This window comes from Inquilinus sp. YAF38, from assembly GCF_052113205.1.
In the GTDB taxonomy this organism is placed as follows: domain Bacteria; phylum Pseudomonadota; class Alphaproteobacteria; order DSM-16000; family Inquilinaceae; genus Inquilinus.
In genome coordinates this window covers 1-55,536 of sequence record NZ_JBFRCU010000025.1, presented here as the reverse complement: position 1 = coordinate 55,536, position 55,536 = coordinate 1, and the positions used below count along the sequence as shown (strand labels likewise).

At 69.0% G+C, this 55,536-nt stretch carries 55 protein-coding genes (1 of these 55 only partly in view); 20 read left to right on the top strand and 35 right to left on the bottom strand.

Annotation, left to right across the window (positions count from 1 at the left end):
• A protein-coding gene (locus tag AB4Z01_RS13755) for a Maf family protein (protein WP_441694461.1) crosses the window boundary here: on the bottom strand, positions 1 to 576 show its 5' portion. The gene continues 21 nt to the left of window position 1, outside the view; 576 of the gene's 597 nt are visible here — the first part of the coding sequence; it begins with the start codon at positions 574 to 576; its stop codon lies off the left edge, out of view.
• Positions 573 to 1,412, bottom strand: coding sequence for a pyruvate, water dikinase regulatory protein (locus AB4Z01_RS13750; protein WP_441694459.1), 840 nt, complete (start codon positions 1,410 to 1,412; stop codon positions 573 to 575). The genes AB4Z01_RS13755 and AB4Z01_RS13750 overlap by 4 nt, the downstream gene beginning before the upstream one ends.
• A gap of 364 nt (positions 1,413 to 1,776) precedes the next feature.
• Between AB4Z01_RS13750 and hemE the strand changes: the two genes are divergently transcribed.
• From hemE to AB4Z01_RS13725, 5 genes are all read left to right on the top strand, one after another.
• Positions 1,777 to 2,850 (top strand): uroporphyrinogen decarboxylase, encoded by a 1,074-nt coding sequence (gene hemE, locus AB4Z01_RS13745; RefSeq protein ID WP_441694457.1) that lies wholly within the window; start codon positions 1,777 to 1,779, stop codon positions 2,848 to 2,850.
• Positions 2,847 to 3,884, top strand: a complete 1,038-nt coding sequence (hemH, locus tag AB4Z01_RS13740; protein ID WP_441694456.1) for a ferrochelatase — start codon at positions 2,847 to 2,849, stop codon at positions 3,882 to 3,884. Before hemE ends, hemH begins: the two co-directional genes overlap by 4 nt.
• Positions 3,885 to 3,895: 11 nt before the next feature.
• Entirely contained in the window at positions 3,896 to 4,333 is a 438-nt protein-coding gene (gene hemJ, locus AB4Z01_RS13735; protein ID WP_441694454.1) for a protoporphyrinogen oxidase HemJ, read from the top strand.
• Between the two features lie 303 nt (positions 4,334 to 4,636).
• A complete protein-coding gene (gene rho / locus AB4Z01_RS13730) occupies positions 4,637 to 5,893 on the top strand; it encodes a transcription termination factor Rho (protein ID WP_441694452.1) in 1,257 nt (418 codons plus the stop codon).
• 140 nt (positions 5,894 to 6,033) lie between these two features.
• Positions 6,034 to 6,399, top strand: a complete 366-nt coding sequence (locus AB4Z01_RS13725; RefSeq protein WP_441694451.1) for a hypothetical protein — start codon at positions 6,034 to 6,036, stop codon at positions 6,397 to 6,399.
• A gap of 15 nt (positions 6,400 to 6,414) precedes the next feature.
• Here the strand turns inward: AB4Z01_RS13725 and AB4Z01_RS13720 are convergent, their stop codons facing one another.
• Both AB4Z01_RS13720 and AB4Z01_RS13715 read right to left on the bottom strand, forming a co-directional pair.
• Positions 6,415 to 8,013: a DHA2 family efflux MFS transporter permease subunit gene (locus AB4Z01_RS13720; RefSeq protein ID WP_441694449.1), complete on the bottom strand. Its 1,599-nt coding sequence runs from the start codon at positions 8,011 to 8,013 to the stop codon at positions 6,415 to 6,417.
• Complete coding sequence (locus AB4Z01_RS13715; protein WP_441694447.1) at positions 8,010 to 9,098, bottom strand: HlyD family secretion protein; 1,089 nt, start codon at positions 9,096 to 9,098, stop codon at positions 8,010 to 8,012. Before AB4Z01_RS13715 ends, AB4Z01_RS13720 begins: the two co-directional genes overlap by 4 nt.
• Positions 9,099 to 9,221: 123 nt before the next feature.
• Here AB4Z01_RS13715 and AB4Z01_RS13710 point away from each other — a divergent pair, with 123 nt between their 5' ends.
• Positions 9,222 to 9,866, top strand: coding sequence for a TetR/AcrR family transcriptional regulator (locus tag AB4Z01_RS13710; RefSeq protein ID WP_441694445.1), 645 nt, complete (start codon positions 9,222 to 9,224; stop codon positions 9,864 to 9,866).
• 70 nt (positions 9,867 to 9,936) lie between these two features.
• On the opposite strand, the gene AB4Z01_RS13705 is transcribed toward AB4Z01_RS13710, so the two are convergent.
• The 8 genes from AB4Z01_RS13705 to AB4Z01_RS13670 all read right to left on the bottom strand — a co-directional run bounded on the left by AB4Z01_RS13705 (position 9,937) and on the right by AB4Z01_RS13670 (position 18,182).
• Positions 9,937 to 11,214 (bottom strand): hypothetical protein, encoded by a 1,278-nt coding sequence (locus tag AB4Z01_RS13705; RefSeq protein WP_441694443.1) that lies wholly within the window; start codon positions 11,212 to 11,214, stop codon positions 9,937 to 9,939.
• Positions 11,215 to 11,245: 31 nt separating this feature from the next.
• Positions 11,246 to 12,352 (bottom strand): calcium-binding protein, encoded by a 1,107-nt coding sequence (locus AB4Z01_RS13700; RefSeq protein WP_441694441.1) that lies wholly within the window; start codon positions 12,350 to 12,352, stop codon positions 11,246 to 11,248.
• 328 nt (positions 12,353 to 12,680) lie between these two features.
• Positions 12,681 to 13,655, bottom strand: coding sequence for a quinone oxidoreductase family protein (locus AB4Z01_RS13695; RefSeq protein ID WP_441694440.1), 975 nt, complete (start codon positions 13,653 to 13,655; stop codon positions 12,681 to 12,683).
• Positions 13,656 to 13,664: 9 nt separating this feature from the next.
• Positions 13,665 to 14,360, bottom strand: coding sequence for a dienelactone hydrolase family protein (locus tag AB4Z01_RS13690; RefSeq protein ID WP_441694438.1), 696 nt, complete (start codon positions 14,358 to 14,360; stop codon positions 13,665 to 13,667).
• Positions 14,361 to 14,529: 169 nt separating this feature from the next.
• A complete protein-coding gene (locus AB4Z01_RS13685; RefSeq protein ID WP_441694436.1) occupies positions 14,530 to 14,895 on the bottom strand; it encodes a hypothetical protein in 366 nt (121 codons plus the stop codon).
• A complete protein-coding gene (locus tag AB4Z01_RS13680; RefSeq protein WP_441694435.1) occupies positions 14,892 to 15,575 on the bottom strand; it encodes a hypothetical protein in 684 nt (227 codons plus the stop codon). Before AB4Z01_RS13680 ends, AB4Z01_RS13685 begins: the two co-directional genes overlap by 4 nt.
• Positions 15,576 to 15,678: 103 nt before the next feature.
• Positions 15,679 to 16,173 carry a methylated-DNA--[protein]-cysteine S-methyltransferase gene (locus AB4Z01_RS13675; RefSeq protein WP_441694433.1) on the bottom strand — a complete coding sequence of 165 codons (495 nt, stop codon included), beginning with the start codon at positions 16,171 to 16,173 and terminating at the stop codon, positions 15,679 to 15,681.
• Positions 16,170 to 18,182 carry a thioredoxin domain-containing protein gene (locus AB4Z01_RS13670; RefSeq protein ID WP_441694432.1) on the bottom strand — a complete coding sequence of 671 codons (2,013 nt, stop codon included), beginning with the start codon at positions 18,180 to 18,182 and terminating at the stop codon, positions 16,170 to 16,172. Before AB4Z01_RS13670 ends, AB4Z01_RS13675 begins: the two co-directional genes overlap by 4 nt.
• 87 nt (positions 18,183 to 18,269) lie before the next feature.
• On the opposite strand from AB4Z01_RS13670, the gene AB4Z01_RS13665 reads away from it, so the two are divergent.
• Both AB4Z01_RS13665 and mnmE read left to right on the top strand, forming a co-directional pair.
• Positions 18,270 to 18,515, top strand: coding sequence for a DUF6489 family protein (locus tag AB4Z01_RS13665; RefSeq protein WP_441694430.1), 246 nt, complete (start codon positions 18,270 to 18,272; stop codon positions 18,513 to 18,515).
• Positions 18,516 to 18,561: 46 nt separating this feature from the next.
• The gene (gene mnmE, locus AB4Z01_RS13660; protein ID WP_441694428.1) at positions 18,562 to 19,881 is read left to right on the top strand and encodes a tRNA uridine-5-carboxymethylaminomethyl(34) synthesis GTPase MnmE; all 1,320 of its coding nucleotides are present in this window, start codon (positions 18,562 to 18,564) and stop codon (positions 19,879 to 19,881) included.
• 196 nt (positions 19,882 to 20,077) lie between these two features.
• On the opposite strand, the gene AB4Z01_RS13655 is transcribed toward mnmE, so the two are convergent.
• The 3 genes from AB4Z01_RS13655 to AB4Z01_RS13645 all read right to left on the bottom strand — a co-directional run bounded on the left by AB4Z01_RS13655 (position 20,078) and on the right by AB4Z01_RS13645 (position 21,311).
• Positions 20,078 to 20,602: a SecDF P1 head subdomain-containing protein gene (locus AB4Z01_RS13655; protein WP_441694427.1), complete on the bottom strand. Its 525-nt coding sequence runs from the start codon at positions 20,600 to 20,602 to the stop codon at positions 20,078 to 20,080.
• A 62-nt stretch (positions 20,603 to 20,664) separates the two neighbouring features.
• Complete coding sequence (locus tag AB4Z01_RS13650) at positions 20,665 to 21,063, bottom strand: type II toxin-antitoxin system VapC family toxin (RefSeq protein ID WP_441694425.1); 399 nt, start codon at positions 21,061 to 21,063, stop codon at positions 20,665 to 20,667.
• Positions 21,060 to 21,311, bottom strand: a complete 252-nt coding sequence (locus tag AB4Z01_RS13645) for an AbrB/MazE/SpoVT family DNA-binding domain-containing protein (protein WP_441694424.1) — start codon at positions 21,309 to 21,311, stop codon at positions 21,060 to 21,062. Before AB4Z01_RS13645 ends, AB4Z01_RS13650 begins: the two co-directional genes overlap by 4 nt.
• 152 nt (positions 21,312 to 21,463) lie before the next feature.
• Between AB4Z01_RS13645 and mnmG the strand changes: the two genes are divergently transcribed.
• From mnmG to AB4Z01_RS13625, 4 genes are all read left to right on the top strand, one after another.
• Positions 21,464 to 23,335, top strand: a complete 1,872-nt coding sequence (mnmG, locus tag AB4Z01_RS13640) for a tRNA uridine-5-carboxymethylaminomethyl(34) synthesis enzyme MnmG (protein WP_441694422.1) — start codon at positions 21,464 to 21,466, stop codon at positions 23,333 to 23,335.
• A 147-nt stretch (positions 23,336 to 23,482) separates the two neighbouring features.
• Complete coding sequence (gene rsmG, locus AB4Z01_RS13635) at positions 23,483 to 24,109, top strand: 16S rRNA (guanine(527)-N(7))-methyltransferase RsmG (RefSeq protein ID WP_441694420.1); 627 nt, start codon at positions 23,483 to 23,485, stop codon at positions 24,107 to 24,109.
• Between the two features lie 19 nt (positions 24,110 to 24,128).
• Positions 24,129 to 24,935, top strand: a complete 807-nt coding sequence (locus AB4Z01_RS13630) for a ParA family protein (RefSeq protein WP_441694507.1) — start codon at positions 24,129 to 24,131, stop codon at positions 24,933 to 24,935.
• A complete protein-coding gene (locus AB4Z01_RS13625; RefSeq protein ID WP_441694418.1) occupies positions 24,932 to 25,837 on the top strand; it encodes a ParB/RepB/Spo0J family partition protein in 906 nt (301 codons plus the stop codon). The genes AB4Z01_RS13630 and AB4Z01_RS13625 overlap by 4 nt, the downstream gene beginning before the upstream one ends.
• A 164-nt stretch (positions 25,838 to 26,001) precedes the next feature.
• Here the strand turns inward: AB4Z01_RS13625 and holA are convergent, their stop codons facing one another.
• From holA to AB4Z01_RS13600, 5 genes are all read right to left on the bottom strand, one after another.
• The gene (holA, locus tag AB4Z01_RS13620) at positions 26,002 to 27,027 is read right to left on the bottom strand and encodes a DNA polymerase III subunit delta (protein WP_441694416.1); all 1,026 of its coding nucleotides are present in this window, start codon (positions 27,025 to 27,027) and stop codon (positions 26,002 to 26,004) included.
• A complete protein-coding gene (gene lptE, locus AB4Z01_RS13615; protein ID WP_441694414.1) occupies positions 27,024 to 27,539 on the bottom strand; it encodes an LPS assembly lipoprotein LptE in 516 nt (171 codons plus the stop codon). Before lptE ends, holA begins: the two co-directional genes overlap by 4 nt.
• Positions 27,526 to 30,117 (bottom strand): leucine--tRNA ligase, encoded by a 2,592-nt coding sequence (gene leuS, locus AB4Z01_RS13610; RefSeq protein WP_441694412.1) that lies wholly within the window; start codon positions 30,115 to 30,117, stop codon positions 27,526 to 27,528. Before leuS ends, lptE begins: the two co-directional genes overlap by 14 nt.
• A gap of 172 nt (positions 30,118 to 30,289) precedes the next feature.
• Positions 30,290 to 30,832, bottom strand: coding sequence for a DUF3576 domain-containing protein (locus tag AB4Z01_RS13605; protein WP_441694410.1), 543 nt, complete (start codon positions 30,830 to 30,832; stop codon positions 30,290 to 30,292).
• 75 nt (positions 30,833 to 30,907) lie between these two features.
• Positions 30,908 to 32,065 carry a porin gene (locus AB4Z01_RS13600; RefSeq protein WP_441694408.1) on the bottom strand — a complete coding sequence of 386 codons (1,158 nt, stop codon included), beginning with the start codon at positions 32,063 to 32,065 and terminating at the stop codon, positions 30,908 to 30,910.
• Between the two features lie 449 nt (positions 32,066 to 32,514).
• Between AB4Z01_RS13600 and AB4Z01_RS13595 the strand changes: the two genes are divergently transcribed.
• Positions 32,515 to 33,207, top strand: a complete 693-nt coding sequence (locus tag AB4Z01_RS13595) for a YggS family pyridoxal phosphate-dependent enzyme (RefSeq protein ID WP_441694407.1) — start codon at positions 32,515 to 32,517, stop codon at positions 33,205 to 33,207.
• Here the strand turns inward: AB4Z01_RS13595 and AB4Z01_RS13590 are convergent.
• Entirely contained in the window at positions 33,194 to 33,694 is a 501-nt protein-coding gene (locus tag AB4Z01_RS13590; protein WP_441694406.1) for a L,D-transpeptidase family protein, read from the bottom strand. The genes AB4Z01_RS13595 and AB4Z01_RS13590 overlap by 14 nt on opposite strands.
• A 53-nt stretch (positions 33,695 to 33,747) precedes the next feature.
• Between AB4Z01_RS13590 and AB4Z01_RS13585 the strand changes: the two genes are divergently transcribed.
• From AB4Z01_RS13585 to AB4Z01_RS13575, 3 genes are all read left to right on the top strand, one after another.
• Positions 33,748 to 34,476 (top strand): winged helix-turn-helix domain-containing protein, encoded by a 729-nt coding sequence (locus AB4Z01_RS13585; protein WP_441694404.1) that lies wholly within the window; start codon positions 33,748 to 33,750, stop codon positions 34,474 to 34,476.
• A gap of 204 nt (positions 34,477 to 34,680) precedes the next feature.
• The gene (locus tag AB4Z01_RS13580; protein ID WP_429224964.1) at positions 34,681 to 35,493 is read left to right on the top strand and encodes an MBL fold metallo-hydrolase; all 813 of its coding nucleotides are present in this window, start codon (positions 34,681 to 34,683) and stop codon (positions 35,491 to 35,493) included.
• Positions 35,490 to 36,380: a class I SAM-dependent methyltransferase gene (locus AB4Z01_RS13575; protein ID WP_441694402.1), complete on the top strand. Its 891-nt coding sequence runs from the start codon at positions 35,490 to 35,492 to the stop codon at positions 36,378 to 36,380. Before AB4Z01_RS13580 ends, AB4Z01_RS13575 begins: the two co-directional genes overlap by 4 nt.
• Before the next feature lie 18 nt (positions 36,381 to 36,398).
• Here the strand turns inward: AB4Z01_RS13575 and AB4Z01_RS13570 are convergent, their stop codons facing one another.
• The 13 genes from AB4Z01_RS13570 to AB4Z01_RS13510 form a co-directional block, all read right to left on the bottom strand.
• Positions 36,399 to 36,908 (bottom strand): GNAT family N-acetyltransferase, encoded by a 510-nt coding sequence (locus AB4Z01_RS13570; protein WP_441694400.1) that lies wholly within the window; start codon positions 36,906 to 36,908, stop codon positions 36,399 to 36,401.
• Between the two features lie 3 nt (positions 36,909 to 36,911).
• Positions 36,912 to 37,229 (bottom strand): type II toxin-antitoxin system TacA family antitoxin, encoded by a 318-nt coding sequence (locus AB4Z01_RS13565; RefSeq protein ID WP_441694398.1) that lies wholly within the window; start codon positions 37,227 to 37,229, stop codon positions 36,912 to 36,914.
• Between the two features lie 39 nt (positions 37,230 to 37,268).
• Positions 37,269 to 38,432, bottom strand: a complete 1,164-nt coding sequence (locus AB4Z01_RS13560) for an ABC transporter permease (RefSeq protein WP_441694396.1) — start codon at positions 38,430 to 38,432, stop codon at positions 37,269 to 37,271.
• Positions 38,429 to 39,427: an ABC transporter permease gene (locus AB4Z01_RS13555; RefSeq protein WP_441694394.1), complete on the bottom strand. Its 999-nt coding sequence runs from the start codon at positions 39,425 to 39,427 to the stop codon at positions 38,429 to 38,431. Before AB4Z01_RS13555 ends, AB4Z01_RS13560 begins: the two co-directional genes overlap by 4 nt.
• Before the next feature lie 37 nt (positions 39,428 to 39,464).
• Positions 39,465 to 41,375: an ABC transporter substrate-binding protein gene (locus AB4Z01_RS13550; protein ID WP_441694392.1), complete on the bottom strand. Its 1,911-nt coding sequence runs from the start codon at positions 41,373 to 41,375 to the stop codon at positions 39,465 to 39,467.
• Positions 41,372 to 43,258, bottom strand: a complete 1,887-nt coding sequence (locus AB4Z01_RS13545) for an ABC transporter ATP-binding protein (protein WP_441694391.1) — start codon at positions 43,256 to 43,258, stop codon at positions 41,372 to 41,374. The genes AB4Z01_RS13550 and AB4Z01_RS13545 overlap by 4 nt, the downstream gene beginning before the upstream one ends.
• A gap of 13 nt (positions 43,259 to 43,271) precedes the next feature.
• Positions 43,272 to 43,838, bottom strand: a complete 567-nt coding sequence (locus AB4Z01_RS13540; RefSeq protein WP_441694389.1) for a hypothetical protein — start codon at positions 43,836 to 43,838, stop codon at positions 43,272 to 43,274.
• Complete coding sequence (locus tag AB4Z01_RS13535; RefSeq protein WP_441694388.1) at positions 43,835 to 44,617, bottom strand: polysaccharide deacetylase family protein; 783 nt, start codon at positions 44,615 to 44,617, stop codon at positions 43,835 to 43,837. The genes AB4Z01_RS13540 and AB4Z01_RS13535 overlap by 4 nt, the downstream gene beginning before the upstream one ends.
• A 95-nt stretch (positions 44,618 to 44,712) precedes the next feature.
• Positions 44,713 to 45,864 carry a glycosyltransferase family protein gene (locus AB4Z01_RS13530; protein ID WP_441694386.1) on the bottom strand — a complete coding sequence of 384 codons (1,152 nt, stop codon included), beginning with the start codon at positions 45,862 to 45,864 and terminating at the stop codon, positions 44,713 to 44,715.
• A complete protein-coding gene (locus tag AB4Z01_RS13525) occupies positions 45,861 to 46,445 on the bottom strand; it encodes a histidine phosphatase family protein (protein ID WP_441694384.1) in 585 nt (194 codons plus the stop codon). The genes AB4Z01_RS13530 and AB4Z01_RS13525 overlap by 4 nt, the downstream gene beginning before the upstream one ends.
• On the bottom strand, positions 46,442 to 47,551 hold the full coding sequence (locus tag AB4Z01_RS13520) for a glycosyltransferase family 4 protein (protein WP_441694383.1): 1,110 nt from the start codon (positions 47,549 to 47,551) through the stop codon (positions 46,442 to 46,444). The genes AB4Z01_RS13525 and AB4Z01_RS13520 overlap by 4 nt, the downstream gene beginning before the upstream one ends.
• Entirely contained in the window at positions 47,548 to 48,798 is a 1,251-nt protein-coding gene (locus AB4Z01_RS13515) for a glycosyltransferase family 4 protein (RefSeq protein WP_441694381.1), read from the bottom strand. Before AB4Z01_RS13515 ends, AB4Z01_RS13520 begins: the two co-directional genes overlap by 4 nt.
• Before the next feature lie 7 nt (positions 48,799 to 48,805).
• Complete coding sequence (locus AB4Z01_RS13510) at positions 48,806 to 50,011, bottom strand: glycosyltransferase family protein (RefSeq protein ID WP_441694379.1); 1,206 nt, start codon at positions 50,009 to 50,011, stop codon at positions 48,806 to 48,808.
• 198 nt (positions 50,012 to 50,209) lie between these two features.
• Between AB4Z01_RS13510 and AB4Z01_RS13505 the strand changes: the two genes are divergently transcribed.
• From AB4Z01_RS13505 to AB4Z01_RS13495, 3 genes are read left to right on the top strand one after another with little or no spacing between them, the layout of a single operon-like run.
• Positions 50,210 to 52,864: an ABC transporter transmembrane domain-containing protein gene (locus AB4Z01_RS13505; protein WP_441694378.1), complete on the top strand. Its 2,655-nt coding sequence runs from the start codon at positions 50,210 to 50,212 to the stop codon at positions 52,862 to 52,864.
• A gap of 30 nt (positions 52,865 to 52,894) precedes the next feature.
• Entirely contained in the window at positions 52,895 to 53,344 is a 450-nt protein-coding gene (locus AB4Z01_RS13500) for a cyclic nucleotide-binding domain-containing protein (RefSeq protein ID WP_429224980.1), read from the top strand.
• Between the two features lie 8 nt (positions 53,345 to 53,352).
• A complete protein-coding gene (locus AB4Z01_RS13495; RefSeq protein ID WP_441694376.1) occupies positions 53,353 to 53,850 on the top strand; it encodes a class I SAM-dependent methyltransferase in 498 nt (165 codons plus the stop codon).
• 160 nt (positions 53,851 to 54,010) lie between these two features.
• Here the strand turns inward: AB4Z01_RS13495 and AB4Z01_RS13490 are convergent, their stop codons facing one another.
• Entirely contained in the window at positions 54,011 to 54,805 is a 795-nt protein-coding gene (locus tag AB4Z01_RS13490; RefSeq protein ID WP_441694375.1) for an exodeoxyribonuclease III, read from the bottom strand.
• Between the two features lie 142 nt (positions 54,806 to 54,947).
• Here AB4Z01_RS13490 and AB4Z01_RS13485 point away from each other — a divergent pair.
• Positions 54,948 to 55,536 (top strand): hypothetical protein (locus AB4Z01_RS13485; protein WP_441694373.1); only part of this gene is annotated, 589 nt, incomplete at its 3' end.

Here is a 55,536-nt window from a genome sequence, read left to right as displayed (position 1 = left end):
GTCGCGCAGGAAGCCGAGCAGCGGCAGCAGGGGCAGGCCGAGGACGGTGAAATGGTCGCCCTCGACCTTGGCGAAGAGCTGTACCCCGCGGCCCTCCAGCTGATAGCCGCCGACCGAGGACAGCACCGCATCGTCGACGGCGTCGAGATACCCCTCGAGGAAGACGTGGCTGAAGGACCGCATGGTCAGCTTCGCCCGGTCGGTCGCGTGCCACACCCTCTGGCCGTCGCGCACCGCCACCGCGGTCGAGGTCAGGGTGTGCATGCGGCCGCGCAGCGCCAGCAGCTGGTCGCGGGCCGCCGCCCGGTCCACCGGCTTGTCGTACCAGACGCCCTCGCAATCCAGCATCTGGTCGGCGCCGATCACCAGGGCGCCGGGGTGGCGCCGCGATGCTCGCTGCGCCTTCAGCACCGCCAGCGCCTCGGCCACGTCGGCCGAGGACGCGCCCTCGGCCCGCATCGACGCCTTGACCTCGCCCTCGTCGATCGCCGCCGGGCTGATGGTGACGGTGACGCCGGCGGCCTCGAGCATCGCCCGACGCGTGGCGCTGCCGGAGGCCAGGACCACCGTGCTCATTCTCCGGGAATCCCCGCGCTGCGCCCCCGGCGCGCCAGCAGCGACAGGATCTCCGCTGCCGTCTCCTCGATGGCGCGGCGGGTGACGTCCAGCACCGGCCAGCGGTGCTTGGCGAAATAGCGCCGGGCCTCCGCCACCTCCGACCGCACCTGCTCGGGGTCGACATAATCGGTGGTCTGGGCCTGGTTCAGCATCTGCATCCGGTTGCGGCGCAGCTGGATCAGCCGCTCCGGGTCCTTGGTCAGCCCCACGATCAGCGGCCGGCTGACCCGGTGCAGGTCCTCCGGCAGCGGCAGGCCGGGGACGAAGGGGACATTCGCCGCCTTTACCCCGCGATTGGCCAGATAGAGGCAGGTCGGCGTCTTCGAGGTGCGCGACACGCCGACCAGGATGACGTCGGCCTGGTGAAAGTCGACCGTCAGGTGGCCGTCATCATGCGCCAGCGCGTAGTCCATCGCCTCGATGCGGTGGAAATAGGCGGCGTCCATCGCGTGCTGCCGGCCCGGCCGGCCATGCCCCGCCATGCCGAGCTGCTGCGCCAGCGCCCCCATGATCGGGTCCAGCACCGAGATGCAGGGCACGCCGAGCGTGCCGCACACATCCATCAGCCGGTGGCGCAGCCCGTCATCGACCAGGGTGAAGACGACGACGCCGGGATGGTCGCGGATCTCCTCCACCACCATGTCGAGCTGGCGGTTGGTCCGCACCAGGTTCCAGAAGTGCTCGATCGGCTCAGCGCCTTCGAACTGCGCGAGGCAGGCCCGGGCGACGCTATGAATGGTGTCGCCGGTTGAATCCGAAACGAGATGTAGATGGAACGTCTTCGTCTGCGCCATATCTCCCTTTTATCCCGGAGCCTGGGGATTGTCTGTGGGCAAATTGGGGATGGAACCCGGATTCACGAGGCTTGACGCGATCTGCACCCGCTAGCCGGTGAGTCGTCGACTCTTCCATCCGGCTGGGGACGAGACTCCCGGCCTCCGTGTGTCAGCGGCGAGGCCGGGCGATGCGACCCCGAGTCCTCCCGCCTGTTATGGACAGGGGCGATGGCAAGGGTGTAGCGAGTCGGGCGCGTCTTCCCCGCTTTCCACAGGCAGGGGCGCGCCGGCCAGCAAACCCTGTGGATGGATTGTGGAAGAGTCACAATCCCCGTTATCCACAGGGATCCACTACATCCTCAAATTCTAAGGATTCTTTCTAATGGATAAGGATGGGCAGAGCCGGGAAGGACCGTCCGCGACGCCGGCGAAGCCGTTCCTGCGCGCCCTGACCGGCGAGACCCTGGCCCGGCCGCCGGTCTGGCTGATGCGCCAGGCCGGGCGCTATCTGCCGGAATACCGCGCGCTCCGGGCCCAGGCCGGCAGCTTCCTGGACCTCTGCTACAACCCGGAGCTGGCCGCCGAGGTGACGCTGCAGCCGATCCGGCGCTATGGGCTGGACGCGGCGATCCTGTTCTCGGACATCCTGGTGGTGCCGCACGCGCTGGGCCAGGCGTTGGACTATGTCGAGGGCGAGGGCCCGAAGTTGGAGCCGGTGACCGACGCGGCCGGCATCGCCCGCCTGTCCGCCGGAAGGCTGCACGAGGTGCTGGGACCGGTCTACGAGACCGTCGGGCGGGTGGCGGCAGCCCTGCCGCCCGAGACCGCCCTGATCGGCTTCGCGGGCGCCCCCTGGACCGTGGCGACCTATATGGTCGAGGGCGGCGGCAGCAAGGAATACGGCGTGGTCAAGCGCCTGGCCTATGGCGAGCCGGAGACCTTCGGCCGGCTGATCGACCTGCTGGTCGAGGCGACATCCGCCTATCTGCTGCGCCAGATCCAGGCCGGCGCCGAGGCAGTGCAACTGTTCGACAGCTGGGCCGGGGTGCTGCCGGAGACGGAATTCGAGCGCTGGGTGATCGCGCCGACCAGRCGGATCGTCGACACGGTGCACGCCGGAGCGTCCGGGGTGCCGATTATCGGCTTCCCGCGCGGCGCCGGGCTGCTGTATGAGCGTTACCTCGCCGGCACCGGGGTCGACGCGCTGGGGCTGGATACTACCGTGCCGACGGGCTGGGCCGCCCGGGCGCTGCAGCCCAAGGCGGCGGTGCAGGGCAATCTCGACCCGGTCCTGTTGCTGACCGGCGGCGAGCCGATGATCAAGGCGGCCGATACGATCGTGGCGGCGCTGAGCGGCGGCCCCTTCGTGTTCAATCTCGGCCATGGCGTGCTGCAGAAGACGCCGCCGGAGCATGTCGCCGCCCTGGTCCGGCATCTGCGGGGAGACCGGGGATGAGCCGTCGGATCGCCGTCGTCCTGTTCAACCTGGGCGGTCCCGACAATCCGGACGCAATCCGGCCCTTCCTGTTCAACCTGTTCGCCGACCCCGCGATCATCCGGATCCCGAACCCAGCGCGGGTGGTCCTGGCCTGGGCGATCGCCAGGAAGCGGAGCCGTCTGGCCAAGGACATCTATGCCGAGATCGGCGGCGGCTCGCCGCTGCTGCCCAACACCGAGGCCCAGGCCCGGGCGCTGGAGGCGCAGTTGGCCGATCTCGGCGAGGTGAAGACCTTCATCGCCATGCGCTACTGGCACCCGATGAGCCAGGAGACGGCGATGCTGGTGAAGGACTTCGCCCCGGACGAGGTGATCCTGCTGCCGCTGTACCCGCAGTTCTCGACGACCACGACCGCGTCGTCGCTGCGGGTGTGGCGGGACGCATGCAAGATCGCCCGGCTGGACGTACCGACCCGGGCCGTGTGCTGCTATCCGACCGAGCACCGCTTCATCGCCGCCATGGCCGGCGGGCTGCGCACGGCGCATGAGGAGGCGGCGCGCTACGGCCGGCCGCGGGTGCTGTTCTCCGCCCACGGCCTGCCGGAGAAGATCGTCAAGGCCGGCGACCCCTATCAGTGGCAGTGCGAACGCACCGCCGCGGCCCTGGCCGAGGCCTCCGGCATCCCGGATCTCGACTGGGTCTCGACCTATCAGAGCCGGGTCGGCCGGCTGAAATGGATCGAGCCGTCGACCGAGGCGGTGATCCACGAGGCCGCGCATGCCAAGCGGCCGATCGTGGTGGTGCCGATCGCCTTCGTCTCCGAGCATTCCGAGACGCTGGTCGAGCTCGACATCGAATACCGCAAGCTGGCTGACGAATCGGGCGCGCCGTGCTACCTGCGGGTGGCAACCGTCGGCGCTGACGAGGGCTTCATCGCCGGGCTGGCGGATCTGGTGCGGGCCGGCCATCGCCGCGGTTCCGCCTCTGAGGCCGGAGATGGCGGCCGGATCTGCCCGGCGGCGTTCTCGGGGTGTCCCAGCAAAGCGGCTTGAGCGAGGACCGAATGGCAGAGCTCTATCCCTGGATCAAGGCGCTCCACGTCTTCTTCGTGATTTCCTGGATGGCGGGGATGCTCTACCTGCCGCGGCTGTTCGTCTACCATTGCCAGACCACGCCGGGGACCCCGGAATACGTGCGCTTCGGGGTGATGGAGCGGCGGTTGATGCGCGGCATCATGCTGCCCTCGGCCGTGCTGACCTGGGTGTTCGGCATCACCATGCTGTGGCTGACCGACTGGGCCTTCCTCGCCGAGGGCTGGCTGCATGTGAAGCTGACGGGGGTTGTCATCCTGACCGTGCTGCACCACATGTGCATCCGCTGGCGCCGGGGTTTCACCGAGGGCCGCAATCCCCACAGCGAGCGCTTCTACCGCATCGTCAACGAAGTGCCGGCGTTGCTGCTCCTGATCATTGTGGCGATGGTGATCGTCCGACCGTTCTGAGCGGCCTCGATCCACTTCTCCTCCCTGATCGTCATTCCCGCGAAAGCGGGAATCTCGTTCCGATCAAGCGGCTGGAGATCCCCACTTTCGTGGGGATGACGAAATTAAGGGGCATACGGAGGCCCCGTGATTGACTTGCGGCAAGTCATTCGATAACCATCTGCTGTTCTCAGCGGTCTTCCGGCGCTCGTCAGAGGGGCCGGCACGGTCGAGCCCTTCGCGCCGTGGACCGAGGCTTCCAGCGAGACATCAATCCAAAGACGCCGCGCCGCCGGCGATCTGTCCACGCCCATCAGGGTCCCCATGCATCTGCAAGAACTGAAAGAGAAGACTCCCAGCGAGCTTCTCGCCTATGCCGAAGAGCTCGAGGTCGAAAACGCGAGCATGCTGCGCAAGCAGGACATGATGTTCGCCATCCTCAAGCAGCTCGCCGAGAACGACGTCGCTATTTTTGGATCGGGTGTGCTCGAAGCCCTGCCTGACGGCTTCGGATTTCTGCGCTCACCGGAATCGAATTATCTTCCCGGCCCGGACGACATCTACATATCGCCGCAGCAGATCCGCCGCTTCGGCGTGCGCACCGGCGACACCATCGAGGGCGAGATCCGCGCCCCGAAGGAGAACGAGCACTATTTCGCGCTCACCAAGGTCAACAAGATCAATTTCGAGGAGCCGGACAACGTCCGGCACCGGGTCACCTTCGACAACCTGACCCCGCTCTATCCCGACGACGCGCTGCGGATGGAGCTGATCGACCCGACCAAGAAGAACATGACCGGCCGGATCATCGATCTGGTCTCGCCGCTCGGCAAGGGCCAGCGCGCCTTGATCGTGGCGCCGCCGCGCACCGGCAAGACGGTGATGCTGCAGAACATCGCCAATTCGATCGCCGAGAACCACCCGGACGCCTTCCTGATCGTGCTGCTGATCGATGAGCGGCCGGAAGAAGTGACCGACATGGACCGGTCGGTGAAGGGCGAGGTAATCTCCTCGACCTTCGATGAGCCGGCGACGCGCCACGTCCAGGTGGCCGAGATGGTGATCGAGAAGGCCAAGCGCCTGGTCGAGCACAAGAAGGATGTCGTCATCCTGCTCGATTCGATCACCCGCCTGGCCCGCGCCTACAACACCGTGGTGCCGTCCTCCGGCAAGGTGCTGACCGGCGGTGTCGATGCCAACGCGCTGCAGCGGCCGAAGCGCTTCTTCGGCGCCGCCCGCAACATCGAGGAAGGCGGCAGCCTGACCATCATCGCCACCGCGCTGATCGATACCGGCAGCCGGATGGACGAGGTGATCTTCGAAGAGTTCAAGGGCACCGGTAACTCCGAGATCATCCTCGATCGCAAGCTGTCCGACCGCCGCACCTTCCCGGCGATCGACATCGGCAAGTCCGGCACCCGCAAGGAGGAGCTGCTGGTCGACAAGGCCACGATGTCGAAGATGTGGGTGCTGCGCCGCATCCTGATGCCGATGGGCCCGACGGATGCGATGGAGTTCCTGATGGACAAGCTGAAGCACAGCAAGTCGAACGCGGATTTCTTCGAGAGCATGAACCAGTAACGTCCCGCACGGGATGACGAAAGGGCCGCCGGTCGCAGGATCGGCGGCCCTTTCGTTTCAGGTCGGCGTTGCGCTGCGCCCCGGTTGACCGGACACGCCGGCATCACCATTTCGCTGGCGAAACCAGCTGTGGGATCAGTATGGCCAAGCTCCGCTCCAGCCTCGCCCTCGTCCTGGCCCTGTCGGGCTGCGCCGGTCTGGTCCCACCGTCGGCGACGCCCGACCCGGCGCTGGCTGAAAAGGTCCGCAGCCTGATGGGAAACGACGCCTGCTCCGGCCGCATAGCCGGCGCGCTCGCGGCTTATCACCTCACGGCGGGCGGCATCTCCAGCATCGAGATCGCGCCATTCACGCCCGGCTCTCCGACCGAGTACAGCCTGGCGGCGCGCCAAGCCTGGGTTAAGCAGCCTGGCCGGCCGGGCGCGATCGTGGTCCAATACGACCCGCTGAGCTGTCGGGTCGCCCAGGTCTATGCCCGAAACGGGGCGACGCTCCCGCCGGTCTGAGGCCCAGGCGCCGTTTCAGTGTCCACCGCCACCGCTGCCGGGCGCGGGCTTCGGCGCGCGCAGCAGCGGCATCAGCAGCAGCCCGGCATAGAACAGCAGCGCCATCAGCAGGAAACAGTCGGCGAAGGTCAGCACCTGCGCCTGCTTCAGCACCATGTTGTCCAGCATCTTCACCGCGGCGAGGTCGGGGTTGCCGAGGCCGGCCGCGGTGAACTTCTGGCTGAAATTGTCGACCGTCGCCTGCACCTGCGGGTTGGTCAGGCTGACGTGGTCGGCGATGCGCGAGGTGTGCAGGCGGGCCCGGTCGATCATGACCGTGTTGATGCCGGCCAGGCCGAAGGCGCCGCCCATATTGCGCATCAGGTTGTAGAGGCCGGACGCATTCTTGATCTTGTCGGGCGGCAGGGTGCCGAGCGCCAGGGTGTTGATCGGCAGGAACAGCAGCATCAGCGACATGCCGCGGATCGCCTGCGGCCAGAACAGCTCCCAGAAGCTCCAATCGGCGGTGATCCAGGTCATCATGTAGACCCCGGTGCCGAAGGCGACGAGGCCGATGCCGAGCATCAGCCGCAGGTCGAGCTTCTTCGACAGCATGCCGGCGACCGGCGCCGAGATGAACTGGAACACGCCGGTGACGAACATGATCTCGCCGATCTGCAGGCTGTTCAGGCCGCGCACCCGGCCCAGGAACAGGGGCACGATGTAGACGGCGCCGTACAGCCCGACGCCGATGATCAGGCTGTACAGGCAGCCGAGCGAGAAGTTGCGGTCGGCGAAGGCGCGCAGGTCGACGATCGGGTTCCTGGCGCTCAGCACCCGGGCGAAGAAGGCGATCCCGGCCAGCGTCCCGATCACGGCGAAGGTGAAGATCGACCGGTCCTCGAACCAGTCCCAGCGTGGCCCTTCCTCGAACACATATTCCAGGCTGCCGAGGAACAGCGCCATCAGCCCCAGCCCGGCGAAGTCGAAGCCCTTGAGCAGTTCCAGGTTCGGCTTGTCGAACTTGACCAGGAACCACACGCCGGTGGTCACCAGCACGCCCGGGATGACGTTGATCAGGAACAGCCAGTGCCAGGAGAAGGCCTGGGTCAGGTAGCCGCCGAGCGTCGGTCCGATGGTCGGCGCCATGGTCGCGACCAGGCCGATCAGCACCGAGATGCCGGCCCGCCGCTCCGGCGGGAACAGGATGAAGGAGGCGGCGAAGACGGTCGGGATCATCGCCCCGCCGAGGAAGCCCTGCAGCGCCCGGAACACGATCATCGATTCGATGTTCCAGGCCACCGCGCAGGCCAGGCTGGCGAGGGTGAAGCTGGCCGCGGAGATGACGTAGAGGATCCGGGTCGACAACAGGCGGGAGAGGAACCCCGACAGCGGGATCATCACCACCTCGGCGATCAGATAGGCGGTCTGCACCCAGCTGATCTCGTCGGGGCTGGCCGCCAGGCCGGCCTGGATCTCGCTGATCGAGCTCGAGACGATCTGGATGTCCAGGATCGCCATGAACATGCCGACGACCATGGTGAAGAACCCGATCGTCTCCCGCGTGCTGGCGCCGGTGCGCTTCGGCGCCGCCGGAGCAGGGGCCGGCAGCGCGTCAACCGTCGTCGAGCTCACCGCCGGAACTCGGCGGCCATGGCGGCGCCGAAGATGCCGCTGGCCAGCAGCGGACCGGTGCCTTCCTCGCGGGTGTCGACCGCGACGCCGACCGACAGGCCGGGGCGCAGCAGGCCGCTCAGTTGGTTGTCGGCCGGCACCGCGATCCGCACCGGCACGCGCTGCACGATCTTGGTGAAGTTGCCGGTCGCGTTCTCCGCCGGCAGCAGGCTGAACTCGGCGCCGCTGGCCGGGGCGAAGCTCTCGACCTTGCCGGTCAGCGACTTGCCGGGGAAGGCGTCGACCGACAGCGTCACCGTCTGGCCGACCCGCATCTCGGCCAGCTGGGTCTCCTTGAAGTTGGCGACGACATAGACGCTGGGCAGCGGCACGATCGACATCAGCTGCGTGCCGGCCTTGACGTACTGCCCGACCTCGACCCCCTTGTTGCCGACGACGCCGTCGACCGGGGCGTGGATCACGGTGCGGTCGAGGCTGATCTGGGCCAGGTCGACCGACGCGGTCAGCCGCTCGATCTGGGCCTGGGCCTGACGGTGCGAGGCCTGCAGGATCGCCGTCTGGCCTTGCTGATTGATCAGTGCCGCCTGGGCGCTGGCCAGCGCGGCGTCGGCGCGCTTGTGCTCGGTGTCGGCGGTCTCGAAGGCCTGCTGGCTGCCGTTGCGGGTCTCCCACAGCCGGCGCGCCCGCTCCAGGTCGTTGCCGGTCTGGGCCAGGGTGGCGGTTGCCTGGTCGACGCTGGCCTTGGCCTGGGCGATCATCGAATCCTGCAGCGCCAGCTGCTGCTCGATCGAGGCCAGCGTCGCAGCTTGAGCCGACAGCTCCGCCTTCGCCTGCGCCAGCTGGGCGCGGTAGTCGCGGTCGTCGATCCGGACCAGCGGATCGTCGGCCTTCACCATCTGGTTGTCGGTGACCAGCACGGCCGTCACCGCGCCTTCGACCTGCGGGCTGAGCGTGCTGGTGTCGCTCTGCACATAGGCGTTGTCGGTGGTCTCGAAGAACCGGTCGACGGTCCACCACCGGTAGCCGAAAGTTCCGGCAGCAGCGATGGCGGCCAGGGCCGCGATGACGATGATGGGCTTGCGCATTGGGGTCACCGAGGTGAACTGAACCGTTCAGTCTTGTTGCGGAAAGTTGCTGTTTGCCCTATCTCTTGTCAAGACGAAACTGAACGGTTCAGTTTAGCTCAATCTCCATGTATCCCTAGGCCGATGACCTGCCCGTTCACCGACACGCTTCCGCCGCCAGCCGCCACCAGCCGGAAGCCGAGCCAGATCCTCAAGGCGGCCTATGGCATCTTTCTGGAACAGGGCTATGGCGCGGCCAGCATGGACGCGATCGCGCGCGAGGCCGGCGTGTCAAAGGCCACGCTCTACGCCCATTTCACCAGCAAGGAGGAGCTGTTCGCGGCCATCGTCGGCAGCGCCTGCCTGGCGTTCGAGCGGCTGGCGGCGATGTCGCCGCCGCCGGACGACCTGCGCGCCGCGCTGATGGAGGCCGGCGGCACGCTGCTGCGCTTCATCCTGAACCCGGATGTGATCAAGGTGTATCGCAACGTGCTGGCCGAGGCGGGCCGTTTCCCGGAGCTCGGCCGGGCGATGTACGAGGCCGGGCCGGGCCAGGGCAAGGCCCACCTGACGACCTTCTTCGCCGCCGCCAATGCGCGCGGCGTGCTGGCGGTGCCGGACCCCGAGCTGGCGGCCGAGCAGTTCGGCGCCATGATCCTCGGCCATATGAAGATGCGGATGGAGCTCGGCATCGAGATGCCGAGCGAGGAGCGGATCGAGCGTGGCCTGAAGAGTGGCGTCGACGCCTTTCTGCGCGCCTACGCCGCCCCGGCCGCGCCGACGCCTTGAGAGGTCGTCGGCGAGCCTGGTGAGTCGGATGCCCGGGCGGCTTCGGACGGCCGGCCCGGCATTCAGGCCGTCATAAGCCGGACGGCTTTACGGCGCAGTCGTAGCTGCCCGGCGTCCGCGAGGCGATGGCCTTGGTCAGCCCGCCGGCGGTCCGCGGGCCCAGGACCAGGCAGACCCGGTATTCGATGATCCGGTTCTGCGGGAAGCCGTTGAACGGCACCGACTGGACGCCGTCAAACACGGAAGAAAGGCTGGTGCCGTAGTAGGGCGTCGAGCCCCAGGCCATCTTCTCCGAGACCGTGGTGCCGTTGGGATTGTCGTAGGGCAGCTCGTATTGCGACGACTGGTACGGCCATTCGTAGTCGCAGGGCAGCTTCTGCGCCTGGAACGGGCAGCCATTGCCGCCATTGTATGTCGCCGAGGTCGTGCCGCGCGCTTCGGAATAGCCGTCGCGCAAGGCGGACATGGAATAGACCGTCGGCTCGAACAGTCCCATCTCGAACTGGCCGGCCAGCAGGGCCGAGAACCGGGCGCCTGTATTGGCCCCGGTCCAGGTCCAGGTGGCGTTGCGCGTCAGCGGGTCGCTGGTCGTGGTGAAGTGGTAGCGATCCGCCCACATCACCTGGCGGATCGGGTTGTTGCCGCCGTCGAAGTTCAGCTTTCCGTAGGGGCCGCGCAGGTCGAAGCTGACCCGGTCGGCGCCCGGCAGGGGCGCGAGGCTGACCCGCGTCACGATCAGCGGCCAGTTGGCGCCGTCCTGGAAGTACCAGGTGATCGTGACCGGCAGGTCATAGCGCTTGAACAGCGCCGGGCTGGTGCCGAGCCGCGGGCTGTCCTCGCCGGTGTCGGGATCGATGCCGTTCGGCGCGATGGTGCCGTATTTCGGATAGGTCGTCTTGTATTCGACGATGACGCGGTTCCTCGTGCTCGGCACGATCCGGCCCGTGACCGCGAAGCTGAGGCCCAGCGGCGAATCGTCGGCCCCGAAGATCTTGTTGGCGATCGGCGCTTCCGTGCCGTCGGAGAATTGCCGGTAGCGCTCATGGGCCACGAAATAGCCGAAGCCGTCACCGGCACTGCTGGCATTGACGGTCATCGTGGTGGCGACGCCGTTCAGCAGATAGGGATATGTCAACTGGACCGCATAGCCGCCATTGCCCGTATTGCCGTTGCCCTGGCGCTTGAGCGAGGCGGTGCGTATTCCGCCATCCGAACCCCGCCATGTCACCCGGTCGACGGCCACGCCGTTGACGGTTGCCGACTGGCTCTGTGCCGCCTCTGCCGGCGGTATGATCAGAACGAGGGTTGCGATCAGGCCGGCGGCTGCAGTCTTGAGAACTTGGCTCATGTCTGTTCTCCGATGCGAGTTGAGGTCGCTCTTAGAGGACGAAGTCGGCGGCGACGAGGCCGAGGCTGCCGGTGAGGGTGATATGGAAGTCCGAGACGCCGTCGCCGTTGACGTCGCCGGCGATGGTGGTGACGCCGGGGCTGGTGACCGCGGCGCGCAACTCGCCGGCATGGTCGGTGAACAGGCCGGAACCGATGAAGCTGAAGGCCTGGTCGCCCGCCGCGCCCGTGTTGGCGTCGATCCCCGACAGGTCGATCTTGTCGCCCTGGGCATGGCTGAAATCGGTGATCCGGTCGGCATTCGTCCCGACCACGCTGTCGCCGATGGCTGTGAACTGGAAGCGATCCGCCCCGGCACCGCCGGTGAGGGTGTCCTTGCCGGCCCGGCCGACGAGAAGGTCATTGCCGTTCCAGCCTTGCAGCACATTGGCGCCGGCGTTGCCGTAGAGCTGATCCCACCCCTGGCTGCCGGAGAGGTTCTCGATGCCGGTGAGGGTGTCGCCCTGGGCCTCGCCGCCGCTGCCGAGGCCGCTGGCCAGGCTGACCAGGACTCCGGTGGTGCCGGTGTAGTAGCTGGCGGTATCGATGCCGGCGCCGCCGTCGATCGTATCCGCACCGGCGCCACCACGGAGCACGTCATTGCCGTCGCCGCCGTCGAGCTGATCCGCCCCGGCAGCTCCGGCCAGCGTGTCGTTGCCGGCGTAGCCGAACAGCTGGTCGCTGCCTGCCGCGCTGGTGACGATGTCGTTCCCGCTTCCACCGGTGTAAATCAGCACTTCGAAATTCGAGGAGCTGACCGACCCATCGCTGCTGACCCCGTTCAGCGAGTAGGTGAGCTGGATGCCGGAACCGGCAAAATCCACGATGAGGGTGTCGGTCCCGGCCCCTCCGTCGACGACATCGGCACTTGTTGGGTCGCTGAACGTCCTGGTGACGGTGACCTGATCGTCGCCGCCACCCCCGCTCAGGGTGTTGCTGCCGCCGCCGCCATAGAGTTCGTCGTTGCCGTCGCCGCCGTTGAGCTCGTCGTCGCCTCCGTTTCCGAGGAGCACATCATTGCCCCCGAGACCATTGATCTCGTCGTTCTCGCCGTCACCGGCGAGGACGTCGTCATCCGGGGTGCCATTGATGATCGCCATGGGCTTGCCTCATGAGCTGATGGACGGGACGGGCTTCTGCCGGGCGCGAAAATGCGGCCGGGACTGTCTTGTCTCCGGCAGGCGAGCGCAGCGCTTCATCTGCGACCCGGCCGGTCAGATCGCTGTATCCCGCCTTCGCTACGGCTGGGCATGCCCATATGGGAGGGACAGGAAAAAATTTTCGGGGTCGGCGTGGCGGGAGGCGCACGCCGGAGATGGCGTATCGGCCTGATCCTCTATGGATCCGGCCCGCCGGCAGAAAAAGAAATGGCCGGATGGGGATCTCCGCCACCCGGCCCTGTGTCTTTCCGAATTCGGACTTGCCGCGTTACGGCAGCAGCACCGTCGACCCGGTGGTCTTCCGGGCCTCCAGGTCGCGATGGGCCTGGGCGGCTTCGCGCAGCGGATAGGTCTGGGCGATCGAGATCTTCACCGCGCCCTTGGCCACCACGTCGAACAGCTCCGCCGCCGCCGCCTCGTATTCCGGCCGGGTGGCGATGTAGCTGCCCAGCGTCGGCCGGGTCAGGAACAGCGACCCCTTCTGCGACAGCACCAGCGGGCTGATCGGCGCCACCGGGCCGGAGGCGTTGCCGAAGGTCACCATCATGCCGCGCGGCGACAGGCAGTCGAGCGACCCGTCGAAGGTGGTCTTGCCGACGCCGTCATAGACCACCGGCACGCCCTTGCCGCCGGTGATGGCGCGGACGCGGGCGACGAAATCCTCGGTCGAATAGTCGATCACGTGGTCGCAGCCGGCGGCGCGGGCCAGCGCCACCTTCTCCGGCCCGCCGGCGGTGCCGATCACCGTGGCGCCGAGATGCTTGGCCCATTGGCAGGCGATCTGCCCGACGCCGCCGGCGGCGGCGTGGAACAGGATGGTCTGGCCCGGCTGCACGGGAAAGGTGCGGCGCAGCAGGTACCAGGCGGTCAGTCCCTTCAGCAGGATCGCGGCCGCGGTGCGGTCGGTGACCCCGTCTGGGATCTTCACCACCTTCTCGGCCGGGATCACACGCTCCTCGGCATAGCTGCCGGTCGGGCCGTTGCCGTAGCCGACGCGGTCGCCGGTCTTGAAGGCGGTGACATCCGGACCGATCGCGACGACCTCGCCGGCCGCCTCCTGGCCCAGCACCAGCGGCAGCTGCGACTTGTAGAGGCCGTCGCGGATATAGGTGTCGATGTAGTTCAGCCCGACCGCGGTGTGGCGGACCCGGATCTCGCCCGGACCGGGTGCCGGCACGTCGACCGGCTCCCAGCGCATGACCTCGGGGCCGCCGTTCTCGTGGATGCGGATGGCGTGGACCATGGGGTTCCCTCAGCCGAGATGGGTTTTCAGGAAGGCGGCGGTGCGGTCGTTCGCAAGCGTGGCGCCGGCTGCGTCGTAATGCTCACCGCCGACGCGGGCGAAGGCGTGGTCGAGGCCGGGATAGGCATGCACCGTGACCGTCGGCAGCGATGCCATCCGGGCGCGAATCTCGGCCTGGGCCTCCGGCGGCACGAAGCGGTCCTTCTCGGCGATGTGCAGCATCAGCGGCCGGGTGATGGCGCTTGCCTCGCCCAGCAGCTTGTCGATGCCGACGCCGTAATAGCTGACCGCGCAGTCGGCGTCAGACCGGGTGGCCATCAGGAAGGCCAGGCGGCCACCCAGGCAGTAGCCGAGGGCGCCGGCGCGGCCGGAGCATTCCGGCAGATCGCGCAAGGCCGCCAGCGAGGCGATCAGGTCCTCGACGCCGGCGGTCTCGTTGAAGCCGTTGAACAGGGCGAAGGCCTTGTCCCATTCCGCCTGCGACTTATCGGTGATGTCGACGCCCGGCTCCTGCCGCCAGAACAGGTCGGGGCACAGGGCGACATAGCCCTGGGCGGCGAGGTCGTCGCAGATCTGGCGCATCACCGCGTTGACGCCGAAGATCTCCTGGATGACGAGGATGCCCGGCCCGGAGCCCGAGGCCGGCCGCGCCAGATACGCGTTGAAGCGGCCGCCATCGGCAGCGGTGATGGTGACTGTCGCCATGGAGTCGCTCTCCCTCGAGCGTTGCGGTGGACGAGGCAATCGAAGCAAGGGGTGGACGATAGCCGGACCGTGCCGGCCTTGTCACGGCGGGCGAATTGTCCCCGCCTTGGGTTGCCCCGGCCCATGGGCTACAGAGACAATTGTTTGAGTTTTCCTGAAAAATTGATGCTCATTTCGAACAGTACCGGCGGGTCGAACCGGGACATGGTGTCAGCAAGCTGGGCCACTGATGGACGATGACGGCACAGCACCGGTGCATCGGCGTCTTCTGATAGGCGGCCGCGAGGACGACACCCTTCAACCGAGCCTGGCTGAATGCGACCCGCTCGGGCCTATTGCGGTGAATGCGATGGTCGCCGGTGACAACGATCCAGTCGCCCCGATCCCCGGCGAGATACTCCATCCATTGAATGTCTGTGGGATGTCTGAGCGGCAGGTCGCGGATGTGGATGGCGGCATGACCCCAGTTGCTCACGAAGCCGTGAAGGGTGCTGGCCATCACGGGGGAGGTGCAGTTGTCGAACAGGACTTTCATGCAGCTCGCTGAAGCAGGGCCATCTCGAAATCGGCCGCCCGCCTCACGACGGACGGCTTGACCCGCCAGGCGCGCGCCGCTGCCTCGACGCTGCCCTCGGCTCGGGCTGCTGCAGCCAGCGCGGCGGTCGGGACGCTCGACTCCTCGTCAATCGGCTGACCGAAGGACCGGGCGGGATCGACGACGATGCCTTTGGCGCGCGATGCCGGCCACCATCGGCCGGGCGCTATGCCGTCGAAGTCGACGTCGGTCAGGCTTTGCTCGATGAGCTTCTGGAATGCGTACTGCTTGCGGAAGATGTCGACGAGTTGGGTTCCGCCATCCTCGCGCACGATCTCAAGGAAGATGTCCCGTCCGTCGGTTTTGAACTTGGTCGTGGACAGCGGCCGTTCGTCATCCACCAGCCTGGCCGCCTCGGCGACGGCACGGCGGAGGGCAATGGCACTGACCCCCCTTTCCATAAAGGCGTGCGCCGTCCGCATCTCCATCAGGTCGCGAAATCCGAGATAGACATGGTCGTCTCCCAGATCGACCTGAGGCCGCCACAGCGGTTCGTAGTGCTTGCCCTTGACCGAATGGCCCTTCAGCCAGCGGCTGATCTTGTGCGCAGGAACCTGGATGAGGCGCTCGGCTTCGGCGGGCGTGTAGAGTCCGATGCCAAGAAGGTTTGATGGGGTCAAGATCACCTCCGCCAAATTGTGACGGTGCCTTCCGCTCAACATTGTCGGCGCTCGGGGCGGCCGATCCTCGATTCTAGCGCGGCGATTCGACGGCGCCGCGGTCCTAAAATCGTCCTGGATATCCCTCGAACGCCAGCAGCCTGCGCTTGCGCTCCAGGCCGGAGGTGCTGCCGTAGCCGCCGAGGGTGCCGCCGGCACCGATGACGCGGTGGCAGGGCACCAGCAGCACCATGTCGTTGCGGCCGCAGGCCTGACCGACGGCGCGCGGGCCGCTGTTCAGGATGTGCGCCACACCGCCATAGGACGCCGCCTCGCCATAGGGAATATCGATGACCGCCTGCCGCACCCGGGCCTGGAATGGGCTGGCGGCCGGCGCCATCGGCAGGTCGAAGCGGCGGCGCTTGCCGGCGAAGTACTCCTCGATCTGCCGGATCACCTTGCGCAGCAGCTTGTCTGCCGGCGGCGCCTCATCGGACGGGTCCTGGACATGGTCGACCGCGGCGACCACGCCCCCGGCGACGGTGATGCGCACCGGGCCGACCGGGGTGTCGATGGTGGTGGTGGCCCGGTCGACGGGCGTCCGGCTTCGAGCAGTCACGATCCGATGAGCTCCAGCAGCGCCTGTGGTGTGGTGACCGGCGCCTGGCACACCGGGCCGCGGCACAGATAGGCGGTCGGCTTGCCGTCCAGCATCGCTTTGCCGGCGGCGGGATGGTCGTCCGGCAGGGCCGCTCCGGGGTCAAGCCGCTGCAGCATCCGGCCCGGCAGCGACCGGCCGTGCACGGCCCGCAACAGCGCCTGGGTGGCGGGATCGTCCCTGGGGCCGATGACCACGATCTGCAGCTGCGCCATCCGGTCCTCGGCCCGGTTCAGCCAGGTGGCGAGCGGGATGAAATTGCGCTGCAGCTCGCCGGTGAAGGCCGCGATCAGGGAGTCCGCGCGCAGGGCGTACAGCCGGTCGCCGGTCAGGTGATGCAGCCGCGTCAGCACGCCGAGCATGGTGCCGTTGCCGGACGGAACTGCGGCGTCGTACGCGCTCTTGGTGCGCACGATCAGCGCCTCGCCGTCATCGGCTGTCAGGAAGTACCCGCCGCGGCCGCCATCCCAGAAATGCCGATCGAGCACCGCGGTCCACAGCTTGGCATGTTCGAGATAGGCCGGGGTTTCGGTCGCCTCGTGCAGCGCCAGCGCCGCCGCGGCCATATCGGCATAGTCTTCCAGCAGCCCGGGCGCGGTGGCCTTGCCGCGACGCCAGGCATGGGCGAGGCGATCGCCCTGCCCGAGCTGCCGGACCACGGCGGCGAAGGCGGTCTCGGCCAGCCCGATCCAGTCCGGCCGGTCGAAAGCCTGGGCCGCCCGGGCCAGCGCCGCGACCATCAGCCCGTTCCAGTCGGCCAGCACCTTGTCGTCCCAGCCGGGCCGTACGCGTACACCGCGACGGTCGAGGAGTACGGCACGATCCGCGGCGAGTGCGGCTTCGGTTTCGGCATCTCGCAGCGCTGAATCGCGGCGGCGGTTGAGGATGGATTTGCCTTCCCAATTGCCGTCGGGAGTCACGTCGTACGCCTGCTTGAACGCGGCCGAGCGCCCGCCGAGTACGTCGTCGATCTCGGCCTCGCTCCAGACATAGAAGCGGCCCTCCTCGCCCTCGCTGTCGGCGTCGAGCGTCGCGGCAAAGGCGCCACCTTCGGCAATCATCTCGCGCTCGATCCAGGCGACCGTCTCCTCGACCCGGGAGGCGTACAGGGGATCGCCCGTCTCCTGCCAGGCGAGGGTCAGCAGGTCGACCAACTGGGCGTTGTCGTACAGCATCTTCTCGAAATGCGGCGCCAGCCATTCCTCGTCGGTGGAGTAGCGGGCGAAGCCGCCGCCGAGATGGTCATAGATCCCGCCCTGGCTCATCGCCGTCAGGCTGCGAAGCACGGCATCACGCCAAGCCGGCTGCCGCGACCGGCGCCAGCCGCGCCATAGCAGCTCGAGGAGTCCCGGCTGCGGGAATTTCGGGGCACCGCGCAGCCCGCCCCAGACCGGATCGAACTGCCCGGCCAGCTGCTTCGCCACCTGGTCCAGCACTTCCGGGCCCAGCCCGGCTCCGGGCTGGTTCTCGGACTGCTTGGCCAGGGCCTCGGCCAAGGCGGCGACGTTGCTGGTCACCTTCTCCGGCTCGGTGGCATAGGCGGCGGACAGGCCGCGCAGCACGTCGGTGAAGCCGGGACGACCCCAACGGCTGGTCGGCGGGAAATATGTGCCGCCCCAGAATGGCGCGCCATCCGGGGTCAGGAACATGGTCAATGGCCAGCCGCCCTGCTGGCCCAGCATCGCCAGAGCCGACTGATAGATGGTGTCCACATCCGGCCGCTCCTCGCGGTCGACCTTGATCGACACGAACAGCTCGTTCATCACCGCGGCGATGGCGGGGTCTTCGAAGCTCTCATGCGCCATCACATGGCACCAGTGGCAGGCGGCATAGCCGACCGACAGCAGCACCGGCTTGTTCTCGGCCCGGGCCCGGGCGAAGGCCTCCGGACCCCAGGGCCGCCAGTCCACCGGATTGTCGGCGTGCTGCAGCAGATAGGGGCTCGTCTCCTGGGCGAGGCGGTTCGGCATGTCGATATCCCGCTGTGTTATGGCGCTGGCGCCGGACGCTATACTCTCCTGCCAGGATAACGCCGCCAACACCGCCGGAGGATCCCGATGAAGGTTTCGATCGATATCGAATGCACGCCAGAGGAGGCGCGGGCCTTCTTCGGCCTGCCGGATGTAGGCCCGATGCAGCAGGCGCTGATGAAGGATCTGGAGGACCGGATGCGCGCCAACCTGGCGGCGATGGAGCCGGAGGCGCTGTTCAAGACTTGGCTGCCGGCCAGCATGGAGGGCTTCGAGACGCTGCAGCGCGCCTTCTGGCAGGGCATGACCGGTGGCAAGGGAGGCAAGTCCTGAGCGTGGGTGTTTCACGTGAAACACCCACCGCGTGGATTGCGGCCTGATGACCACCCGCGACACCATCTTTGCCCCGGCGACCCCCGCCGGGCGCGGCGGGGTGGCGGTGCTTCGGATCTCCGGCTCTGGCGCTGGGCCGGCGCTGCAGGCGCTAACCGGCCGCCCCCTGCCCTCCCCTCGCTTGGCGACGCTGGCGGAGCTGCGCGACCCGGCTGACGGCGCGGCGCTGGACCGCGGCCTCGTCCTCTGGTTCCCGGGGCCGGCCAGCTACACCGGAGAGGACGTGGTCGAGCTGCATCTCCATGGCGGCCGGGCGGTGACCCGCGGCATGATCGAGGCGCTGTCCTGGATCGAAGGCCTGCGTCCCGCCGAGCCCGGCGAGTTCACCAGGCGCGCCTTCCTGGCCGGCAAGCTCGACCTGACCGAAGCCGAGGCGGTGGCCGATCTGGTCGATGCCGAGACCCGGGCCCAACGGCTGCAGGCGCTGCGCCAGCTCGGCGGCGCGCTCGGCGCGCTATACGAGGGCTGGCGTTCCGCGTTGATGCGGGCCCTGGCAATGACCGAGGCGGCGCTCGACTTCCCTGATGAGGGCCTGCCGCCGGAGCTGGCGGCCGAGGCGGAGCGGATCGTGGCTGAGGTGTCGGACGCGATCGCCGCCCATCTCGACGATGCCGGCCGCGGCGAGCGGCTGCGCGAGGGCGTGCACATCGCCATCCTCGGTCCGGTCAATGCCGGCAAGTCCAGCCTGCTGAACGCGCTGGCCAGGCGCGATGTCGCGATCGTCTCCGACCGGCCGGGCACGACGCGGGACGTGGTCGAGGTCGCGCTCGACCTGCGTGGCTTTCCCGTGGTGCTGGCCGACACCGCCGGCCTCCGCGATACGGCCGACGAGATCGAGGCCGAGGGCATCCGCCGCTCCCACCGCCGCGCTGCCGAGGCCGACCTGCGGCTGGTCATCCGCGATGCCGGCGAGCCGATATCCGCCGACCCGGCGCTCGGTCCCGGGCCGGATACGATCCGCGTCGTCAACAAGATCGATCGCGCTCCGGATACACCGCGAGCGGCGGACGAAATTCCTCTGTCCGTCCGCATCGGTGCCGGCCTCGACCGGCTGCTCGATATCCTGGCCGACGCAGTGGAGCGTCGGCTGACCGGCGACGGATCCCCCGCCCTCACCCGCGCCCGTCACCGCGCCGCGCTGGAGGATGCCCGCAACGCCCTGGCCCGGGTCCCGTCCGCGCCGCTGCCCGAACTGGCGGCGGAGGATCTGCGCCTGGCCCTGCGCGCGATCGGCCGGATCACCGGCCGGGTCGATGTCGAGGACATGCTCGACCTGCTGTTCGGCAGCTTCTGCATCGGCAAGTGAGATGTTTCACGTGGAACGGCGCAGGCCGAGGCCGTCTTCCTCGGCGCAGGCATGGATTGCTTCGTCGGCTTCGCCTCCTCGCAATGACGGATGGGGAGTGCAGTCCCTCGACCCGTCCTCGTCATGAGAGCGAAGCGAAGCAATCCATTGCGGACGGCTCGAACCAAAGCCTTTCACGTCGAACATCGCCCGCCTGTCACGGCGGATTGAGGCGCCCCATCAGCGCTTCGGCAAGGGAGCGGTCGCGAGGTGCGGCGCGCAGCAGGAGGGCGAGGTCGGTGGCCTGTGCCATGGTCATCTGGCCGCTGATCTGCACCCGGCCGCCGAGGATCGGCTCGCGGATGACAGGGGCCGTGATCAGCGCCTCGTCCACCAGCACGGCCAGGATCCGGCCGACATTGTTGGTCGTGGCCCGGGCTAGGCGGTCGCGGCCGGCCGCGGTCAGCGTCAGCTCGACGACCGGGGTCGCCGATACCGGATCGGTCCGGGCCGTGGCCGAGGCGATGTCGATGGTCGACAGCACGGTCTCCGGCCAGAGGTAGAGGACCCGCCCGGTGGCGTCCTCGACTCGGGTCAGGCCGTGTTTCGGGTCGCTCTCGGCGAAGCGCAACTGCACGTCAGGCGCGGCGGCCCGCGCCGTCGACGGCCCCTCGATCGGAGTCGTCAGCGCGGCGGCGAGCCCTGTGATCGCGGCGGCAAGGGTGGAGAGGATGGACAGCATGGGCGATATCTCCCTTGGCCCTGACGTTCCACATGCAGCGCGGCAAGCGACACCCGGAAGGGTCAGGCGAGCAGGGTGGCCGATCGGCCCTGTTCGGTCAGCACCTCTACGGCCTTCCTGTCGAAGGACACGAAGGTTCCGCCGCCGAGCCAGCTTCCTTCGAAGGCGATCACGCCATCGGCGAAGTCGCCGCCGGCTTCGAGCGCGGCGAGGCCGGCCTCGGCCGCGGGCCGATTGACGACCAGGTTCCTGGTGCCGATGAGGGCGCGCAGGGCAGCGGCGATATCGGATCGGCTCACGCCATAGACCTTCCGCAGCACCCAGACGAACTCACACAGACTTGCGAGTGCGACCGCGATCAGTTCGGCGTCTTTCAGCACCTTTGCGGCAGTGCGGGCTTGCCCGGCATCGTCGCCGATGACGCTGCGGATGAGGATATTGGTGTCGGCGGTGATCTTCATTCCTCGCCAGCCCATCCGGCAGCGGCAGCCCGGTCGATCTCCTCGATAGTCGCGACCTTCCTGGTCTTGCCCGCAAGAAGCCCGATGAAGTCGTCGATGCTTCCCGTGGTTCGGGCCGCTTTTACCTCGATTCGTCCGTCGGGCAGCTTGTCGACCTCGATCTTCTGGCCGGGCTCCACGCCGAGGTGCTGCAGCAGGTCTTTCCGCAGCGTGACCTGCCCTTTTGCGGTAATCGTCAAAGTCGTCATTGCGGCCTCACGAGGCAGTCTCGTTCACAGGTAATGGCAAAACACCTTACCTTCAAGTCTGCGGCTCCGCCCCGCGTGTTTCACGTGAAACACCACCGCTTTCGCGTGGGCGCATTTGACCCTGCGGCGTCGCCTCCGTAAAGTCCGCCGCCATGGAACAGTATGATGTCATCGTGGTCGGCGGCGGCCATGCCGGATGCGAGGCGGCGGCGGCGGCGGCACGATTCGGCGCGCGCACGGCCCTGGTCACCCAGCGGCTCGACTCGATCGGCGAGATGTCCTGCAACCCGGCCATCGGCGGCCTGGGCAAGGGCCATCTGGTGCGCGAGATCGATGCGCTGGACGGCGTCATGGGTCGAGTGATCGACCGCGCCGGCATCCAGTTCCGCATCCTCAACCGCAGCAAGGGCCCGGCGGTGCGCGGGCCACGCGCCCAGGCCGACCGCAAGCTGTACCGCCAGGCGATGCAGGCGGTGCTGGCCGAGCAGTCCGACCTCGATCTCCTCGCCGGCTCGGTCGAGGACCTGGACTTCGATTCGGCCGGCGCCGTCTCCGGCGTGGTGCTGGCCGACGGCCGCACGCTCGGCGCCGGTGCCGTGGTGCTGACCACCGGCACCTTCCTCAACGGGCTGATCCATATCGGTGAGGAGCAGCGCCCGGCCGGCCGGGTCGGCGATGCGCCGTCGATCGGCCTGGCCGGGACGCTGCACCGGCTCGGACTCACCCTCGGCCGCTTGAAGACCGGCACCCCGCCGCGGCTCGACGGCCGCACCATCGACTGGGCGGCGCTGGAGGAGCAGAAGGGCGACGACCCGCCGGTGCCGTTCTCCGACCTCACCGACCGGATCACGGTGCCGCAGGTCTCCTGCTTCATCACCTACACGACCCCGGCGTCGCATGCGCTGATCCGCGCCAACCTGCACCGGGCGCCGATGTATTCCGGCCAGATCGACAGCGTCGGCCCGCGCTACTGCCCCTCGATCGAGGACAAGGTGGTGCGCTTCGCCGACAAGGAGCGGCACCAGATCTTCCTCGAGCCGGAAGGGCTGGACGACCCGACAGTGTACCCCAACGGCATCTCCACCTCACTGCCCCGCGACGTGCAGGAGGGGCTGGTGCGCGGCATTCCGGGGCTGGAAAAGGCCGTCATCCTGCGCCCCGGCTATGCCATCGAATACGACTTCGTCGATCCGCGGCAGCTCGACCGGTCGCTGATGCTGCGGGCGGTGCCGCGGCTATTCCTGGCCGGGCAGATCAACGGCACCACCGGCTATGAGGAGGCGGCGGCCCAGGGGCTGATGGCCGGGCTGAACGCCGCCCGCGCCGTGGCCGGCGACGATCCGCTGCTGCTCGACCGGGCCGAGGCCTATACCAGCGTGATGATCGACGACCTGGTGACGCGAGGCGCGCCCGAGCCCTACCGCATGTTCACCTCCCGCGCCGAGTACCGGCTGGTGCTGCGCGCCGACAATGCCGACCAGCGCCTGACCGCCCGCGGCATCGCCGCCGGCTGCGTCGGGGCGGACCGGCAGGATCTGTTCGCCCGCAAGTCGGCGGCGCTGGAGACGGCGCGGCAGCGGATCCGCGCCCTGTCCCTGACCCCGACAGAGGCGCGGCGGCACGGCCTTGCGGTCAACCAGGACGGCGTGCGCCGTGACGGCATGGACCTGCTGCGCTATCCCGGCGTCGACTTGCCCGCCCTCGCCCGCATCTGGCCGGAACTGGCGGCGTGGCCGGAGGCAGTGGCGGAGCAGATCGAGACCGAGGCGAAATACGCCGGCTATCTCGACCGGCAGGAGGCCGACATCCGCGCCTTCCGCCGCGACGAGGGGCTGGCCCTGCCGGCGGAGCTGGACTTCGACGCCATTGGCAGCCTGTCGGCCGAGACCCGCCAGATCCTGAAGCGGTCGCGGCCGCCGACCCTCGGCGCCGCAGCCCGGTTGCCCGGCGTGACCCCGGCGGCGCTGGTGGCCCTGCTGAAGCATGTCCGGCGCGAGGGGGAGGACCGGCGTGCCATTGCCTGATCAGAGTCGCCTTTCCCCTCCCAAATCGTCATTGCGACCCCGGCCTCGAGCCGGGGGAAGCAATCCAGAGGCCCCACGCATCGGCCCCTGGATTGCTTCGTCGGCTTCGCCTCCTCGCAATGACGGCATTGGGAAGCGGGAGAGGCAATGCGCTACTCCTCGCCGCTTCGCGTCATGACGAAGGTGTTTTCGTCCGGCCCACTTCCCCCGGATCTCTCCGAAAAGCTCGACTGCTATGAGGCGCTGCTGCGGAAGTGGCAGGGAGCGATCAACCTGGTCGCGCCCTCGACCCTCCCCGAGGTGCGGCGCCGGCATTTCGCGGATTCGCTGCAGCTGGTGCCGCTGATCCCGGACGGCGCCAAGGTGCTGGTCGATCTCGGCAGCGGTGCCGGCTTTCCCGGGCTGGTGCTGGCCCTGGCGACCGGGCTTGAGACCCATCTGATCGAGAGTGACCAGCGCAAGGCCGAGTTCCTGCGCGCCGTTTCACGTGAAACACGGGTGCCGGTGACTGTCCATGCCAGGCGGATCGAGCAGGTGCCGCCCTTCCCGGCCGATGTGGTGACCGCCCGTGCCCTGGCCGCCCTGCCCATCCTGCTCGACCACGCTGCCCGATTCGCCGGCCCGCACACCGTCGCGCTCTTTCCCAAGGGTCGTGGCGCCGAGGCCGAATTGACCACCCTGCCTGCATCATCGAAGATGACCATAGACCTCCATCCGAGCCGGACCGATCCCGACGCCGTGCTCATCCGCATCGAGGGGTTCGCCCGTGGCTGACGACGCCCACCTGACAACCATGAGTTTGGCGGCCGACACGGCCCGTCTCACCCGCACCATCGCCGTCGCCAACCAGAAGGGCGGAGTCGGCAAGACCACCACGGCGATCAACCTGGCGACCGCCCTCGCCGCCGTGCGCAAGCGCGTGCTGGTGATCGACCTCGACCCGCAGGGCAACGCCTCCACCGGCCTGGGCCTGCCGCGGGCCAAGCGCGGCGTCGGCTCCTACGACCTGCTGTTCGGCACCACCAATGTCGCCGGTTCGGCGGTGCCGACCGAGGTGCCGGGCCTCGACCTGATCCCGGCCTCGGTCGACCTGGCCGGCGCCGAGGTCCAGCTGGTCGAGGCGGTGCGGCGCGAATACCGGCTGCGCAGCGCGCTCAGGCCCCATGCCGACGGCTACGACTACATCCTGATCGATTGCCCCCCCTCGCTCGGCCTCCTCACCCTCAACGCGCTGACCTCGGCCGATGCCGTGCTGGTGCCGCTGCAATGCGAGTTCTACGCGCTGGAGGGACTCAGCCACCTGATGCGGACGATCGAGCGCGTCCGCAAGGCCTTCAACCCGGCGCTCGAGATGCAGGGGATCGTGCTGACCATGTATGACCGGCGGAACAACCTCTCCGACATGGTGGCGCGCGACGTGCGCCAGCATCTCGGGGCCAAGGTGTATGAGACGGTGATCCCGCGGAACGTCCGTGTCTCCGAGGCGCCGTCGCATGGCAAGCCGGTCCTGGTCTACGACCTCGCCTCCTCCGGCGCCCAGGCCTATGTCCATCTCGCTTCCGAGATGCTGAAACGCGAAGAGCAGAGGAGCGCGGCATGAGCGCGGCCGAGAGCAGCCATCGCCGCCGCCCCAGCCTGGGCCGCGGCCTCGACGCCCTGTTCGGCGAGGCCGAGGAAGCCGACATCGCCGCCGCCAGCGCGGGCGGAGAGCCGCGGGCGCCGCGCAGCCTGCCGGTCGAGTTCCTGAGCCCCGGCCCGTTCCAGCCGCGGCGGAAGTTCGACGAGGCGGAAATGGACCGGCTGGTCGAGTCGATCCGCACCCAGGGCGTGCTGCAGCCCCTCCTGGTGCGACCGGTCGAGGGCAAGGCCGACCGCTACCACATCATCGCCGGCGAGCGCCGCTGGCGCGCGGCGCAGAAGGCCAAGCTGCACGAGGTGCCGGTGGTGGTCCGGCCGATGTCGGACCGCGAGGCGCTGCAGATCGCGATCATCGAGAACGTCCAGCGCCAGGACCTGACGGCGCTGGAGGAGGCTGAGGGCTATCAGCGGCTGCTCGCCGAATTCAGCCTGACCCAGGAGGATGTGGCCCAGGCGGTGGGCAAGAGCCGCAGCCACATCGCCAACACGCTGCGCCTGCTCGACCTGCCGGACACGGTGCTGGCGCAGCTGCAGGAGGGCCTGCTGACGGCCGGCCACGCCCGGGCGCTGCTGGGCTGCCCGGACCCCGAGGCGGCGGCGCGGACGGTGATCGCCAAGGGGCTGAACGTCCGTCAGACCGAGCAGCTGGCCCGCGACGCCCGCGAGCAACCCCCTGCCCCGTCCCGGCCGGTATCGCGGGACCCGAACATCGTGGCGATGGAGCAGGACATCGAGACCCGGCTGGGCTTCAAGGTGAAGATCGACACCCGCGACAACACCAGCGGCACGATCCACATCCAGTACAGCAACCTCGACCAGTTCGGCGCCCTGCTGATGCGGCTGCGGGGCACGAAGGAGAATTAAGGCGGCTTGCTGCCGTCGCCCCCTCGCCGTCATTGCGAGGAGGCGAAGCCGACGAAGCAATCCAGGAGTCACGCCAAACGGCCCTGGATTCCTTCGCTACGCTCGCAATGACGAAGAAGGGAGGGGTGCAGAGCGCCGGTATAGAAATAACTGACTGAAATCATTCAGTTTTTCCGCGCCACGGCTCTTGCGATGCGCAGCAGCGTCGCGGCGCAGACGGTCTCCGGCGGGCGGCCGGTGCGCTTGCATTCCGCCTCGGCCTCGATCAGGCGGCGCAGCGCCTCGCCGATCTGGCCCTGGTTCCAGCGCCGGGCCTGGCCGCGGATCGCGGCCTTGGCCTTGAAGAACACCGGCGGCCGCAGCGCCGCCATGGCCGCGTCCGGCGCGTCGCCGCTGTCGATCATCACCGCCAGCTGGTGCAGCCGCAGGAAATGGCGCTGCACCGCGCGCAGGATGCCGACCGCCTCGCCGCCCTCGGATAGCAGCCGGTTGAGGGCACGGTCGAGGGTCGGCAGATCGCCATCCGCCACCGCCATGGCCAGGTCGTCCAGCGACCGCTCGGTGGCGTCGCCGATGCAGGCGCGCACCGCCTCGAGATCGACGCGGCCACCCTCCCCGACATAGGCGATCAGCTTCTCGACCTCGCGCCGGGCGATCTGGCGGTCCCCGACCAGCGACGCGGCCAGCAGCTGCTCGGCCTCGCCATCGGCCGAGACCTTGGCCTCGGCCAGCAGGCGATGGATGAAGCGGCCGATCGCCTCCTCGTCGGGCATGTAGCAGGCGATCGCGGCCGCGCGGTCCGCCCCTTCCGCCAGCTTGCGCAGGGCCGAGCGTGGCGTCAGCTCGTCGGCCTCGAGCACCACCAGCGTGTCGGTCTCGCCGCCCTTCAGCACGGCTTCCAGCGCCGGCGCGACGGCATCGGACGCGTCGCGCACCCGCACCAGGCGGCGGCCGCCGATCAGCGACAGGGCGAACACCTCGTCGACCAGCCGCGCCGGGTCGCGGCCGATCTCGGCCGAGGCTAACTCGGCGACGCGGAACGGGTCGGTCGGCGGGTCGATCACGCCGCGCGCCAGCGTGTCGGCATAATCGCGCACGGCCCCGGCATCCGGGCCGTACAGCAGCACCGCGCGGATGCCGGGATCGGGCCGCCGGACGAAGCCGTCGATCCGGTTCGGCGGCAGCTTCACGGGTGGCGGTCGAAATAGAGCGCGAGACGGGTGCGGATGTCCTCGCCGACCGAACGCAGCGCCCGTTCGCGGGCATCGCGCTCGCCGACCAGGGTGGTGTACTGGTCCGCCAGGATGTTGAAGCTGGTGATCTCGCTGACCGAATCGGAGAAGACCGGCTGGCCGGTCTTGCGGTCGGTCAGCACGAAGCTGGCCGTTAGCGTCAGATTCTTGCGGGTCGTGGTCAGGTCGCTGATCAGGTTCACGTCCTGCTGCGATTCGGCGAGCGACACGCCGAGGTCGTAGGCCGGCTGGGCCGGACGGCCCTGCGGGTTGAGCATGCGGATCAGCTCGGTGCGCAGGATCTGGCCCGACCGCTCGCCGATGATGCCGACATTGACCTGCCCCAGCCGGTCGGACATCGCCGCGCCGACCGAGTTGGTGCCGTAGAGCGGCCTGAGCCCGCAGGCCCCGAGCGCGAGGATCAGGAGCAGCGGCGCTGCGCGGTGAGCCCAGGACTTAGCCGACGACATTGACGATCCTGTTCGGGACGACGATGACCTTGCGGACGGTGCGGCCTTCCAGGGCCCGGGCGACATTGGCGTCGGCCAGCGCGGCCTCGCGCGCCGTCGCCTCGTCCACGTCGCGCGGCAGCACGATGGTGGCGCGCAGCTTGCCGTTGACCTGGACTGCGATCTTGGCGGTGTCGTCGACCAGCAGCGCCGGGTCGGCCTTCGGCCAGGGCGCGTCGGCCAGCAGGCCGTCATGGCCCAGATGCTGCCACAGCGCCTCGCCGACATGCGGCACCATCGGGCCGATCAGCCGGACCACGCCATCGAAGGCCTCACGCAGGGCCCATGCCTCGCCCTGCCCGGTCCCGTCGATCTTCGCGACCAGGTTGGTCAGCTCGCGGATGCGGGCCACGGCCTTGTTGAAGTGGAACCGCTCCAGATCGTCGCCGACGCCGGCGATGGTCTTGTGCAGCGCCCGGCGCAGCCCTTCGGCCGCGGGGCTGAAGCCGTTCGGCAGCGGCGACCCGGCCGCGGGCAGTGCCACCGGGGCCTCGGTGACCAGCCGCCACAGCTGCTGCAGATAGCGCCAGGCGCCCTCGATCCCGGCCTCGGTCCACTCCATGTCGCGCTCCGGCGGGCTGTCCGACAGGATGAACAGCCGCGCCGCATCGGCGCCGTAGGTGTCGATGATCAGCTGCGGGTCGACCGTGTTGCGCTTGGACTTCGACATCTTCTCGATGCGGCCGGCGGTGACCGGCGCGCCGCCGGCCAGCGTGGTCCACACACCCTGCTCGTCGCGGCCGACCTCGGTCGGGTACAGCCAGGCGCCGTGGGCGTCGCGATAGGTCTGGTGCGTGACCATGCCCTGGGTGAACAGCCCGGCGAAGGGCTCGTCGATGCCCAGATAGCCGCAGCGCTTCAGCGCCCGGACGAAGAAGCGTGAGTACAGCAGGTGCAGCACCGCATGCTCGATGCCGCCGACATACTGGTCGACCGGCAGCCAGCGGTCGACCGCGGCGCGGTCGAAGGCGCCCTCGGCCCGTGGTGAGCAGAAGCGCGCGAAGTACCAGGAGGATTCGAAGAAGGTGTCGAAGGTGTCGGTCTCGCGCCGGGCTTCGCCGCCGCAGTTCGGGCAGGCGACGTGCTTCCAGGTCGGGTGCCGGTCCAGCGGATTGCCCGGCTGGTCGAAGGTCACGTCCTCCGGCAACGTCACCGGCAGCTGGTCCTCCGGCACCGGCACGATACCGCACTTGTCGCAGTGGATGATCGGGATCGGGCAGCCCCAGTAGCGCTGGCGCGACACGCCCCAATCGCGCAGCCGGTAGCGCACCGTCCCCTCGCCCGCCTGGCGCTGCTGCAGGGCAGCGATGGCGATGTCCTTGGCCTCGGCCACCGACACCGGGCGATCGGGCGTCAGCGGGCCCAGCTCGTAGGCGTAGACGCCATCGGTCAGGACCATCGCCTCGGCCAGGGCAGTACCGTCGGGCCGCCCCTCGCCGGCCGGCCACAGCACCGGGATGATCGGCAGGCCATAGGCCCGGGCGAAGTCGAAATCGCGCTGGTCATGCGCCGGGCAGCCGAAGATGGCGCCGGTGCCGTATTCCATCAGCACAAAATTGGCGACATAGACCGGGACGGTGCGGCTCGGGTCCAGCGGATGGACAGCGCGCAGCCCGGTGTCGATGCCGCGCTTCTCCTGCGTCTCGATCGCCGCCTCGCTGGTGCCGCTGCGGCGGCATTCGGCGACGAACTCGGCCACCGCCGGGTCGGCGCGACCGATCTCCTCGGCCAGCGGGTGGTCGGGCGAGACGGCGCAGAAGCTGGCGCCGAACAGCGTGTCCGGCCGGGTGGTGAAGATCTCCAGCCCGCTGCCTTCTCCCTCTGGTCTGCCCTGCAGCGGGAAGGTGACGCGGGCGCCGACCGACCGGCCGATCCAGTTCTCCTGCATCAGCCGCACGCGTTCGGGCCAGCGCTCCAGCGTCGGCAGCGCCGCCAGCAGGTCGTCGGCGAATTCGGTGATGCGCAGGAACCACTGGTTCAGCTTGCGCCGTTCGACCGGGGCGCCGGAGCGCCAGCCGCGGCCGTCGATTACCTGCTCATTGGCCAGGACGGTGTTCTCGACCGGGTCCCAGTTGACCCAGGATTCCTTGCGGTAGGCCAGGCCCGCCGCCAGGAAGTCGAGGAACATCTTCTGTTCGTGGCGGTAGTAGTCCGGGTGGCAGGTCGCGATCTCGCGGCTCCAGTCCAGCGACAGCCCCATCGACTGCAGCTGGCCGCGCATCGCCGCGATATTCTCATAGGTCCAGGCAGCCGGATGGGCCCCGCGCTCGATCGCCGCGTTCTCGGCCGGCAGGCCAAAGGCGTCCCAGCCCATCGGATGCAGCACGTCGAAGCCCAACGCCCGGCGGTGCCGCGCCACCACATCGCCCAGCGTGTAGTTACGGACATGGCCCATATGGATGCGCCCCGACGGATAGGGGAACATCTCCAGCACATAGTATTTCGGCCGGTCGCCCAGCGTCTCGAGCCGGAAGGTGCCGCGCTCCCGCCACACGGCCTGCCACTGCGCTTCGGTCTCTCGGTGGTTGTAGCGGGACATCTCGATGCTCTGTGCCGGAAAGCCTGGCCGGGCGCCCGGGGGCGGGCGTCCTGCAAACACGAATCTCTGCGGCTTCGCCACGGGGAGCGAAACCGTCCCAGGCATTTACAAGGAAAGGGCGCCGGGGATCAATCCCGCGGCGCCCGGAAGCCCCTCTGCCCTGCGGCGAAACTCACTGGGCGGTCGACTGCTCGAGCCCGGTGATGCGCAGCTGCCGCGCCTTGGTCAGGATGGTGTCTTCGAGCGCGCTCGCCATGGTCGTCGGCGCCGGGGCGTCGGCCCAGCCGCCGCGGCCCTGGACCTGGCGGAACACGCTGACCCGGACGCCGTCGGACCGCAACTCGCGGCCCAGGATGTAGACGTTCAGCTTGTAGCGCTCGCCGGGCGCGTTCGGCGCCGTATACCAGTCGGTCACGATGGTACCGCCGAACGGGTCGGCGCTGGTGATCGGCATGAAGGACACGGTGTCGAGGCTGGCCCGCCACAGATAGGCGTTGACGCCGAGGACGGCGCCCTCGCCGAGATCCTTGTTCCGGTCCGCACCGGCGCCGAAGGTCAGCCCTCCCGAGCCGAAGATGCTTTGATTTTCCCCCGGGGTCCGCTCGCGGGACGGGCCCAGCTCCGGGCTGGGAGCCACCTTGATGCCCTCGTCGGACGAGCAGGCGGCGAGCGACAGGGCAACCGTCGCCAGGGCGATCAGGACTCTCGGCGGCATGGGCGGGGCCAGATAGAAAAAGGGAGCGGCATGATAGCCGCTCCCTTCTCGAAGGCTAGCTTTTTATCGGTTCGATCAGAACGCGACCGAGATGCCGGTCTGGAAGACAGCCTGCTCCCAGCTGGTGTCGGTCGGGTTGCCGTTGGTGAGACGGAAGTTCTGGATTTCGTAAATCACCTCGGCGTAGGTGTTCAGGCCCGGCGCCAGGTTATAGTTCACGGTCGCGGCCGCGACGTGGTTGTCCTTCAGGTCCGAACCCTTGTCGTCGGAGCCCGACAGGCCGTTGCCCTTGTCAGCCCAAGTGTAGGCATAGCCGAGGCCGAAGTTGAGGGCACCCAGGCTGTAGCCGAGGCCGAGGCCGACGGTGTCGAAGTTCTTGTCGGTCGCGCCGGCGTTGAAGCCGCTCGGCGTGCCGACCCAGACGAGGCTGGCGACGATGCCGCCGAAGCCGACCTGGGCACCCGCGCTGTAGGTCTCGAGATCCCAGTGGTGGTCGATGCCGTTGGCGTAGCTGGCGGTGCCGCGGACCTTGACGCTGGTGCCGTCGAACTCGCCTTCATAGCCGATGCCGGCGCTGATCGCGTCCTCGAAGATCTGACCGCCGTCGAACAGATCGGCCCGGCCCTGGGTGCCGTTGCTGAGGTTCTTGTCGCCGGAGATCACCGGGGTGAAGCCGACGGCGAAGATGAAGCCGCCGAGGCTCGGCGAGGCGTACTTGATGCTGGTGCTCTTATCCAGGCCCGAATGGTAGGTCGGATCGAGCGAGAAGAAGTCGGCGCCGCCGTAGCGATAGTTGCCGTCCAGGTTGTCGCCGTAGCCGCCCTGCGAGTTCAGAATGTCGTCGGGCGCGAAGAAGTAGCCGAAGTCGCCGGCCACCTGCGGCGAGTCACCGAAGGTGACGGTACCGAAATCGCCCTTCAAATAGACGTACTGGCGGTCGACCGTGACGTCCTGGCGGCGGTTGACGTTGTTCATACGGATGCGGGCGCCGTATTCGAGGCCGGAATCCGTGACGTTCTTGATGTCGAACTGCAGACGGCCGTTCGAGTTGAAGTCGTATTCGCGGTCGCGGTTGTCGTCATCCGAGCCGATGATCAGGCCGGCTTCCCAGGCAACGAAGCCACTGATCTTCATGCTCAAACCGGACGTCACCGGGTTGTCTGCCGCCAACGCCGGCATCACGACCAGAGCGGCAGCGGCCAACGCCGTCCCACCCAGCAGAATCTTCTTCATTCCTAACCTCCTAACGCGGCCGAGCGGCCGTGATGTCCCTTAGATGTCCCCTCGAAGACGACACCACAGCCAAGGTGCGAATGGCGTCGATCTGCAGGTTATACGGGGCAGCCATGCCAGCCGACAATCCGCAAGTTGCACAGAAGTCACAAAAGCTGGGACCTGTGGTTCCATTGCAACACGCCTCTAGAACGTTCCTGCGGGAAGCGAAGCGGGTGCAAGCCATCGGTCAGAACGCAGGTAGACAGGGGATTGTCCGGCACCGCGGCGCGGAGCCGCGTGCCTGTTAAGGCCCTGCGGCGCCAAGCCGCGCTGCGGCTCGCGGCGTTGCAATTGCGCATCGGCGTGCCGGATTGTCGCAGTATGACGGCCATCACACCCGCGGACTCTGCCGCCTGCTCGTGCCGCGGGCGTTGCAATCCCGCATGGTTGTGCCGGATTCTGGCGGCATGACGACCAACACACTCGCAGACTCGATCGCCGCGCTCCGGTCGCGGATCGAGGCCGCCGCCCGGGCCGCCGGCCGCGACCCCGCCGCGGTCACCCTCGTCGCCGTCTCCAAGGTCCAACCGGAGGACCGCATCGAGGCCGCGCTCACCGCCGGCCAGCGTGTGTTCGGCGAGAACCGGGTGCAGGAGGCGCAAGCCCGCTGGGCCGAGCGACGCGCGGTCCGGCCGGACCTGCAGCTGCGGCTGATCGGGCCGCTGCAGACCAACAAGGCCAAGGACGCGGTGCGGCTGTTCGACGTGATCGAGACGGTCGACCGCCCGAAGCTGGCGCGCAGCCTGGCCGAAGCGATGGCGGCGACCGGCCGCACGCTCGACTGCCTGATCCAGGTCAACACCGGTGAGGAGCCGCAGAAAGCCGGCGTGATGCCGCGCGAGACCGAGGGCCTTTACCGGCTGTGCACCGGGGACTGCGGCCTCTCGATTCGTGGCTTGATGTGCATCCCGCCGGTGGAGGAGCCGCCGGCGCTGCATTTCGCGCTGCTGGCCGACCTGGCCGCACGGCTCGGCCTGCCGGTGCTGAGCATGGGGATGAGCGACGATTTCGAGACCGCAGTGCGCTACGGCGCCACCCATGTTCGGGTCGGCACCGCCCTGTTCGGCACCCGGGTCACGCCCTCGCCTACGGCTGCCTGATCACCAGCGCATCGCCGGGCGCGGCCGCGGCCAGCAGCTCGAGCAGATCGGCCCGGGCGAGGGCGACGCAGCCTTCGGTCGGGCCCCAGTCGGGCCGGGCCAGATGGACGAACACGGCGCTGCCCAGGCCGACGACCGGCGGGTCGTCATTGTGGCCGATCACGATCACCAGATCGTAGAGGGCGTCGTCGCGCCACATCCGCTCGTGTCGGGCGGGGTGGGGCAGGCGGACCGGGCGGTTGTAGGCCGGATCGGCGGGGTCGTCGCACCAGCCGTCCCCGGGCGCGATCGCGGCGCAGGGCAGGGCGGTCGCGGGGGCGGGGCCGCGGTCCGGCCGATACAGGACCCGGCGCAGCGGGAACCGCCCGGTCGGCGTCGCCCCGTCGCCTTCGCGCTTGTCCGGCCGCACGCCGCCCTTGCCCAGGGCGCAGGCCCTGCGGCCGGCACCCCACTCGATCCATCCCTCGGCCGAGACCACCACCTGCACCGCTTCGCCTCCTCTCGGTCGCCATCGCTGCGGACCGTGCTAGATTGCCACCGATGGCCATCGCATCCGATACGCCCGACGCCAGGAAACGGCTTCTTCTCGCCTGCGGCAACAGTGCGTTGCGCGCGCTGCTGGGCGAGCAGTTCGCGACGTCGGCCGATTTCGCCGCGACGGTGGTGTCCGAGGCGGCGGCGGCCGAGGTGGCGGTCGTTGGCGGCGACTTCGCCGCCGCGATCATCGACGACGCGATTGTCGACGACGGGGGAGCCAAGCTGGGACCCGAGACACTGTGCGGCCGGCTGCGCGATTCTGGCCTCGCCGGGCCGATCCTGGCGATCGGCGATCGGGCCGAGCGCTTTGCCGATGCCGATGCGACGCTGCGCCCGCCGATCCGGATCGGCGTCCTGCTGAACAGCCTGCGCGCCGCCCTGGCGCGGCGTGGCCAAGCCCGGCCCGACCCCGATCTGGGCCCTTACCGCTTCGACCTCACCGGCCTGCGCCTGACCCATACGACCGACGGGCGGGAGATCCGGCTGACCGCCAAGGAGGCGGCGATCCTGCGCCATCTGCGCCGGCACGACGGCGCCACCGTGCCGCGCGACGCGCTGCTCGACGCCGTGTGGGGCTATGCCTCCGGAGTCGCCACTCACACGGTGGAGACCCATATCTATCGTCTGCGGCGCAAGATCGAGGCCGACCCGGCCCGGCCGGCGCTGCTGCTGACCGTCCCCGGCGGCTATGCCCTGGGCGGGCAGGGGCCGGGCGAGGAGAAAGGGCCGTGAGTCCGGTGATTCATCCTGTGACGGGCGACACAGACACGGGGTTCCGGCCGTGTTTCACCATCAATATGTCGAAAAGACCTTTTTTCTCGACTCGTGCGACTCGGTGCGCGACAGTTTCCTCCGCCGGCGTCCTCGGACGTGACGGATGGTTTCCCGCGCGCCGAGAGTCAGACTGACGCGCCTATGGCGAAAACGAGCGACCTCATGCTCCGGTTCTGGGGTGTTCGCGGCAGCATCGCCTGCCCGGCCTCCTGCAACATGCGCTACGGCGGCAACACGAGCTGTATCGAGATCCGGCGCGGCGACGACCTCCTGGTCATCGATGGCGGCACCGGCCTGCGCGACCTCGGCCACCGGCTGATGGAGGAGGGGCGGCCGGATGTCGACGTCTTCTTCACCCATACCCATTGGGACCATGTCTGCGGCGTGCCGTTCTTCAAGCCGGCCTACGCCAAGGGCCGCAAGGTGCGTTTTTGGGCCGGCCACCTGAAACCGCAGAACAAATCGATCTATTCGGTGTTGTGCGAGACGATGATGGCGCCGCTGTTCCCGGTGCCGATCGGCGTTTTCCAGGACTGCGAGTATCACGATTTCGACTGCGGCACCCCGATGGAGCCCTTCCCGGGCATCAAGCTCAGCACCTGCTGGCTCAACCACCCGAATCTCGCCTGCGGCTACCGCATCGATGTCGGGGGCAAGAGCATCTGCATCATCACCGACACCGAGCACCGGCCGGAGGGGGTGGACCAGGTCATCGCCGATTTCGTTCGCGGCGCCGACATCATGGTGTATGACGCCATGTTCACGGATGAGGAGTATCCGAGATTCGTCGGCTGGGGCCATTCGACCTGGCAGGAGGCACTCAAGCTCGCGGATGCGGCTGATGTCGGCCGGGTCGTGCTGTTCCACCACGATCCCAATCACGATGACGCGTTCCTGGACCGGATCGCGGATGCCGCGGACCGCCGGCGTCCCGGCACGCTGGTCGCGCATGAAGGCATGACGTTGCACCCTTGAGTACCGTTCCTCCCGATTTCGGCCGCCGCCTGCGACGCTGGCGCCTGGGCCTTGCCACGCTGTTCGGCCGCCAGCCGAAGGGCTTCTTCATCCCCTGCAGCTATGCCGACGAGGTGCCGGACACGCTCCTGCCCTATGCCGGGCACGAGGCGCTGTTCCGCGCCTCCGAGCCGGTGTTCCAGGCCGTGCTCGACGTCATCGAAGGCTATCGCGACGGCCTGCTGGCGATCGGCGCGACCGAGCGAGACTCGCCGCCGCCGCAGCCGCGCTGGAACCAGGGCTGGTTCGCCCGGCTCGACGCCGCCGCGGCTTACGCCATGGTACGGGCGCGGCAGCCGGCCCGGATCGTCGAGGTCGGCTCCGGCCACTCCACCCGCTTCATGATCCGGGCGGCGGTCGATGGCGACCTGGCGATGGAGTTCACTGCCATCGACCCGGCGCCGCGGGCGGCGATCGCCGATCTCGGCATCACCCATCTCGAGCAGACGGTGCAGGAGGCCGGGACCGAGCCGTATCGCGACCTGGCCGAAGGCGACATCCTGTTCATCGATTCGAGCCACATCGCCATGCCCGGCACGGATGTGGATTTCCTGGTCAACCGGGTACTGCCCTGCCTGGCGCCGGGCGTTCTGGTGCACATCCACGACATCTGCCTGCCCGACCCCTATCCCGCCGAATGGGGCTGGCGCGGCTACAACGAGCAGCAGGTGGTGGCGGCGCTGTTGACCGGCGGCGGCTTTAAGCCGGTCTTCGCCAGCCACTACGCGGCGACGCGGATGGCCGAGGCGGTGTCCCGCACCGTGATCGGCCAGCTGCCGCTGCGCGACGGCACGCCCGAGACCAGCCTGTGGCTCGAGAAGGCCTCACAGCCGCTGGCGTATCTCTGAGGGCGTGCGCGGGGCCTTTCAGCGTCGCGATTCAGCCAACGACGCGGCGATATCGGCGATCGAGCGGAACAGTACGAGCGGGTCGTCTCTCGACGGCAGGAAGCCCCGCCGTCGCCAGAATGCCGCGGCTTCATCGTCGATGGCCCTGACCATGAGCGCGCGACCTCCAATGAGTGCCGCTGCCGCCACGCAGCGTTCGAGGGCGTGCGTCACCAGGCCCGTGCCGATGCCGCGCCCGGCCCAGCCGATGTCGGTCGCGAGCTGGCCGAGCAGCAGGCACGGCACGGGATCGGGTGGCTGGCCTGTGCGGATGGGTCGGGGCAGCAGGTTCGGAACGACCGCGGTCGGCGCGAGGCCGTAATAACCGACGACGTGGCCCGCCTCGTGAACCACCATGACGGCGGTGAAGCCTTTCTCCTGATTGGCGAGCGCCCGGGTCCTCAGCCAATGGTCGAGGCCGGACTTGCCGCAGGAGAACTCGGATAGGTCGTGGGCGGCGGTCAGCGGTTCGGGGGCCGAGAGGGGCAAGGGTCAGCGCTTCGCGACGCCGCCCGGCTCCCACGGCGCGGGTCGCCTCATCAGCTCTACCATCTCGGGCACCGGGCCGGCCGGCGCGGACAGGGCCGCCATGAAATCGGCGAAACCCTCCGGCGTCATGCGGATCAGCCGGTTCTCCATCAGCACATCCTCGGCGGCACGGACGGCTGCGTCGCGCACGAAATCCGTGCGCGACCGGCCGCGAAGGCCGGCGGCGCGATCGATCATCGCGATGTCGGCCTCCGGCAGGCGCATCGAAATCGGGTGTTCCTTGCGCTCGGCTTTGTTCGTCATCGGCGTCTCCTGCCGCAATCTAGCTGCTTGTAGCGCAAATTGCAATACAGACCTTCCCTACCGGTACGGGTCCGCGGCGTCGCGCAGGCCGTCGCCGAAGAACTGGAAGGCCAGCACCACGATGATCACCGGCAGCACCGGCATCAGCAGCCAGGGGTAGAGCGCGACGACGTTGATGTTCTGCGCCTCGTTCAGCAGCACGCCCCAGCTGGTGACCGGGGGCCGGAGGCCGAGGTTGAGGAAGCTCAGCGCCGTCTCGCCCAGGATCATGCCCGGGATGGTCAGGGTGGCCGAGGCGATCAGGTGGCTCATGAAGCTCGGCAGCAGGTGGCGGAAGATGATCCGCGGCGGCTGCGCGCCCATCAGTTGGGCGGCGACACAGAAATCCTCCTCGCGCAACGCCAGCAGCTTCGACCGCACCGACCGGGCCAGGCCGGTCCATTCCACCAGGCCGAGGATGATGGTGATGCCCATGAACACCAGGATCGGGCTCCAGGTCACGGGCAGGGATGCCGACAGGGCCATCCACAGCGGCAGCTGCGGAAAGCTCTGGATCACCTCGATCAGCCGGTTGACGACGTTGTCGATCCAGCCGCCGTAATAGCCGGCCAGGCCGCCGATGGTGATGCCGAGAATGAAGCTGACGGTGATGCCGATCAGCCCGACGGTCAGCGAGATCCGGGCGCCGTAGAGGATGCGGCTCAGCATGTCGCGGCCAAGTCGGTCGGTGCCGAACAGAAAGAAAGTGCCGTGCTCGGGCGGGCAGACCAGGTGCAGGTCGGCCTCGAACATCCCCCAGAACCGATAGGCGTCGCCATGGCAGAAGAAGCGCAGCGGCTGCGGCTGCGCGCGGTCCTCGGTGTAGACCCGCCGCATTGAATCCATGTCGAGCGAGTACTGGTAGCCATAGACATAGGGGCCGACGAAGCTGCCCTCGTGGAAGAACCGGACCTGCTGCGGCGGCGCATAGATGTGGCCGGTGTGGCGGCTGTCCAGCCCGTAGGGCGCCAGGAATTCGCTGACCAGGATCGAGAGATAGGCCAGCAGCAGCACCACGCCGGAGATCGCGGCCAGGCGGTGGCGCTTCAGCTTCCACCACATGATCCGCCATTGCGACGCCAGGAAGTAGCGTTCCTGCTGCGGCGTCAGCGGCGCCTCGAGATAGGGGTCCCAGGGCGCCGGGTTGACGTAGTGCTGGGGCTCGCGGGGGACGTCGCTCATTTCACGGCCCCTCCCGACAGGCGGATGCGGGGATCCAGCACCGCCAGCGCCAAGTCCGAGACCAGCGTGCCGATCACCGTCAGCACCGCCATCCACAGCACGAAGGAGCCGGCGAGATACATGTCCTGGCTCTGCAGCGCCGACAGCAGCAGCGGGCCCGCGGTCGGCAGGCTCAGCACCACCGAGACGATGGTGGCGCCGGAGATCAGGTGCGGCAGGATGTTGCCGATATCGGCGATGAACGGGTTCAGCGCCATGCGCAGCGGGTATTTCAGCAGCGCCCGGCGCCGCTTCATGCCCTTGGCCAGCGCGGTGACGTAGTACTGCTTCTGCAGCTCGTCCAGCAGGTTGGCGCGCAGCCGCCGGATCATCGCCGCGGTGCCGGAGGTGCCGATCACGATCACGGGCACCCAGAGATGCTCGAGCACCGAGACGAACTTGCCCCAGCTCATTGGCTGGTCCAGGTATTTCGGGTCCATCAGCCCGCCGATGGAGATGCCGAACCACTGGTTGGCCAGGTACAGCAGCACCAGGGCCAGCAGGAAGTTCGGCGTGGCGAGGCCGAGGAAGCCCAGGAAGGTCAGCCCGTAGTCGCCGATGCTGTACTGGTGCGTTGCCGAATAGATCCCGATCGGGAACGACACCACCCAGATGAAGATCGTGGTGGCGATGGTCAGCAGGATGGTCAGGAACATGCGGTCGCCGACCACCGCGGTCACCTGCATGTTGTACTCGAACGACCAGCCGAAATCGCCGCGCAGGCAGTTGCCCAGCCAGGACAGATATTGCAGCAGGAAGGGCTGGTCGAAGCCGTAGGTCTCGCGCATGAACTGCATCTGGGCCGGGTTCATCGACTCGCCGCGGCTGCGCAGCTCATTGACCATGGTGGTCAGGTAGTCGCCGGGGGGGGCCTGGATGATGGCGAAGCTGATGAAGCTGATCGCGAGCAGGGTCGGGATCATCACCAGGAGGCGCCGGGCGATATAGCTCAGCATGGTGTCCCTGCCCCCTGTGCCAGGACCGTGCCCGCTGTCATGGGTCCACCCAGAAGGTGTCGGGCCGGTAGATGCCGAAATGCGCGCCGGGATCCCAGGACAGGATGGCCTTCTCCGGCACGTTGTGCACGCGGGTCTTGACCACGATCGGCGCCAGCACGCCCTGCACCGTGCCGATCGAGGTGACCTGGTCCGACTGGATGCGGAGCATCTCGCGGGTGATGGCGTCGCGGCGGTCGTCGTCGGTGGTGTTGCGCCATTCGTCATACAGCGCCAGCAGCTGCAGGGCGAAGGGCTCGTCCGCCTTCTCGCCGGCAGTGCCCTTGGTCTGCAGGTACTGGCCCCATTTCGGGTATTGCAGCCAGTTCTGGTCGACCGGCGCCAGCTCCGCCGGCGCGGTGGTCGGGGTGATCAGGGCATTGTCGATGCCGGTCCACACCGACATCACCGTGTCGCCGGAGAAGATCCGCTGCAGGAACACGTCGCGCTGCGACTGGGTGGTGTAGAGGGCGACGCCGACCTTGGCCCAGGTGTCCTTGATCAGCTGCAGGATGTCGGCTTCGAGGCTGCGCTCGCCGGTGCTCTCGACCACGATCTCCATCCGGCGGCCGTTCGGCATCAGGCGGATGCCGTCGCTGTCGCGGTTGCCCAGCCCGGCCTCGTCCAGCAGGGCGTTGGCCTTGCCCAGGTCGAACTGCGTCCACTCCGTCGCCTCGGCCGGATCATAATAGGGCGATTCCGGCAGCACCGTGTTCTGGCTCGGCCGGGCCAGGCCGAAGAACACCACCTGGTTGATCTCGTCGCGGTTGATCGCCAGCGACAGGGCCCGGCGCACCCGCACGTCGCGGTTCAGGGCGCGCCAATCCGGGTCGTTGCAGTTCATGTTCGGATACAGCGCCACCTCGGAGCCCAGCGCCGTCGGCCACAGCCGTACCTTGTAGTGCCCGGTCTGCTGGCCGGCCTTGAGGAAGCTGATGTCGTCGAAGCGCAGGCCCCGCTGTTGCAGGTCGGCATCGCCGGCCCCGGCCTTGGCCGGGATCAGCGAAGGCGCGACGATGTTGACGATCACCCGGTCGAGATAGGGCAGCTGCCGGCCCTGGCTGTCGATGCGGTGATAATAGGGGTTGCGGACGAAGACGAAGCGTTCGGCCGGCGCACGGGTGGTGTTGACCCACGGCTCCAGCACCGGCAGGTCCGGATTGGCCGAATCGATCAGCTTGCTGCGCAGGTTGTAGAGCGCGACCCAGTTGCGCATCCCGGCTTGCCGCACCAGCGATTCCAGCGCCTTGGGGTCGGCGTATCTCTTGTGGAACTGCTTCAGGTAATGCGCCGGCGCGTAGATGTAGAGCGGCGCGGCCCCGGCCAGCGAGGTCAGGAATTCCGGATTCGGTTTGGACCAGGAGTAGCGCACGGTCAGGGCATCCGGGTACTCGACCTTCGGTGCCTCCCCGTCGACCAGCAGCCGCGTGTCAGGGCCGTAGGGCTCCAGCTCCTTGTTCAGCTCGACGTCCTCCCAGGAGAACCGGAAGTCGTCGCTGGTGAAGGGCTGGCCGTCCGACCATTTGTGGCCGGGCCGCAGATGCAGGGTGAACACCTTCTCGTCCTGCACGTCGTAGGACAGCAGGATGTCCGGATGCAGCTTGAAGTCGGTGCCGTAGCCGACCAGCCGGGCATAGCTGTAGGTGTTCATGACCCGGAGATCGCGGCCCCGGGCGACCATCCAGCTGATCTCGCCGCCCGGCTGTCCGGGCTCCTTGTTCTCGGCCGCCATGTCGACGACCCAGGGCACCTGCGGGATCCGCTGCGCCACCGGCGGCAGCTTGCCGGCGGCGACGTCCTGGGCATAGACCGGCGTCTCGACCAGGGGCGGCAGGTCGTTGGCCAGCGTGGGGGCGGCCAGCGCGGCGGCGGCCAGCAGCAGGGCGATCAGCCGGAGCAGCCGGATCACGACGCCAGCTCCAGCGCGGGCATCTCGGTGGCGCGGACGAAATGGCCCCTATGGACCTCGACCAGCCGGCCCGGCTTGTCGGGCCCCAGGGTGAACGGCGCCGGCCACGCCCCGGGGTCGGAGGCCCGGCCATCCATCAGCGCCGCGAAGTCCAACCGCCGCGACGGGTCGGGGGCCGGCACCGCGGCCAGCAGCGCCTTGGTGTAGGGATGCACCGGTTGGGCGAACAGCGAGGCGCGCGGTGCCAGCTCCACCACCCGGCCACGGCACATCACCATGATCCGGTCGGCGATGTAGTCGACGACCGCGAGATTGTGGCTGATGAACAGATAGGTCAGGCCCAGCCGGGCCTTCAGGTCCTTCAGCAGGTTCAGGATCTGGGCCTGGATCGAGACGTCCAGCGCCGAGACCGGCTCATCGCAGATCACCAGGTCGGGGCGCAGCGCCAGCGCCCGGGCGATGCCGATGCGCTGCCGCTGGCCGCCGGAGAAGCTGTGCGGGTAGCGCTGCAGGTGGCGGATGTCGAGCCCGACCAGCTCCATCAGCTCCTTGGCGATCGCCTTGCGCTTGGCCGGGTTGCCGATGCCATGGATGGTCAGGGGCTCGGTCAGGATGTCGAACACCGTCATCCGCGGGTTCAGCGAGCTGAACGGATCCTGGAAGATGAACTGCATGCGCGGACGGAACGCCTTCAGGTCCTGGCCCTCCAGCGCCAGCACGTCGAGCGGCTTGCCGTGGTCGTTGAAGCGGATGCTGCCCTCGTCCGGGGTCAGCGCCCGCATCAGGATCTTCGACAGGGTGGTCTTGCCGCAGCCGGATTCGCCGACCAGCCCCAGGCATTCGCCGCGGCGGATGGTGAAGGAGACGTCGTCGACCGCGATGATCCGCTCCTCCTGGCCGCCGCCGAACAGGCCGCTGTTGCGGATGGCGAAGGTCTTCGACACGCCCTCGACCTTGAGCAGCGGGCCGGCGGCCTCCGCCGCCTCGGTCCAGGCCTTCGTCTCGGTCCCCATCATATGGCCGTCGGCCTGCCGGATCTCGCGGATCGGCATCAGCCGCTCATGCCCCATGTCGAAGCGCGGCACCGCCCGCAGCAGCGCCTTCAGATAGGGGTGGCGGGGATCGGTGAAGATCGGACCGAGCGGGCCGGATTCCATCACCTCGCCGCGATACATCACCACCACCTCGTCGGCGATGTTGGCGACGATGCCGAGGTCGTGGGTGATGATCAGGATCGCCATCCCCAGCTCGGCCTGCAGGTCCTGCATCAGCTTCAGGATCTGGGCCTGGATGGTGACGTCCAGCGCGGTGGTCGGCTCGTCGGCGATCAGCAGGGCGGGGCGGCAGACCAGGGCCATGGCGATCATGGCGCGCTGGCGCAAGCCGCCCGACAGCTCGAACGGGTAGGTCTTCAGCGCCCGGGCCGGGTTGGGGAAGCCGACCAGCCGCAGCATCTCGCGGGCCAGGTCGCGCGCCTCGGTCGGGCCGACCGGCCGGTGCAGCCGCACCGCCTCGACGATCTGGTTGCCGACCGTGTGCAGCGGCGACAGCGAGGTCATCGGCTCCTGGAAGATCATCGAGATCCGGCCGCCGCGGATGTCGCGGTATTCCGGGCTTTCCTGCGGCAGCTTGGCCAGGTCGACGACCGTACCCGGCTTGTCCGGGTCGCTGAACAGGATCTTGCCGCCGGTGACCCGGCCGTTGCCGGGCAGGATGCCCATCACCGACTGGGCCAGCACCGATTTGCCGGAGCCGCTTTCGCCGACCACGGCGACCGTCTTGCCGGCCGGCACCCGCAGCGACACGCCGCGCACGGCCTCCAGCGTGCCGCCGGGCACGGCGAAGCCGATGCGCAGACCGTCCAGTCGCAGGATATCGGTCACCGCGGCGGACCCCTCATTGCTTGGGCCCATCGGAGGCAGGCTCGTCGGCCGCGGGCCCATCGGCTGCAGGACGCAGGCCCCAGCGTTCGGCCAGCCCGGCCTGGGGCGCGACGACGCCGAGCGACATCAGGTTGGCCTGGCTCGAATCGTCGATCGGCAGCGCCTTGGCGATCGCCGCGTCATGCGCCTGCGACACGATCTCGTCGAAGCCGCTGATGGTGGATTCGACCCTGAGACGCCGGCCGCTGCCGCGCAGGTCCAGCTGCATCCAGCCGCGCTGCCGGTCGCGCCGGACCGAGAAGTAGCGCAGCCGGAAGCCGGACAGGTCGCGCCAGGCGATGCGGGTGCCGAGCGGGCCGTGGGCGACGATGCCCTGGCCGTCGACCTCGATCACGCTGCGGTGCCGCAGCCAGGTGCGCAGCAGGAAGGCCAGGAACACCAGCGCCGCGGCGCCGAAGGCCACGGCGACGATCCAGTGCATCGGCAGCAGGATCAGCGGCAGCGCGGTCAGCGCCAGCCCGGCCGCGCCGCGCGCATAGTCGCCCCCCAGCTCGGCCATGTCATAGCGGTGGGCGGTCATGTCCGGGCTCCGAACAGGCTGTCGGGGGCCGGCCAGGCCGCGGCCGGATGCCGGGCCAGCAGACTCAGCAGGCCGTCGAGAAAGATCCATCCTTCGTCGTCATGCGCCAGGTGGTGGGTCAGGAGGCCGGTCGGCTCCTCGGGGTCGGCGATGCCGTTCCGGCGGTCGGCCAGGTGGCGCAGGATCGGCGCCAGTGCCCGGTCGATGCCGGCGAAGCCGCGGCCGCCGCGCCAGTCGATCGGATCGGCATGGGTGTTGAGCTGCGCCGGGCCGGGGGCCGCGTCGCGGGCGCCGAAGCCGGACAGGATGTTGAGGCCCACCTCGCCCAGCCGGGCGCGGATCTGTGGGCCGATGCGGTTCCAGGGCGGCGCCAGCACCGGGCGGAAGCGGTCGCCGAACAGCGTCTCCAGCCGCTCTCGGCCGGTGGTCAGCTCGACCAGGACGGTTTCGGCCGGGCGATGATCGCCCAGCTCGGCGGTCTTCTCGCCGGCCGGCGCATGCGACCGGTGCGCCCAGCCATGCTGGATCACCACTGCCGACGTGCCAGCCAGGCGGTCGACCAGTGCCGGCTCGGCCCCGGCGGGGATGACCGCCAGCGCGACCCAGCGGCCATGGCGCGCGGCCAGGGCCAGCAACCGGTCCAGCGCCGGGCCCGGCGCCACGGCGTCGTCGTCGCGCCACCAGAAGGCGGCATGGCGGCCGAGCGCGGCCCACCGGTCCAGCTCGGCCCGCAGCTCGGTCCAGGAATCGGGCAGGGGCAGGGCAGGAGGTTCGGGCATGAATCGGAATGATGCGGACGAAAGCGGCACTATAGCCGCAGCCCGCGGCCGGGCGGCAAGTCCTGCATCCGCGATGTCCTGATCCTCCATCCCCCTCACGCGGCGCTCCGTCTTTCCGCGGCATCGCGCAGCAGGATCGCCGCGGTCCGGGCGCCGTCCAGGGCCAGCGCCGCCCGCGGCGGCGGGGGCGCCGCCATGGCGTCGTCCACCGCCCGGGCCAGCCGTTCCGGCGTCAGCCCGGCCTCCGGCACCACGAGACAATGGCCGCGGGCCGCCAGCAGTTCCGCGCGCCGGGTCTGCTCGGTCTCGCCAGCGGCGGCGAAGGGCACGAACACGGCGCGGCAGCCGGCCCGCATCACATCCATCACCGTGTTGTAGCCGGCCTGGCTGACCGACAGGCGGCAGCGCGCCAGCAGGCTCGGGAAATCCGGCCGCGCCGGCTCGACGATCACGCCCTCCGGCGCCGCTTCGCTCAATGCGGCCAATGTGCCGGCGGGCAGGTCCGGCCCGGCCAGCAGCCGCCAGCGGGCCTGGCTCTGGCTGGAGAGGGCGCGGGCGGCCAGGGCAGTGCGCAGCAGCTCGGCGCCCACCGCGCCGCCGCCGACCGAAACGACCACTTCGTCGACGCCGTCGCCCGGCGGCGCCTCGCGGGTCGAGGGCGCGCCGACATAGCCGGTGTAGCGGATCAGCCCGGCCACCCGCGGGGCGGGCGGGAAGCTGGCCTCGAACGGGATCACCGCCGGGTCGCCATGCACCAGCACCAGGTCGAACAGGGCCAGCGCGGTGTCGGCCATCGCCTCGACCTTGGCCGGGTCCTGCTTGTCGACCAGGATGTCGCGGACCGAGCAGGCGATCAGCGGCCGCGGGCTGGCGCGGCGCGCGATCTCCAGCATCGGCACCAGCTCGAAGGCGAAGGCGCGGCGGCCGAAGGGGAAGGTCTCGACCAGCAGGATGTCGGGCCTGGTCCGGGCCAGCAGGGCCAGCAGATCGGCGGTGCGGCGCTTCTTCCAGCCGGTGTCGATCGGCCGGTCCTCGGCGTCGAGCAGGGTGCGGAAGCCGGTGTCGGCGGACCGCACCGGCGGCAGCTTCACCACCTCGGCGCCGCCCCAGTCGGTGCCGGGAACGTCAAAGCCGCCCTGGGCCACGGTGACGGCGAAGCCGGCCTCGGTCAGGGCGCGGGCGATCGCCGCGGCCCGCCGGACATGGCCGATGCCGAGCAGATGCTGAACGTGGAACAGAACCTTCATGCTGCCAAAGAAATGTTCAGCCGCTCGATCACCGGCGCCCCCGTAGAGTCCAGCCGGAACAGGTGTGCGCAGCCCCACTGCAACCCGTCCGGCGCATCGCCGATCATGGTCCAATCGGCGGCGCAGGCATAGAGCGCCAGGATGACGCCGCGATGACAAACGGCCACGGTGTCGCGCCCCGCGGCGGCCAGCCGCAGCAGCAGCGGCGCCAGCCGGACCTGCAGCTCGCGGTAGGACTCGCCGCCCGGGGCGCGGAAGTCCAGGCCCAACGCCTCGCGCCGGGCCAGCTCCGCCGGGTCGATCCGGGACTTGTCGGACAGGCGCAGCCCTTCCCAGCCGCTCCAGTCCAGCTCGGTCAGCGCCGGCTCCGGCGTAGGGTCGAGGCCCAGCAGCCGCGCCGTTTCCAGCGCCCGGGACAACGGGCTGGCCAGCACCTGCCAGCCGGCCGTCCAGTCCGGCAGGCGCCACCGCGCCGCCGCGGCGCGCCCGGCCTCCGACAGCGGGATGTCGGCCCGGCCCTGGATGCGGCGCCCGGCGTTCCACTCGGTGGGGGCGTGGCGCAGGACGAGGAGGCGGGTCATGCCGGGGCCTGTCCGGCGGCGATCCGCGCCAGGGTGCGGTCGAGGATGACGGCGGCGGCGGCGATGTCGTGGCGGGCCAGGATGTTGGCGCGTGCGGCGTGGCCCATGGCATGCCGCCGGGCCGGGTCGTCCAGCAGGGTCGCGACGGCCTCGGCGAAGGCGCCGGCATCGTCCGGCGACACAAGCAACCCGGTCTCGCCCTGGCGCAGGATTTGGACTACGCCGCCGGCATCGCCCCCGGCCGCCCCGGCCACCGCGGGCAGGCCGGCGGCCTGCGCCTCGAGCAGCGCCATGCCGAAGGCCTCGTTGATCGCCGGCCAGACGAACAGGTCGGCCTCGGCCAGCACCTGCGGCAGCGATTCGGGCGGCATTGAGCCGCGGAACGCGGTCCGGGCCGGGTCGTAGAGCGGCTCGATCCGCGGCCGGGCCGGGCCGTCCCCGACCACGGCCAGGGTCCACGACCGGTCGCCGAGGCGCCGCAGGGCGTCCGCGAGCAGGACATAGGACCGCTCCTTGTCGCCCTCGCGCATCATGCCGATGGCGAGGAGGCGCGGCGGATCGGCCGGCCGGCGGGTCACGGCGGCGAAGGGTGCGGCGTCGAGGAAGGGCGGCAGCCGCACGATCCGGTCCGCCGGCACCAGGGACGCCAGGCCGGCCGCATCGCGCTCGCTGAAGGTGACCAGCGCCGCGGCCCGGCGGATCGCCGCTGCCGCGGCCCGGTGCCCGGCCGCCCAGGGTCCCTCGGCCCGGCGCGGCGCATGCGAGGCCTCGGCCGCGACATAGGGGATGCCCAGCGCCTCGGCCACCGGCGGCCCCAGCCAGTCCGGCGCCTTGTGGTACAGGTGGTAGGTGAACCAGACATCCGGCCGCTCCGGCGACGCCTGCCAGCGCCGGGCCAGCCGGTCGGCGATGCGGGCGCCCAGCGCCTCGATCCGCGCCGGCCGGGCCGGGTCCAGACCCGGATCCCAGCTGCGCAGCCGGCTGGCCGGGCGGACCTCGTGCCCGCCGCGCCGCAGCGCCTCGATCAGCAGCCGCGCCATGCGCCGGTCGCCCGACGGCACCGGATGGCCGGGCGGCTTCATCGGCGCGTAGAAGGCGACCCTCATCCGGGTCCCGGCAAGCCGAAGCGGCGGGCCAGCTTGGCCAGGCCGATGGCGAAGCCGAAGTCGCGCCGCACCCGCGCGGCCCCGGCAGCGCCCAGCTTGGCGCGGCGGGCCGGGTCGGCGATCAGCCCGGACAGCGCGTCGGCTGCTGCCGGCACGTCGTCCGGCGGCACCAGCACCCCGGTCTCGCCATGCAGGATCAGCTCCGGGATCGCGGAGACCGAGGTGGCGAGGCAGCACAGGCCGGTGGCCTGCGCCTCCATCAGCACGTTCGGCAGCCCGTCACGGTCGCCATCGGCGGCGATGCGCGCGGTCAGCACGAACAGGTCGGAGTCGAGCAGCGCCGCCAGCACCGCATCCTGGGTCAGGGCGCCGCGCCATTCGATCCGGTCGGCCAGGCCCAGCCGTGTCGCCTGGGCCCGCAGCTCCGACAACAGGGCGCCGCCGCCAATATGGGTCCAGTGCCAGGCCTGGCGGCCCGGCAGCGCCGCGAAGGCGTCGAGCAGCCGGTCGAAGCCCTTCTTCTCGACCGCGCGGCCGACCGAGATCAGCCGCACCGGGTCGTTCGGGTCGCGGCCGTCCCGTCGCGGCCGGGCGATCGGGTCGGGGAAGCGGCTGAAATCGAGGCCGTGATGCACCAGCGATACCCGGGCCGGTTCAGGCGCCAGCTTCGCCAGATAGCCGTGGTTCACCGCGGTGCAGGTGGCGGCCCAGCGGGCCTCGGCCAGCTTCTCGCGCAGCTCCCATTCCGGCGTGGTCCAGATGTCCTTGGCGTGGGCCGAGACGCTCCAGGGCAGGCCGCGGATCAGCGCGGCGTAGCGGCCGACCGAGGCCGGGGTGTGCAGGTAGTGGACGTAGATCCACGACGTCTCCGGCGGCAGCTCCTGCGCCAGCACGCAGGCCTGGCCGAAGCGGCGCCAGCGATTCGGCGTCGGGTCGCGCCGGTAGTCGCGGCGGAAGGCGGCATAGGCGGCGGCGTAGCCGGGCTGGCGCCTGGCCCAGTCGCGCGCCGCCGCCACCCGCGGCTGCTCCTGATACAGATATTCCGGCAGGTACAGCACCGGCGCGGTGATGCGCTGGTTCAGCGCGTGCACCTTGGTGTCGGTCGGGTGGCGCAGCGACACGATCAGCTGGCGCTGGCCGAGCTGCTGCAGCCCCAGGATCTCCTGGGCGATGAAGGTCTCCGACAGCCGCGGATACCCCTTGACCACGATGGCGGTCAGGCCGTCGTTCTGAACTCTCTCGGTCATGCTGGGCTCAGGCTGTCGCGCGGATCGAGGATGAGGGCGGATCGATCGCGTCCATCGCCAGCCGGTCGACGGCATCGAGCCCGTCGAGCAGGCCGGGGATGAAGCGGGTCGAGGGCAGCGGCTGGCCGGGCAGGGCGCGCAGCGCCCGCACCATCACCGCCGGATCGCCCGGCCCGTCCTGGTCGAGCATGCTGACCAGGCCGAGCTCGGCGGCGCGGGAGGCCCGGATATGTTGTTCCAGCCGCGGTCTTACCCGCGGCACCAGCAGCGCCCGTTTGTCGAAGGACAGGATCTCGCAGAAGGTGTTGTAGCCGCCCATGGCGACGACGCCGGCGGCGCGGATCATCAGATGCTCGATCCGGGCGTCGAAGGTGATGACCTCGACATCGTCCAGCCTGGCGGCGCGGGCCATGAACTCGGCCTGGCGCTCGCGCTGCATGAACGGACCCAGCACGATCAGCGCGGCGCAGGGCATGGTGCGGTCCAACTCATAGGCCGACAGCACCCAGTCGACCAGGTCCTCGCCGTCGCCGCCGCCGCCGGGCGTGACCAGGATGTAGGGATCGGCCAGCGGCGCCGCGTCGGCCGGCACGTTGGTCGGCGCCCGCCGGCGCAGATAGCCGGTGTAGGTCATCCGGGCGCGCACCGAATCCGGCAGCTCGATGTCCTGCAGCGGATCGCAGATCTCCGGCAGGCCGTAGATCCACAGCTGGTCGTACAGGCTCTCCAGCGCCGGGACGACGTTCTTGCGCTCCCATTCCGGGGCCAGCAGCGACGGCTCGTCCATCACGTCGCGCAGGCCCAGCACGGTGCGGGTGCCGCGGTCGCGCAGCATCTCCAGCGTCTGCTTGACCTCGCCGCGCAGGCCCAGCGGCTCCTTGTCGACGATGAACAGGTCGGGGTCGAAGATCGCGGCGGTGTGCTCGATGATCGAGGCGCGCATCGCCAGCGTCTCCTCGATGTCGATGTGCAGCGACAGCGAGGTGTAGTCGCCGTTGCGCAGCTTGATCACGCCGGGGATGCGGACGAAGTCGACCCGGCTGCGGAAATCGAAGCTGCCGATGATCGGCGAGCCGGACAGGATCAGCACCGACAGGTCGCTGTGCCGCGCCACCAGGGCGTGCGCGATGGTGCGGCAGCGGCGCAGATGGCCGAGGCCGAAGCTATCGTGGCTGTAGATCAGGACTCTGGCCTGAGCGGTACGCTTCGCCATGCAGCCTTGTCACCTGGGACCGGAACGGGCACGCGGGCGAACCTTGCCGCCCGGCGCGCTTTTAGCACGAAGGCTTCGGACCCGTCACCCGCACCCTTCGCTCCCGCGGCGGCCCGTGACCGCCGTCACATGCTTTGCGCCGCGGAAAGTTCACGCTATGGTCCAGCCCGTGCCTGGCGAGGCTGGACCTGGATCGCGATGGATTCCAATATCTTCAAGTTCATCTTGCGGCACAGCCGTCGCGAGCAGGTCTATATCCTCATCATCACGCTGATTTCGTTTCCTTTTGTCTATTATTCTCTGGATCTGCCGAAGCAGATCGTCAACGGCGCCATCGACGACAAGCATGCGGGCGATTTCCCGAAGGTGTTTTTCGGCTTCCATTTCGACCGGATCGAATACCTGCTGCTGCTGTCGTTCCTGTTCCTGGTGCTGGTGTTCGTCAACGGCGGCTTCAAGCTCTATATCAATGTCTACAAGGGCAAGCTGGGCGAACGCATGCTGCGCCGGCTGCGCTACGACCTGTACTGCCGCATCCTGCGCTTCCCGCTGACCCATTTCCGCAAGACCTCGCAGGGCGAGATGATCCCGATGATCACCTCGGAGGTCGAGCCGCTGGGCGGCTTCATCGGCGACGCCTTCGTCCAGCCGATCTGGTCGGCCGGGACGCTCTTGGTCTACATCTACTTCATCTTCGTCCAGGACCCGATCCTGGGCGCGGCGGCGGTGTCGCTGTACCCGCTGCAGGGCTGGCTGATCCCGCGGCTGCAGAAGCGGGTGAACCAGCTGGGCAAGGAGCGGGTGCGCACCGTCCGCAAGCTGGCCGACCGCATCGGCGAATCCGTCTCCGGCATCACCGACATGCATGCCAACGACGCCACCGCGGTGCATCTGGCGGATTTCTCGGACCGGCTGGGGACGATCTACGACATCCGGTTCGAGATCTACAACCGCAAGTTCTTCATCAAGTTCCTGAACAACTTCATCAACCAGCTGACGCCGTTCTTCTTCTACGCGATCGGCGGCTGGCTGGTGATCCGCGGCGACATCCAGCTCGGCGCGCTGGTGGCGGTGCTGGCCGCCTACAAGGACCTGGCCTCGCCGTGGAAGGACCTGCTCGACTACTACCAGAGCCAGGCCGACGTCCGGATCAAGTACGAGCAGGTGGTGGAACAGTTCCAGCCGCCCGAGCTGCTGCCGCTCGAGCGCATCACCGGCGACCAGACGATCGAGGGACCGCTGCCGAAGGAGCTCAGCTTCTCCGCCGTCTCGCTGGTCGACGACAGCGGCATGACCGTGATCGAGGGGCTGACCTGCACCTTCCCGACCGACGGCCAGATCGCGTTGGTCGGTGCCGGCGTCGGCAAGGACGAGCTGATGCTGATGATGGCGCGGCTGATCGCGCCGACCACCGGCAAGATCCGGCTCGGCGAGCACGACTACGAGACGCTGGCCGAGGCGGTGATCGGCCGCCGCTTCGCCTTCGTCGGCGCGCACAGCTACATGTTCACCGGCACGCTGCGCCAGAACCTGTATTACGGCCTGTGCCACCGGCCGCTGCGCGAGGCGCAATACGAGGACGACACGGCCAGGCGCCGCCGGGCCCGGCGGGCGTCGGAGGCGCAGGTGGCCGGCAACACCGATTTCGACATCAACGCCGACTGGATCGACTACCAGGCGGCCGGGGTCGACGGGCCGGAGGCGCTGCAGGACAAGGCGCTGGAGATCCTGCAGGCGGTCGACATGGAGCAGGACGTCTATCGCATCGGGCTGAACGGAACGATCGACGCCGACAAGGCGCCCGAGATCGCCGACCGGGTGCTGGCGGCGCGCGTGTCAGTGCGCAAGACCCTGGCCGAGACCGACCTCGGCGACCTGGTCGAGCTGTATGATTCCGAGCGCTTCAACAGCTCCGCCTCAGTGGCCGAGAACCTGCTGTTCGGCACGCCGGTCGGGCCGGTCTTCGCCTACGACGCGCTGGCCGAGAACGAGTATGTGCTGTCGGTGCTGGAGCGCACCGGCCTGATGGAGGAGTTCATCAAGGTCGGCGCCCAGATGGCCGAGACCATGGTCGAACTGTTCGCCGACCTGCCGCCCGGCCACGAGTTCTTCGAGCAGTTCAGCTTCATCGGCTCGGAGGACCTGCCGGAGTTCCAGCCGATCGTGATGCGGGCGAAGAAGGAGGGCACGGCGGCGCTGCGGCCGGCCGACCGCACCCGCCTGCTGTCGCTTCCGTTCAAGCTGGTGCCGTCCCGCCACCGCCTGGGCGTGTTCGAGGCCGACCTGCAGCAACGCCTGCTCGAGGCGCGCAAGGTGTTCGCCGCCGAGCTGCCGCAGGATCTGCGGCGGCATATCGAGTTCTTCGATGCCGAGCGGTTCAACGAGGCGGCGTCGCTGCAGGACAACATCCTGTTCGGCAAGATCCGCTACGGCCGGCCAGACGCGGCGGAGCGGGTGCAGGGCCTGATCCAGACCGTGGTCGACGAGGTCGACCTGCGCGACAGCGTGATCGCGGTCGGGCTCGACTTCTCGGTCGGCGTCGCCGGCAGCCGGCTGTCGGCGGTGCAGCGGCAGAAGGTCGGGCTCGGCCGGGCGCTGCTGAAGAACGCCGACCTGCTGCTGCTGAACGAGGCCACCTCGTCGCTCGACGGGGTGGCGCAGAGCCGGGTCCATCGCGCGATCCGGGAGCTGCGGGCGCACCGCGGCTTGATCTGGGGCGTGCATCGGCCCAGCATGGCCCGGGAGTTCGCCGACATCGTCGTGGTGCGGCACGGCCGCATCGTCGAGCGCGGCGATTTCCAATCGCTCAACCGTGACGGCAGCGTGCTGCATGAATTGCTGGAAGCGGAGTAGAATGCGAACAGGGAGCTGGAGGACCGATCGGTGAGCCTTGCGGAAGAAGTCGAGTTGCTGAAGCGGATTCCGCTTTTCGCCAATATCGACACGTCGAAGCTGAAGCTGCTGGCCTTCACCAGCGAGCGCGTCCGCTTCCCCGCGGGGCAGGTGCTGTGCCGGCAGGGGGAGATGGGCCGCGCCGCCTTCATCATCATCGACGGTGAGGCCGACGTGATCGTCGATGCCGAGACCGGCCCCCTGACCGTGGCCTCGGTCGGCCGCAACGACTTCGTCGGCGAGATCGCCATCCTCTGTGACGTGCCGCGCACCGCCACGGTGCAGGCGCGCAGCGACGTCACCGCCCTCGTCATCGCCAAGGACCAGTTCTTCCGCATGATCACCGAATTCCCGCAGATGGCGATTGAGATCATGCGCGTGCTGGCGCTGCGCCTCGAACGGACCACCAAGGAAGCGGCCCGCGCCCGCCAGACGGCCTGACCCGGATCGTGAGCCGTCTCGACAGCTTCATCCGCCGGATGCAGGCGCAGCGCGCCTGCCTCGACTGGGCCGCGCGCGCCATCGCCGGCCTGCCCGGCGACGTCATGGAACTCGGCCTCGGCAACGGCCGCACCTACGATCATTTGCGTGAGACGCTGCCGGATCGCGCGATCTGGGTGTTCGACCGCCATATCGCCGCCCATCCCGGCTGCATCCMGCCGCGCGACCGCATGGTGCTGGGCGAGGTGCTGGAGACCATGCCGGGCTTCGTCGCGGCGCATCCGCAGGGCATGGCCCTGATCCATGCCGATCTCGGCACCGGCGACGACATGGCCAACCGGGCCCTGGCGGCGGCGCTGACGCCGCTGCTCGGCCCGGTCCTGGCACCGGGCGGCATGGTCGTCGCCAATATCGGCTTCGCCGGCACCGGCTGGGAGGAGCTGCCCGAGCCCGACGGCGTCTCGCCCGGGCGGTACTACCTGTACCGGCGGCCGCTGGCGGGTTGACGCCATGGGTTGGGTTCGTGAGAGCGAACCGACAAACCCCAACTGTCATGCCCGGGCTTGACCCGGGCATCCAGAGACTGTCGAAATCCACTGGATTGCCGGGTCAAGCCCGGCAATGACAGAGAGAGGGGGACGGCCGGCCCTAAAGGCCGGCCCGCCTTTACACTTCTACATCGACCACCACCGGCACATGGTCGCTCGGCTTCGGCTCCCAGCCGCGGGCCTCGCGCAGGGTGCTGTGGGCCTTCAGCCCGCCGGCCAGAGGCGGGGTGACCCAGATGTGGTCCAGGCGCCGGCCGCGGTCGGACAGCTGCCAGTCGGCGGCGCGATAGCTCCACCACGTGTACAGCTTCTGGTCCGGCGGCACGAAGGTGCGGGCGCTGTCGACCCAGCCCAGCGTCGACTGCATCGCCGCCAGCTTCTCGACCTCGATCGGGGTGTGGCTGACCACGTCCAGCAGCTGCTTGTGCGACCACACGTCGTGCTCCAGCGGCGCGATGTTCAGGTCGCCGACCAGGATCATCTTCTGGTCCCGGGTCCGGTTCTGCGGCCACCAGGCCGTCATCTCGTCCAGGAACTGCAGCTTGTGCTTGAACTTCTCGTTCACCGCCGGGTCCGGGACGTCGCCGCCGGCCGGGATGTACAGGTTGTGCACCTCGACGCCGTCCGGCAGGCGGATGGCGATGTGGCGGCAATCCTCCTTGCCGCACCAGTGCCGGATCTCGTGGCTCTCGAAAGGCAGGCGCGAGATCACGGCGACGCCGTTGTAGCCCTTCATCCCGGCGATCGCGATGTGGCGGTAGCCGAGATCGACGAAGGGCTGGTGCGGGAAGTGGTGGTCCGGGGTCTTGGTCTCCTGCAGGCAGATGATGTCGGCCGCGGTCTCGTCGATCAGGCGCAGCACCAGCTCCTGGCGCAGGCGGACGGAGTTGATGTTCCAGGTGGCGATGCGCATGGACCCTCTCTGCGATGCGGCCCGCGACCCTAGCGAAGCCCGCCAGGGTTGCCCAGCCTGCTGCTGGACCGTGCGATCGCTTCGGCGTTGTAAACACATTGTGCAATTGTATTAATCGGCGATCTTGTTCATGCTATGTTCCATGAACAAGGCGCAGACCGATTCGACCACCGAGGCCCCGGCCGCTCCGCAGGAGGAGCGGGCGGCGGATCTGTGCGTGGTGGCGGAGCTGGTCGAGATCCAGATGTCGATCGCCCGGGCGACGCAGCGGGAGGCGCTGTCGGCGCCGCAGCCCGGCGTCGACTACTGCCAGCGGATCGCCACCGTCTCGCGTGCCGTGCGGCTGACCCTGCTGCTCAAGGACAAGCTGTCGCGTCAGGCCGCCGAGCGGCGCAAGGCTGCGGCGCAGCGCGAGGCGGCGCAGGAGGACTGGCACGAGTTGCGGGTCCGGCTGGCGATGATGTCGGCCGCCTCTGAGGTGTCCAAGGACGAGGAGGAGGCCGACCGCCGCGCCGACGAGGTGTGCGAACGGCTGGAGCGGCCGGAGGTGGCGGAGCTGGTGGAAGCCAGCCGGGCCGAGGTCGCGGTGGCGGCCTTGTGCCGGCGCTGGGGCTATCCGGTGCAGGTGAAGCAGTGGCTGGAGATGGCCGACGAGGCCCTCGAGGAGCTGGGCTTCATTCCGCCGGAGGACGGCGAGGACGATGAGGATCCGCCAGAGCCCCGCTCGGCTG

Bases quoted from the DNA above. Each gene is read 5' to 3' on its own strand.
- AB4Z01_RS13525 (WP_441694384.1), bottom strand. From the start codon at position 46,445: ATGACCCGCCTCCTCGTCCTGCGCCACGCCCCCACCGAGTGGAACGCC.
- AB4Z01_RS13665 (WP_441694430.1), top strand. From the start codon at position 18,270: ATGAAGGTTTCGATCGATATCGAATGCACGCCAGAGGAGGCGCGGGCC.
- AB4Z01_RS13750 (WP_441694459.1), bottom strand. From the start codon at position 1,412: ATGGCGCAGACGAAGACGTTCCATCTACATCTCGTTTCGGATTCAACC.
- AB4Z01_RS13685 (WP_441694436.1), bottom strand. From the start codon at position 14,895: ATGAAAGTCCTGTTCGACAACTGCACCTCCCCCGTGATGGCCAGCACC.
- mnmG (WP_441694422.1), top strand. From the start codon at position 21,464: ATGGAACAGTATGATGTCATCGTGGTCGGCGGCGGCCATGCCGGATGC.
- AB4Z01_RS13630 (WP_441694507.1), top strand. From the start codon at position 24,129: ATGAGTTTGGCGGCCGACACGGCCCGTCTCACCCGCACCATCGCCGTC.
- mnmE (WP_441694428.1), top strand. From the start codon at position 18,562: ATGACCACCCGCGACACCATCTTTGCCCCGGCGACCCCCGCCGGGCGC.
- AB4Z01_RS13490 (WP_441694375.1), bottom strand. From the start codon at position 54,805: ATGCGCATCGCCACCTGGAACATCAACTCCGTCCGCCTGCGCCAGGAG.
- AB4Z01_RS13600 (WP_441694408.1), bottom strand. From the start codon at position 32,065: ATGAAGAAGATTCTGCTGGGTGGGACGGCGTTGGCCGCTGCCGCTCTG.
- AB4Z01_RS13540 (WP_441694389.1), bottom strand. From the start codon at position 43,838: ATGACCGCCCACCGCTATGACATGGCCGAGCTGGGGGGCGACTATGCG.
- AB4Z01_RS13655 (WP_441694427.1), bottom strand. From the start codon at position 20,602: ATGCTGTCCATCCTCTCCACCCTTGCCGCCGCGATCACAGGGCTCGCC.
- AB4Z01_RS13580 (WP_429224964.1), top strand. From the start codon at position 34,681: ATGCTCCGGTTCTGGGGTGTTCGCGGCAGCATCGCCTGCCCGGCCTCC.
- AB4Z01_RS13560 (WP_441694396.1), bottom strand. From the start codon at position 38,432: ATGAGCGACGTCCCCCGCGAGCCCCAGCACTACGTCAACCCGGCGCCC.
- leuS (WP_441694412.1), bottom strand. From the start codon at position 30,117: ATGTCCCGCTACAACCACCGAGAGACCGAAGCGCAGTGGCAGGCCGTG.
- hemH (WP_441694456.1), top strand. From the start codon at position 2,847: ATGAGCCGTCGGATCGCCGTCGTCCTGTTCAACCTGGGCGGTCCCGAC.
- AB4Z01_RS13595 (WP_441694407.1), top strand. From the start codon at position 32,515: ATGACGACCAACACACTCGCAGACTCGATCGCCGCGCTCCGGTCGCGG.
- AB4Z01_RS13510 (WP_441694379.1), bottom strand. From the start codon at position 50,011: ATGGCGAAGCGTACCGCTCAGGCCAGAGTCCTGATCTACAGCCACGAT.
- AB4Z01_RS13695 (WP_441694440.1), bottom strand. From the start codon at position 13,655: ATGGTCCACGCCATCCGCATCCACGAGAACGGCGGCCCCGAGGTCATG.
- AB4Z01_RS13705 (WP_441694443.1), bottom strand. From the start codon at position 11,214: ATGAGCCAAGTTCTCAAGACTGCAGCCGCCGGCCTGATCGCAACCCTC.
- AB4Z01_RS13715 (WP_441694447.1), bottom strand. From the start codon at position 9,098: ATGCGCAAGCCCATCATCGTCATCGCGGCCCTGGCCGCCATCGCTGCT.
- AB4Z01_RS13690 (WP_441694438.1), bottom strand. From the start codon at position 14,360: ATGGCGACAGTCACCATCACCGCTGCCGATGGCGGCCGCTTCAACGCG.
- lptE (WP_441694414.1), bottom strand. From the start codon at position 27,539: ATGTCGTCGGCTAAGTCCTGGGCTCACCGCGCAGCGCCGCTGCTCCTG.
- rsmG (WP_441694420.1), top strand. From the start codon at position 23,483: ATGCGCTACTCCTCGCCGCTTCGCGTCATGACGAAGGTGTTTTCGTCC.
- hemJ (WP_441694454.1), top strand. From the start codon at position 3,896: ATGGCAGAGCTCTATCCCTGGATCAAGGCGCTCCACGTCTTCTTCGTG.
- AB4Z01_RS13625 (WP_441694418.1), top strand. From the start codon at position 24,932: ATGAGCGCGGCCGAGAGCAGCCATCGCCGCCGCCCCAGCCTGGGCCGC.
- AB4Z01_RS13645 (WP_441694424.1), bottom strand. From the start codon at position 21,311: ATGACGACTTTGACGATTACCGCAAAAGGGCAGGTCACGCTGCGGAAA.
- AB4Z01_RS13555 (WP_441694394.1), bottom strand. From the start codon at position 39,427: ATGCTGAGCTATATCGCCCGGCGCCTCCTGGTGATGATCCCGACCCTG.
- AB4Z01_RS13700 (WP_441694441.1), bottom strand. From the start codon at position 12,352: ATGGCGATCATCAATGGCACCCCGGATGACGACGTCCTCGCCGGTGAC.
- AB4Z01_RS13520 (WP_441694383.1), bottom strand. From the start codon at position 47,551: ATGAGGGTCGCCTTCTACGCGCCGATGAAGCCGCCCGGCCATCCGGTG.
- AB4Z01_RS13585 (WP_441694404.1), top strand. From the start codon at position 33,748: ATGGCCATCGCATCCGATACGCCCGACGCCAGGAAACGGCTTCTTCTC.
- AB4Z01_RS13710 (WP_441694445.1), top strand. From the start codon at position 9,222: ATGACCTGCCCGTTCACCGACACGCTTCCGCCGCCAGCCGCCACCAGC.
- AB4Z01_RS13670 (WP_441694432.1), bottom strand. From the start codon at position 18,182: ATGCCGAACCGCCTCGCCCAGGAGACGAGCCCCTATCTGCTGCAGCAC.
- AB4Z01_RS13530 (WP_441694386.1), bottom strand. From the start codon at position 45,864: ATGAAGGTTCTGTTCCACGTTCAGCATCTGCTCGGCATCGGCCATGTC.
- AB4Z01_RS13505 (WP_441694378.1), top strand. From the start codon at position 50,210: ATGGATTCCAATATCTTCAAGTTCATCTTGCGGCACAGCCGTCGCGAG.
- AB4Z01_RS13605 (WP_441694410.1), bottom strand. From the start codon at position 30,832: ATGCCGCCGAGAGTCCTGATCGCCCTGGCGACGGTTGCCCTGTCGCTC.
- rho (WP_441694452.1), top strand. From the start codon at position 4,637: ATGCATCTGCAAGAACTGAAAGAGAAGACTCCCAGCGAGCTTCTCGCC.
- AB4Z01_RS13535 (WP_441694388.1), bottom strand. From the start codon at position 44,617: ATGCCCGAACCTCCTGCCCTGCCCCTGCCCGATTCCTGGACCGAGCTG.
- AB4Z01_RS13725 (WP_441694451.1), top strand. From the start codon at position 6,034: ATGGCCAAGCTCCGCTCCAGCCTCGCCCTCGTCCTGGCCCTGTCGGGC.
- AB4Z01_RS13650 (WP_441694425.1), bottom strand. From the start codon at position 21,063: ATGAAGATCACCGCCGACACCAATATCCTCATCCGCAGCGTCATCGGC.
- AB4Z01_RS13515 (WP_441694381.1), bottom strand. From the start codon at position 48,798: ATGACCGAGAGAGTTCAGAACGACGGCCTGACCGCCATCGTGGTCAAG.